Origin of the sequence: Methanobrevibacter sp. (assembly GCF_045130115.1) — an archaeon.
Taxonomy (GTDB): domain Archaea; phylum Methanobacteriota; class Methanobacteria; order Methanobacteriales; family Methanobacteriaceae; genus Methanocatella.
This window is the reverse complement of the sequence record NZ_JBGUPC010000035.1, coordinates 1-57279: the sequence shown is the minus strand read 5'-3', so window position 1 is coordinate 57279 and position 57279 is coordinate 1. Positions and strand designations below refer to the sequence as shown.

Annotated in this window: 64 protein-coding genes, 1 tRNA gene and 1 other RNA gene (1 of these 66 only partly in view); 19 read left to right on the top strand and 47 right to left on the bottom strand. The window is 33.6% G+C overall.

Annotated features, from left to right (window positions below):
- A protein-coding gene (locus ACJMML_RS05730; protein WP_405306398.1) for an acetyl-CoA carboxylase biotin carboxylase subunit crosses the window boundary here: on the top strand, positions 1-1166 show its 3' portion. 328 nt of this gene lie to the left of the window's left edge; 1166 of the gene's 1494 nt are visible here — the last part of the coding sequence; the start codon falls outside the window, past its left edge; the stop codon is at positions 1164-1166.
- 20 nt (positions 1167-1186) lie between these two features.
- Positions 1187-2092, top strand: a complete 906-nt coding sequence (locus ACJMML_RS05725; protein ID WP_405306397.1) for a biotin--[acetyl-CoA-carboxylase] ligase — start codon at positions 1187-1189, stop codon at positions 2090-2092.
- 38 nt (positions 2093-2130) lie between these two features.
- Here the strand turns inward: ACJMML_RS05725 and ACJMML_RS05720 are convergent, their stop codons facing one another.
- The 3 genes from ACJMML_RS05720 to ACJMML_RS05710 form a co-directional block, all read right to left on the bottom strand.
- Complete coding sequence (locus ACJMML_RS05720) at positions 2131-3279, bottom strand: TIGR03576 family pyridoxal phosphate-dependent enzyme (protein ID WP_405306396.1); 1149 nt, start codon at positions 3277-3279, stop codon at positions 2131-2133.
- On the bottom strand, positions 3280-3609 hold the full coding sequence (locus ACJMML_RS05715; RefSeq protein ID WP_405306395.1) for a hypothetical protein: 330 nt from the start codon (positions 3607-3609) through the stop codon (positions 3280-3282).
- A 95-nt stretch (positions 3610-3704) separates the two neighbouring features.
- A complete protein-coding gene (locus ACJMML_RS05710) occupies positions 3705-4226 on the bottom strand; it encodes a FumA C-terminus/TtdB family hydratase beta subunit (RefSeq protein ID WP_405306394.1) in 522 nt (173 codons plus the stop codon).
- A 121-nt stretch (positions 4227-4347) separates the two neighbouring features.
- Here ACJMML_RS05710 and ACJMML_RS05705 point away from each other — a divergent pair, with 121 nt between their 5' ends.
- Entirely contained in the window at positions 4348-6168 is a 1821-nt protein-coding gene (locus ACJMML_RS05705; protein WP_405306393.1) for a DUF2070 family protein, read from the top strand.
- Here ACJMML_RS05705 and ACJMML_RS05700 read toward each other — a convergent pair.
- Positions 6163-6435: a hypothetical protein gene (locus ACJMML_RS05700; RefSeq protein ID WP_405306392.1), complete on the bottom strand. Its 273-nt coding sequence runs from the start codon at positions 6433-6435 to the stop codon at positions 6163-6165. The two genes, ACJMML_RS05705 and ACJMML_RS05700, sit on opposite strands and share 6 nt — an antisense overlap.
- Before the next feature lie 85 nt (positions 6436-6520).
- Between ACJMML_RS05700 and rqcH the strand changes: the two genes are divergently transcribed.
- Positions 6521-8527: a ribosome rescue protein RqcH gene (gene rqcH, locus ACJMML_RS05695; protein ID WP_405306391.1), complete on the top strand. Its 2007-nt coding sequence runs from the start codon at positions 6521-6523 to the stop codon at positions 8525-8527.
- Here rqcH and ACJMML_RS05690 read toward each other — a convergent pair.
- Both ACJMML_RS05690 and ACJMML_RS05685 read right to left on the bottom strand, forming a co-directional pair.
- A complete protein-coding gene (locus ACJMML_RS05690) occupies positions 8524-9243 on the bottom strand; it encodes a metal-dependent hydrolase (protein WP_405306390.1) in 720 nt (239 codons plus the stop codon). The two genes, rqcH and ACJMML_RS05690, sit on opposite strands and share 4 nt — an antisense overlap.
- A complete protein-coding gene (locus ACJMML_RS05685) occupies positions 9243-10439 on the bottom strand; it encodes a hypothetical protein (protein WP_405306389.1) in 1197 nt (398 codons plus the stop codon). The genes ACJMML_RS05690 and ACJMML_RS05685 overlap by 1 nt, the downstream gene beginning before the upstream one ends.
- A gap of 182 nt (positions 10440-10621) precedes the next feature.
- Between ACJMML_RS05685 and ACJMML_RS05680 the strand changes: the two genes are divergently transcribed.
- Positions 10622-10828, top strand: a complete 207-nt coding sequence (locus ACJMML_RS05680; protein WP_292604580.1) for a class III signal peptide-containing protein — start codon at positions 10622-10624, stop codon at positions 10826-10828.
- The gene (locus tag ACJMML_RS05675; RefSeq protein WP_405306388.1) at positions 10788-11003 is read left to right on the top strand and encodes a class III signal peptide-containing protein; all 216 of its coding nucleotides are present in this window, start codon (positions 10788-10790) and stop codon (positions 11001-11003) included. The genes ACJMML_RS05680 and ACJMML_RS05675 overlap by 41 nt, the downstream gene beginning before the upstream one ends.
- Before the next feature lie 19 nt (positions 11004-11022).
- On the opposite strand, the gene fwdF is transcribed toward ACJMML_RS05675, so the two are convergent.
- From fwdF to ACJMML_RS05655, 4 genes are all read right to left on the bottom strand, one after another.
- Positions 11023-12030, bottom strand: coding sequence for a tungsten-dependent formylmethanofuran dehydrogenase subunit FwdF (gene fwdF / locus ACJMML_RS05670; protein ID WP_405306387.1), 1008 nt, complete (start codon positions 12028-12030; stop codon positions 11023-11025).
- A 9-nt stretch (positions 12031-12039) separates the two neighbouring features.
- Positions 12040-12231 (bottom strand): 4Fe-4S binding protein, encoded by a 192-nt coding sequence (locus tag ACJMML_RS05665; protein WP_405306386.1) that lies wholly within the window; start codon positions 12229-12231, stop codon positions 12040-12042.
- 56 nt (positions 12232-12287) lie between these two features.
- Complete coding sequence (locus tag ACJMML_RS05660; RefSeq protein WP_405306385.1) at positions 12288-12746, bottom strand: phosphopantetheine adenylyltransferase; 459 nt, start codon at positions 12744-12746, stop codon at positions 12288-12290.
- 112 nt (positions 12747-12858) lie between these two features.
- Positions 12859-15813, bottom strand: a complete 2955-nt coding sequence (locus ACJMML_RS05655; RefSeq protein ID WP_405306384.1) for a transglutaminase domain-containing protein — start codon at positions 15811-15813, stop codon at positions 12859-12861.
- 476 nt (positions 15814-16289) lie between these two features.
- Here ACJMML_RS05655 and ACJMML_RS05650 point away from each other — a divergent pair, with 476 nt between their 5' ends.
- The 3 genes from ACJMML_RS05650 to ACJMML_RS05640 are packed head-to-tail and all read left to right on the top strand — an operon-like array spanning position 16290 to position 19917.
- On the top strand, positions 16290-17840 hold the full coding sequence (locus ACJMML_RS05650; RefSeq protein WP_405306383.1) for a radical SAM protein: 1551 nt from the start codon (positions 16290-16292) through the stop codon (positions 17838-17840).
- Between the two features lie 60 nt (positions 17841-17900).
- Positions 17901-19019 (top strand): pyridoxal phosphate-dependent aminotransferase, encoded by a 1119-nt coding sequence (locus ACJMML_RS05645; protein WP_405306382.1) that lies wholly within the window; start codon positions 17901-17903, stop codon positions 19017-19019.
- On the top strand, positions 19012-19917 hold the full coding sequence (locus tag ACJMML_RS05640) for a cation diffusion facilitator family transporter (RefSeq protein ID WP_405306381.1): 906 nt from the start codon (positions 19012-19014) through the stop codon (positions 19915-19917). Before ACJMML_RS05645 ends, ACJMML_RS05640 begins: the two co-directional genes overlap by 8 nt.
- Before the next feature lie 3 nt (positions 19918-19920).
- Here ACJMML_RS05640 and ACJMML_RS05635 read toward each other — a convergent pair.
- From ACJMML_RS05635 to hdrC, 9 genes are all read right to left on the bottom strand, one after another.
- A tRNA-Ser gene (locus ACJMML_RS05635) sits at positions 19921-20004 on the bottom strand.
- Between the two features lie 64 nt (positions 20005-20068).
- Positions 20069-20382: signal recognition particle sRNA (gene ffs / locus ACJMML_RS05630), an RNA gene on the bottom strand.
- Between the two features lie 164 nt (positions 20383-20546).
- A complete protein-coding gene (locus ACJMML_RS05625; protein ID WP_405306401.1) occupies positions 20547-20939 on the bottom strand; it encodes a CBS domain-containing protein in 393 nt (130 codons plus the stop codon).
- Positions 20917-21828, bottom strand: a complete 912-nt coding sequence (locus ACJMML_RS05620) for a 2-phosphoglycerate kinase (RefSeq protein ID WP_405306380.1) — start codon at positions 21826-21828, stop codon at positions 20917-20919. Before ACJMML_RS05620 ends, ACJMML_RS05625 begins: the two co-directional genes overlap by 23 nt.
- A 109-nt stretch (positions 21829-21937) precedes the next feature.
- Positions 21938-22627, bottom strand: a complete 690-nt coding sequence (locus ACJMML_RS05615) for a metallophosphoesterase (RefSeq protein ID WP_405306379.1) — start codon at positions 22625-22627, stop codon at positions 21938-21940.
- 13 nt (positions 22628-22640) lie between these two features.
- Positions 22641-23168, bottom strand: a complete 528-nt coding sequence (locus ACJMML_RS05610) for a DUF2096 domain-containing protein (protein ID WP_405306378.1) — start codon at positions 23166-23168, stop codon at positions 22641-22643.
- The gene (locus ACJMML_RS05605) at positions 23165-23431 is read right to left on the bottom strand and encodes a DUF749 domain-containing protein (RefSeq protein WP_405306377.1); all 267 of its coding nucleotides are present in this window, start codon (positions 23429-23431) and stop codon (positions 23165-23167) included. Before ACJMML_RS05605 ends, ACJMML_RS05610 begins: the two co-directional genes overlap by 4 nt.
- Positions 23432-23623: 192 nt before the next feature.
- Positions 23624-24511, bottom strand: coding sequence for a CoB--CoM heterodisulfide reductase subunit B (hdrB, locus tag ACJMML_RS05600; RefSeq protein WP_405265618.1), 888 nt, complete (start codon positions 24509-24511; stop codon positions 23624-23626).
- Between the two features lie 22 nt (positions 24512-24533).
- The gene (gene hdrC / locus ACJMML_RS05595) at positions 24534-25499 is read right to left on the bottom strand and encodes a CoB--CoM heterodisulfide reductase subunit C (RefSeq protein ID WP_405306376.1); all 966 of its coding nucleotides are present in this window, start codon (positions 25497-25499) and stop codon (positions 24534-24536) included.
- A 183-nt stretch (positions 25500-25682) separates the two neighbouring features.
- Between hdrC and ACJMML_RS05590 the strand changes: the two genes are divergently transcribed.
- Complete coding sequence (locus ACJMML_RS05590; RefSeq protein ID WP_405306375.1) at positions 25683-26426, top strand: archaeosine tRNA-ribosyltransferase; 744 nt, start codon at positions 25683-25685, stop codon at positions 26424-26426.
- Here the strand turns inward: ACJMML_RS05590 and ACJMML_RS05585 are convergent.
- The 5 genes from ACJMML_RS05585 to dph5 all read right to left on the bottom strand — a co-directional run bounded on the left by ACJMML_RS05585 (position 26418) and on the right by dph5 (position 30123).
- Complete coding sequence (locus ACJMML_RS05585; RefSeq protein ID WP_405306374.1) at positions 26418-26840, bottom strand: hypothetical protein; 423 nt, start codon at positions 26838-26840, stop codon at positions 26418-26420. The two genes, ACJMML_RS05590 and ACJMML_RS05585, sit on opposite strands and share 9 nt — an antisense overlap.
- The gene (locus ACJMML_RS05580) at positions 26837-27760 is read right to left on the bottom strand and encodes a hypothetical protein (protein WP_405306373.1); all 924 of its coding nucleotides are present in this window, start codon (positions 27758-27760) and stop codon (positions 26837-26839) included. The genes ACJMML_RS05585 and ACJMML_RS05580 overlap by 4 nt, the downstream gene beginning before the upstream one ends.
- Before the next feature lie 107 nt (positions 27761-27867).
- A complete protein-coding gene (locus ACJMML_RS05575; RefSeq protein WP_405306372.1) occupies positions 27868-28026 on the bottom strand; it encodes a hypothetical protein in 159 nt (52 codons plus the stop codon).
- A gap of 217 nt (positions 28027-28243) precedes the next feature.
- Complete coding sequence (locus tag ACJMML_RS05570; protein WP_405306371.1) at positions 28244-28543, bottom strand: hypothetical protein; 300 nt, start codon at positions 28541-28543, stop codon at positions 28244-28246.
- A gap of 788 nt (positions 28544-29331) precedes the next feature.
- Positions 29332-30123 (bottom strand): diphthine synthase, encoded by a 792-nt coding sequence (gene dph5, locus ACJMML_RS05565; protein ID WP_405306370.1) that lies wholly within the window; start codon positions 30121-30123, stop codon positions 29332-29334.
- A 35-nt stretch (positions 30124-30158) separates the two neighbouring features.
- Here dph5 and ACJMML_RS05560 point away from each other — a divergent pair, with 35 nt between their 5' ends.
- Positions 30159-31169: a class I SAM-dependent methyltransferase gene (locus tag ACJMML_RS05560; RefSeq protein WP_405306369.1), complete on the top strand. Its 1011-nt coding sequence runs from the start codon at positions 30159-30161 to the stop codon at positions 31167-31169.
- Here the strand turns inward: ACJMML_RS05560 and ACJMML_RS05555 are convergent.
- The 4 genes from ACJMML_RS05555 to ACJMML_RS05540 all read right to left on the bottom strand — a co-directional run bounded on the left by ACJMML_RS05555 (position 31158) and on the right by ACJMML_RS05540 (position 35125).
- Entirely contained in the window at positions 31158-32465 is a 1308-nt protein-coding gene (locus ACJMML_RS05555; RefSeq protein ID WP_405306368.1) for a hypothetical protein, read from the bottom strand. The genes ACJMML_RS05560 and ACJMML_RS05555 overlap by 12 nt on opposite strands.
- Before the next feature lie 69 nt (positions 32466-32534).
- Entirely contained in the window at positions 32535-32861 is a 327-nt protein-coding gene (locus tag ACJMML_RS05550; protein WP_405306367.1) for a hypothetical protein, read from the bottom strand.
- A gap of 167 nt (positions 32862-33028) precedes the next feature.
- Positions 33029-33958, bottom strand: a complete 930-nt coding sequence (gene mtnA, locus ACJMML_RS05545) for an S-methyl-5-thioribose-1-phosphate isomerase (RefSeq protein WP_405306366.1) — start codon at positions 33956-33958, stop codon at positions 33029-33031.
- Between the two features lie 246 nt (positions 33959-34204).
- Entirely contained in the window at positions 34205-35125 is a 921-nt protein-coding gene (locus ACJMML_RS05540) for a manganese-dependent inorganic pyrophosphatase (RefSeq protein WP_405306365.1), read from the bottom strand.
- A 433-nt stretch (positions 35126-35558) separates the two neighbouring features.
- On the opposite strand from ACJMML_RS05540, the gene ACJMML_RS05535 reads away from it, so the two are divergent.
- Positions 35559-36503 carry a CapA family protein gene (locus ACJMML_RS05535; protein ID WP_405306364.1) on the top strand — a complete coding sequence of 315 codons (945 nt, stop codon included), beginning with the start codon at positions 35559-35561 and terminating at the stop codon, positions 36501-36503.
- Positions 36504-36638: 135 nt separating this feature from the next.
- Here the strand turns inward: ACJMML_RS05535 and ACJMML_RS05530 are convergent, their stop codons facing one another.
- The 6 genes from ACJMML_RS05530 to ACJMML_RS05505 all read right to left on the bottom strand — a co-directional run bounded on the left by ACJMML_RS05530 (position 36639) and on the right by ACJMML_RS05505 (position 41852).
- Positions 36639-37505, bottom strand: a complete 867-nt coding sequence (locus tag ACJMML_RS05530; protein WP_296783296.1) for a radical SAM protein — start codon at positions 37503-37505, stop codon at positions 36639-36641.
- A 67-nt stretch (positions 37506-37572) separates the two neighbouring features.
- A complete protein-coding gene (locus tag ACJMML_RS05525; protein ID WP_405306363.1) occupies positions 37573-38133 on the bottom strand; it encodes a methanogenesis marker 17 protein in 561 nt (186 codons plus the stop codon).
- A gap of 19 nt (positions 38134-38152) precedes the next feature.
- The gene (locus tag ACJMML_RS05520; RefSeq protein WP_405306362.1) at positions 38153-39394 is read right to left on the bottom strand and encodes a methanogenesis marker 15 protein; all 1242 of its coding nucleotides are present in this window, start codon (positions 39392-39394) and stop codon (positions 38153-38155) included.
- Between the two features lies 1 nt (position 39395).
- Positions 39396-39854, bottom strand: coding sequence for a methanogenesis marker 5 protein (locus tag ACJMML_RS05515; RefSeq protein WP_296783306.1), 459 nt, complete (start codon positions 39852-39854; stop codon positions 39396-39398).
- A gap of 8 nt (positions 39855-39862) precedes the next feature.
- The gene (locus tag ACJMML_RS05510; protein ID WP_330025879.1) at positions 39863-40333 is read right to left on the bottom strand and encodes a methanogenesis marker 6 protein; all 471 of its coding nucleotides are present in this window, start codon (positions 40331-40333) and stop codon (positions 39863-39865) included.
- A complete protein-coding gene (locus tag ACJMML_RS05505) occupies positions 40305-41852 on the bottom strand; it encodes a methanogenesis marker 3 protein (protein WP_405306361.1) in 1548 nt (515 codons plus the stop codon). The genes ACJMML_RS05510 and ACJMML_RS05505 overlap by 29 nt, the downstream gene beginning before the upstream one ends.
- Before the next feature lie 128 nt (positions 41853-41980).
- On the opposite strand from ACJMML_RS05505, the gene ACJMML_RS05500 reads away from it, so the two are divergent.
- Positions 41981-42727, top strand: a complete 747-nt coding sequence (locus ACJMML_RS05500) for a thermonuclease family protein (protein ID WP_405306360.1) — start codon at positions 41981-41983, stop codon at positions 42725-42727.
- Here ACJMML_RS05500 and ACJMML_RS05495 read toward each other — a convergent pair.
- From ACJMML_RS05495 to ACJMML_RS05480, 4 genes are read right to left on the bottom strand one after another with little or no spacing between them, the layout of a single operon-like run.
- Positions 42724-43515 carry a DUF4013 domain-containing protein gene (locus ACJMML_RS05495; RefSeq protein ID WP_405306359.1) on the bottom strand — a complete coding sequence of 264 codons (792 nt, stop codon included), beginning with the start codon at positions 43513-43515 and terminating at the stop codon, positions 42724-42726. The genes ACJMML_RS05500 and ACJMML_RS05495 overlap by 4 nt on opposite strands.
- 9 nt (positions 43516-43524) lie before the next feature.
- Positions 43525-44499, bottom strand: coding sequence for a methanogenesis marker 2 protein (locus tag ACJMML_RS05490; protein ID WP_405306358.1), 975 nt, complete (start codon positions 44497-44499; stop codon positions 43525-43527).
- A 17-nt stretch (positions 44500-44516) separates the two neighbouring features.
- A complete protein-coding gene (locus ACJMML_RS05485) occupies positions 44517-45632 on the bottom strand; it encodes a DUF2117 domain-containing protein (protein ID WP_405306357.1) in 1116 nt (371 codons plus the stop codon).
- Positions 45629-46135: a type II toxin-antitoxin system VapC family toxin gene (locus ACJMML_RS05480; protein WP_405306356.1), complete on the bottom strand. Its 507-nt coding sequence runs from the start codon at positions 46133-46135 to the stop codon at positions 45629-45631. Before ACJMML_RS05480 ends, ACJMML_RS05485 begins: the two co-directional genes overlap by 4 nt.
- Before the next feature lie 317 nt (positions 46136-46452).
- On the opposite strand from ACJMML_RS05480, the gene ACJMML_RS05475 reads away from it, so the two are divergent.
- The 4 genes from ACJMML_RS05475 to ACJMML_RS05460 are packed head-to-tail and all read left to right on the top strand — an operon-like array spanning position 46453 to position 48914.
- Positions 46453-47244, top strand: coding sequence for a helix-turn-helix transcriptional regulator (locus ACJMML_RS05475; RefSeq protein WP_405306355.1), 792 nt, complete (start codon positions 46453-46455; stop codon positions 47242-47244).
- Positions 47241-48032, top strand: a complete 792-nt coding sequence (locus ACJMML_RS05470) for a helix-turn-helix transcriptional regulator (protein ID WP_405306354.1) — start codon at positions 47241-47243, stop codon at positions 48030-48032. Before ACJMML_RS05475 ends, ACJMML_RS05470 begins: the two co-directional genes overlap by 4 nt.
- Positions 48033-48054: 22 nt before the next feature.
- Positions 48055-48384, top strand: coding sequence for a winged helix-turn-helix domain-containing protein (locus tag ACJMML_RS05465; RefSeq protein WP_405306353.1), 330 nt, complete (start codon positions 48055-48057; stop codon positions 48382-48384).
- Positions 48385-48407: 23 nt separating this feature from the next.
- Positions 48408-48914, top strand: a complete 507-nt coding sequence (locus ACJMML_RS05460; protein ID WP_405306352.1) for a molybdenum cofactor biosynthesis protein B — start codon at positions 48408-48410, stop codon at positions 48912-48914.
- A 22-nt stretch (positions 48915-48936) separates the two neighbouring features.
- On the opposite strand, the gene pyrE is transcribed toward ACJMML_RS05460, so the two are convergent.
- Together pyrE and ACJMML_RS05450 are read right to left on the bottom strand one after the other, a co-directional pair.
- Positions 48937-49464, bottom strand: coding sequence for an orotate phosphoribosyltransferase (gene pyrE / locus ACJMML_RS05455; protein WP_405306351.1), 528 nt, complete (start codon positions 49462-49464; stop codon positions 48937-48939).
- Positions 49464-49694, bottom strand: coding sequence for a PRC-barrel domain-containing protein (locus ACJMML_RS05450; protein WP_405306350.1), 231 nt, complete (start codon positions 49692-49694; stop codon positions 49464-49466). The genes pyrE and ACJMML_RS05450 overlap by 1 nt, the downstream gene beginning before the upstream one ends.
- A 124-nt stretch (positions 49695-49818) precedes the next feature.
- On the opposite strand from ACJMML_RS05450, the gene xseA reads away from it, so the two are divergent.
- Both xseA and ACJMML_RS05440 read left to right on the top strand, forming a co-directional pair.
- Complete coding sequence (gene xseA, locus ACJMML_RS05445) at positions 49819-51072, top strand: exodeoxyribonuclease VII large subunit (protein ID WP_405306349.1); 1254 nt, start codon at positions 49819-49821, stop codon at positions 51070-51072.
- The gene (locus tag ACJMML_RS05440) at positions 51073-51291 is read left to right on the top strand and encodes an exodeoxyribonuclease VII small subunit (RefSeq protein WP_405306348.1); all 219 of its coding nucleotides are present in this window, start codon (positions 51073-51075) and stop codon (positions 51289-51291) included. It begins immediately after the preceding gene.
- A 39-nt stretch (positions 51292-51330) separates the two neighbouring features.
- Here ACJMML_RS05440 and ACJMML_RS05435 read toward each other — a convergent pair whose 3' ends face one another.
- The 7 genes from ACJMML_RS05435 to ACJMML_RS05405 form a co-directional block, all read right to left on the bottom strand.
- Positions 51331-51627 (bottom strand): putative quinol monooxygenase, encoded by a 297-nt coding sequence (locus ACJMML_RS05435; RefSeq protein WP_405306347.1) that lies wholly within the window; start codon positions 51625-51627, stop codon positions 51331-51333.
- A gap of 175 nt (positions 51628-51802) precedes the next feature.
- On the bottom strand, positions 51803-52486 hold the full coding sequence (gene npdG, locus ACJMML_RS05430) for an NADPH-dependent F420 reductase (RefSeq protein WP_405306346.1): 684 nt from the start codon (positions 52484-52486) through the stop codon (positions 51803-51805).
- A gap of 60 nt (positions 52487-52546) precedes the next feature.
- Positions 52547-53623 (bottom strand): NAD(P)-dependent alcohol dehydrogenase, encoded by a 1077-nt coding sequence (locus tag ACJMML_RS05425; protein WP_303738710.1) that lies wholly within the window; start codon positions 53621-53623, stop codon positions 52547-52549.
- A 517-nt stretch (positions 53624-54140) separates the two neighbouring features.
- Positions 54141-54776 (bottom strand): helix-turn-helix transcriptional regulator, encoded by a 636-nt coding sequence (locus ACJMML_RS05420; RefSeq protein ID WP_405306345.1) that lies wholly within the window; start codon positions 54774-54776, stop codon positions 54141-54143.
- A gap of 178 nt (positions 54777-54954) precedes the next feature.
- Positions 54955-55803, bottom strand: a complete 849-nt coding sequence (locus tag ACJMML_RS05415; protein WP_405306344.1) for a helix-turn-helix transcriptional regulator — start codon at positions 55801-55803, stop codon at positions 54955-54957.
- A gap of 196 nt (positions 55804-55999) precedes the next feature.
- Positions 56000-57004 (bottom strand): adenosylcobinamide amidohydrolase, encoded by a 1005-nt coding sequence (locus ACJMML_RS05410; RefSeq protein ID WP_405306343.1) that lies wholly within the window; start codon positions 57002-57004, stop codon positions 56000-56002.
- Positions 57005-57048: 44 nt separating this feature from the next.
- Positions 57049-57279: TCP-1/cpn60 chaperonin family protein (locus ACJMML_RS05405; protein ID WP_405306342.1), on the bottom strand; the 231-nt coding region annotated here is incomplete at its 5' end.

The following is a 57279-nucleotide window of genomic DNA, read 5'->3' as shown; positions in this document are numbered from 1 at the left end:
TCAACAATATGGGAGACAAAATCACATCAAAAGCTCTCATGAAAAAAGCTGGCGTTCCAGTTATTGAAGGTACTCCTGAAGGCGTAAAAGATATTGAAGAAGCTAAAGAAATAGCTCGCCAAATCGGATACCCTGTTATTGTAAAAGCTTCCGCTGGTGGTGGTGGAATTGGTATGCGTGCAGTCTATAAAGAAGAGGAACTTGTACAGGCAATCGAATCCACACAATCCGTGGCATCCACAAATTTCGGTGATTCAACAGTATTCATTGAAAAATATCTTGAAAAACCAAGACATATCGAATTCCAAATTTTGGCTGACGAACATGGAAACGTGATTCATGTAGGGGACAGGGAATGTTCCATTCAAAGAAGACACCAAAAGCTCCTTGAAGAAGCTCCTTCACCAATCATGACTGAAGAGCTAAGGGAACAGATGGGAGGAAGTGCAGTAAAAGCTGCAGAATACATCGGATACAAAAGTGCAGGAACTGTTGAATTCCTATATGACAATGGAGAATATTACTTCCTTGAAATGAACACACGTATTCAAGTAGAACACCCAATTACTGAATTAGTAACAAATACTGATTTAATCAAAGAGCAGATTAAAATTGCAAGCGGTGACGAATTAACCTACAGCCAGGATGACATTAAAGTAACCGGCCATGCAATTGAATGCCGTATCAATGCAGAAGATCCGCTTAATGACTTTTCACCTAACCCTGGTAAAATTACCGGTTACAGATCCCCAGGAGGACCTGGTGTACGTTTAGACAGTGGAGTTTATATGAATTATACAATTCCAACATTTTATGATTCAATGATTTCCAAATTAATCACTTATGGAAGAAGCAGAAACGATGCAATCAACAAAATGAAAAGGGCATTAAGTGAATACATCATTTTAGGTGTTAAAACCACTATTCCATTCCATAAAGCGGTTCTGAGAAATCCTAACTTTATTTCCGGAGATCTGAATACCCACTTCATCGATACTTACAAGCAAAGTATTGAAGAGGAAATGGTTAATGTCATTGCAGAAGATTTAGAATATGTGAATAAATTAAAATCTACATTCATGCCTGCCAAAAAAATAGCTGCAATTTCAGCTGCAATGGGATCTTACCTGACTATTTCAAAACAACAATCAGAGGAAGATGAATAAGTTTTCCTTGGGGCTTATTAATGAAAGAGGAAATCCTGAAATTATTAAATGAAGAAGGAAATCTTTCTGGTGAAATCATTGATGCCGATGTCAATGATTTCGCAAGTTCAATTGAAGAAATAGGCAAAAAGGAAACAGAACACATAAAATCCTCTGAAATTTCAAAAGAGCTAAACACAAAATATGTTGGAAAGAACTTATACATCTACAAGGAAGTAAGTTCAACAAATACCATTGCTAAATTCTTGGCTAGAAATGGTATTGAAAACGGCAGTGCAATCATTGCTGAAAAACAGACATCAGGAAGGGGAAGATCTGGAAAATCCTGGGAGTCTCCATTGGGTGGAGTATGGTTATCAATCATATTGGAGCCTGATGTTGATTACTCCAAAATTCCTCTTATAACCCTGGCAACTGGCGTTGCAGTTGCAAAAACTCTTGAAAAGATCGGTGTTGAAAATCCTGAAATCAAATGGCCGAATGACATCATGATAAATGGCAAAAAGGTTTGTGGGATTCTGACCGAATCGGTTACTAATTTTAATATAATTGAAAATGTCATTGTTGGCGTCGGCATCGATGCCAATCTTGATATCAACGATTTTCCTAAGGAATTGCAAAATATAACAACAACCCTTGAAAAAGAACTTGAAGGGAAAGTGGATGAAAATCTTTTAATAAAAACATTTTTAGAAGAATTTGAAGAAATCAACGAATTGTTCAGCCACGAATGCTATGAAGACATATTGAAAGAATGGAGAAGCAGGTCTTACACAATCGGCAAAACTGTAGAGATAAGAAAGCCATTCAACGAATATTATGAGGCATATGCAATAGGCATCTCAAAGGAAGGGTCATTAATCGTTGAAAAAACTGACGGCACTCTGGAAAAAGTAATATCTGGAGAGTGCGTAATTAAAAATTAAAAGAGAATGTTATACAGGGTATAACGTTTTCCACATCATCAAAATATTATTTTTTTACATTCATCTTCATTTGGAATGACACTTAGCAGCTCATCAAATGAAGAGATTATTTTCTCGGACAGGTCATCTAAATCCAAATTGAATGCATCGATAGTTGACAAGTCAAATCTTATTGTAGCTGATGCACCAGGCATTCCCACAGCAGGAATGGTAATTATTCCATAATCTTTAAGTAAAATCATTGAAAATACAAAAGCCAAATCATTATCTGACAAATCATGAGCAATATCAATCTCTTTTGCCAAATCTTCAGGAGTAATCATTACCCCTGTCGGAGTCTTTTGGATATGATTGAACTTTCCTTGCAACAAATCAAATAACTGGTCTTTTCTTTCGAAGCTATTTACAAGGTTATCCTTATTGAAATTTTTTATTCCGTTAAGCATTGCAAGCACTGCAGGCGGTTGGGCTTCAAGACCAAACTGATTGACTTTGACTTTAATTTCATCAATCAAATCTTTTCTACCTGCCATTAGCCCCCCTCTTGGACCAGGCATTAATTTATCAGTACTTGTGATTGCAATATCTGCACCCAAATCACAGGCCTTTGGCTGATTGAATACGACAGTTCTGAGTCTTGCACCGGATGCATCATCAACCATTACAGGAATGTCCCTTTCATGAGCCATTTCAATTACAGTTTTGAACTCATCTTCATCAATTACCTTATGATCCATTGTAGAACCTGTAACCACAACCAATGAAGTATTATCCGGAATTTCAAACTCCTCAAAAACATCAGTTTCGAAGTAATTTGCTCCAACCAGATTGCAACTGCGAGGTATTGAAGGATGGGCAGGTAATTTGGCAAGATAGTGCACAACATTGGAATCTTTTTCAACCAATGTCAATATGGTGGCTAGGATTCCTGAAGAGGTCCTGTTTAATGGAAGGACCTTTTCGCCACCCATATGCTCGATTCCAACTTCCTGAAGAGCATCCTCAAAAATAGCGGGACCAACATAAGTTTCCAGTAGACTCAATTCTGAAGGACTTGCAATAAATCCTCCAGACAGTCCTGTTAGGTCAAATAAAAATTCACGCCCCTTATTTTCAACTATATCCTTGATAATTGACAGGGCATTTTCTCTTTTTTTAACTTCATCTAAAGAATTATTGACAATCATCTAATCAGAATCGTCTAATTGCAATTTATAATCTTCAAAGAATTCAATAATGGATTTCAATTGTTTTTCAGTAATATCAATAGAAGTATATTCCTCATCTTCCGGAACCTGATAGTAATATTCAGCAAATAAGACTTTACCTTCCGGACTTGTGAAAATAGTTATTCCATCAGTAAGCTTATCAGGATTCTTATTTTGGAATTCTATTTCAAAAGAAGTTCCGAATTTTTGAGAAAACTTCTCTTTTTCTTCAGGTTCCCTGTTACTTTTTCTAATTTTTGCCATTCTTGATTTGAATTTCTTTTCTGCAACTTCATTAATATCAGCCATAAATACACTTCCTCTTAATTATATCATGAAAGTAATAATAATTCAAAATATACTATAAACTAATCTCATATATAAGCATTATTATTCATAATTTCCTAATCATATAAACTGTCGCCATGGCTGTCCATAGCAACTATAAGCGGTCCGAAGTCCTTAACTTTCAAATTCCACATTGCTTCAGGCATTCCCAAATCTAACCAATCAACACTTTCGATTTTTTCAACGGCATCAACATACAATGCTGCACATCCGCCTGTAGCCACTACATATAATGCTTTATTGCGAATTAGAGCTTCGCGCACTGTATCGTCCATTCCACCCTTTCCTATTACAATTTTTGGACCCATATCCAAAACATCACTTTGGTAAGGGTTCATTCTCATTGAAGTGGTAGGTCCTATAGCCACCATCTGATAATCATCATCTTTTTTAGTTATTATTGGCCCCGCATGGAAAAGCACGGCTCCTTCAATATCTAATGGAGCACCCTGTTCAATGAGGCGTTTATGTGCCTGATCCCGTGCAGTCAATATATTTCCAGTCAAATAGACGACATCACCAGCTTTCAATTCATCCAAGTTTTCATCTTTAATTGGGACATTCAATCTTTTTTCCATATATCCACCCTAAAATTAATAATAATCTTTTTATTAAGAAAGTAATAAAAATATAACTATAAATATATAAAATTTTTAGATTTAATAAATTTAATGGGTAAAGATATCTCGAGGAAAAAATATGTCAAGTATGAGTAGCGTAGCAGGTTTATCAAAATATATAAAAACTCTGCCGGAAACTAAATATTCCATAATCGGAATGATGATAATAAGTTTTTTAATTGGTAGTACTTATTATATTATTGATTTGCCACTTGGCCAAGGAATAATTTTGGATTTCCTTTATGGAGGATTATTTGGTTTCATAGTTCTTGGCGTTAGTTCCATAATGAGCGGAGCACTAAACCAGCAGGTTATAAGTAGCTTTCATGGGATTAACTTGAAAATCAAACATTCCATGTTTTTATCTGGCCTTTCAATGACCATTTTAGGAATATGTGTACTTTTGGGATGCGTAATTTCCAGACTGATTAATATGGACATATTCGTAAATTCAATGATATTCGCCTGCGTTTTAATATATGGTTTCAATACACTGGTATTCTGGGCAACATCCAAAGTCAGATTTGCAATAGCTGCCGCAACAGGATTTATCCAACCTGTGCTAATCATAGCCATGTATATATCAATATCATTTTTATTTATTGATACAAGCTTTATAGGATCTGCACTAGTGCAGATTATCCTAAAGGCATTTGTTGCATCAATAATATTCGTCATAGCCATTTACGCTTTCATTACAGTCATAGCATCTCCGTTCAAGAAAAACTTAGGAATCGGAGTATTGGACTTATTAAGCTTATTCATTGCCCATATGAATGAAGGATCAAACTCCCTTGAGGGATTGTTTGAAAATATGAGTGAAGCTATCGACACCATTGTTACATTCGTTAGTTTTAAAACTGAAAATGGAATTAAAGCCTTATTCATATCCCCTTCTGTGCATCCTGGACCTTTAGGAGATTTAGGAGGTTCAAATATGCCAACACTACTTGCAAATAAATTTGATTTCTTTACAATGGTCGCACATGGACCTTCAACACATGACTTTAACCCAATTGCAGTAAAGGAAATTGATAAGATAGAAAACTCCATTAAAAACGGTCTGGAAAAAGTAGAATATTCCAGCAGCGCAAGTAAATTCGTACGATACAACTCTAAAAAGGCAAATATTGGAGTTCAATTTTTCAATGACGGAATGGTAATACTGTCTACTTTTGCTCCTGAAGCCGTTGATGATATCGAATTCGGTGTTGGACTTACAATGATGGCCCAAAGCAGGAACCATTGTAATGTTAATGATTCAATAATCGTTGATTGCCACAATTCATTTACTCCTGAAAGTGGAGAGGTGCTTCCTGGAAATGCCGAAGTATTCCAACTAATTGATGTTATCGATTCAATCGAACCGGAACAGGAACAATATGATATAATGGTAGGATGCTATTCAGACAACATGGATGACCTTGACAAGAATGATGGAGTCGGTGAAAGCGGTATAAAAACAATGGTTGTTGAAGTTGACGGCCAAAGAACTGCATATGTACTATTTGATGCAAATAATATGGAAATAGGATTCAGACAGGAAATTATAGATGCAGTGAGTGATTTGGAAATTGATGAAATTGAAGTGATGACAACCGATACCCATACTGTAAATACTATCTCAAGAGGATATAACCCAATTGGAATTGTAAAAAGAGCTGAAATTATAGAATATGTCAGAATCAGTATAGTGGAAGCAATTAAAGATTTAGAAAAAGTTGAAGTTGGAACTGGAACCAATAAAATTAAAAATCTCAATACATTCGGACCTAAGAATTCAACAGAACTGATTTCAACAATCAGTTCAGTTGTGGCCGTGAGTAAGATTATAGCTCCAGTTTTGCTCATTACCTCATTATTTATCGCATTTATATGGATTTTCTATGGTGGTTTATAGATACATTACAAATAAAGTGAATGAAATGACCCATGTAAAGAAGAAAGGAGCTATTCCATCCCATAACCATTGACTAAATCCGGAGATTTCTTCTCCTGCGATTTTTTGAGAAAATTGACCAACGAAATATAATATTATTACAGCAATGAAAAATGCAAATACGTCATTTTTAAATCCGAACCAACCAACAGTCAGAGCGGTTGAAAGTAAAGCTGCAATAAGGGCTGCAACAATATGAATACTTGTAACCTTAACAGTAGTGTCCATTTATATCCTCCATTAAATTAAATATATTAATATAATTTTAGTGATTATAATATATTAAAGTATTGATTAAAAAAGGTGTTTGATTATGAAGTCTATGTCAAATGTTGACATTTTTACTATAAGCAATGAACTGAACAATTTATTAAGTGGAGCCCGGGTCGATAAATCATTTCAACCGACCAAGGATATAGTGGTAATGAGATTTCACGTTCCCGGAACCGGAAGGGTTGACCTGGTGATGCAGTGCGGATCCAGAATACACACCAGCCAGTATCCCCTTGAAAATCCGACAACACCACCGTCATTTCCGATGCTTTTAAGAAAAAGAGTAAAGGGAGCCCATGTTGAAAGCATTAAACAACATAATTTTGACCGTGTAGTGGAAATTAAGGTTAAAAAAGATAAATATTACACAATAATTGTTGAATTATTTGATAAAGGGAATATTATTCTTCTGGATGACGAGAACAATATCATTCTGCCCCTTAAAAGGAAACGTTTAAGCAATAGGGACATCAGCTCTAAAATTGAATATGCATTTCCGGAAGAAAGGGGAATCAATCCCATGACCATCACAGAAAGCGAATTCAAAGAGGTTTTCAGCGATCCGGAAAGTGACGTCGTTAGAACTCTTGCAAGGAATGGACTCGGAAGCCTATATGCTGAAGAAGTTATCAAAAGAGCCAATGAAATAACCGAACTCGATAAGAACACACCTAATGACGAGTTAACAGAAAAACAAATAGAAGGACTGTATTCAGGATTCAAAGACTTATTCGATAATTTAACTGAAGGCAGAATCAAACCCCAAATTGTCAAGGATGAAACAAAAGAGGATGTAGTTGCACTGGATTTAATCAATTATGAAAATTTTGAAAAAACATACTTCGAAAGTTTTAATGAGGCATGCGATGAATTTTACTCCAAAAAGGTCAACACCAGCATAAAAAACATCAAAGAGTCCGCCTGGAATAAAAAAGTAAACAAGTTTGAAAAAAGGTTACGTTTACAACAAGAAACACTTGATAATTTTTACAAGACAATCGAAGATAGTCAACATAAAGGAGAGGTTATTTATTCTAATTATCCTACCATCGAAAATATAGTAAATGTTGTAAACCAAGCAAGGAGTAACAACTACTCTTTTAAAGATATTGGAAAAACACTTAAAAAAGCCAAAAAGGACGGTATGGCCGAAGCGCAAATCTATGAATCCATAGATAAAATGGGCGTTTTAACATTAAATATCGACAATACAACATTAAATATTGATCCAAAGTTAACAATACCTGAAAATGCTGAAAACTATTATGAAAAAGCTAAAAAAGCCAAAAGAAAAACAAAAGGTGCACAAATAGCTATTGAAAATACTAAAAAACAGCTTGAGAATATCAAAGCTAAAAAGGATGTTGCAATGGAAAACATAGCTGTGCCGAAAAAGAGGGTTAAGAAAAATCTAAAATGGTATGAAAAATTAAGATGGTTCTTGAGCTCTGACGGACACCTTGTCATTGGAGGACGTGATGCCAACAGCAATGAAAGTGTCGTGAAGAAATATCTGGAACCAAATGACATTTATCTGCATGCAGACATACATGGTGCATCATCAACTGCCATAAAATTAAATGGGGATGAATTAAATGACAATCTCCTTAAAGAATCCGGTGAGTTTGCAGCATCATTTTCATCTGCTTGGTCGATGGGCTTCACATCCCAAGACGTATTTTGGGTCAATCCGGACCAGGTTTCAAAAACCCCCGAAGCAGGGGAATTTCTTGCAAAAGGGTCATTTGTCATAAGAGGCCATAGAAATTACATAAGGGGTGCAAGGGTAAAATTGGCAATTGGAATCGTTGATTATGAAGGAAAAAGAATAATGGCCGGTCCAATTGAAGCTTTAGAAAAATATTGCGACAATTATGTTGTAATAAAACCAGGATTTACCAAAAAAGAAGCAATAGCTAAAAAAATCATACACAAAATAAATGAAGATGATCTATTAACTCTCGATGACATTATCAGAGTATTGCCATCCGGAAAATGCGACATCGATGAGGAATATCATCAAAGAAAAAAATATGAAAAAAGTTAATCCTGATAATCTTCAGGATTAAATTTAAAATATTCGTTAGGGTTCATAACCACAACATCAATGTTTGGGTTGAACTGACTTACAAAATTAGCAAAGATTGCAGGGTCCTGTTCTATAGGTGGAAATGTGTTGTAATGCATTGGAATAACCGCTTTTGGATTCATCCACATTGTACCTAGAGCTGCTTCAAAAGGACCCATTGTAAATTTATCTCCAATAGGAACCATCACAACATCAGGTTTATAGATTGCACCAATAATATTCTTCATATCACCAAATAGTCCAGTATCACCGCAGTGATAAATTTTAGTTCCATCTTCAAAGGTTATTAAAAAGCTTGCAGCAGTTCCTCCAGGAACGGTTTCCTCAACAATATCGATATCTGAGGAATGTTTGGCTTCAAGCATTGTAAATTTAATATTTCTGAATATGAAAGAACCACCGATATTGACACTGATGTTTCTAATACCCTGTTGGGCTAAAAAGAGTGAAATTTCATGGATACAGGCAATAGGTGCATTAGTACTATTGGATATTTCTAATGCATCCCCAAAATGGTCTGAATGTCCATGAGTAAGTAAAATGATATCAGGATTCAGTTCCTCTACCGGAACTTCACATGCAGGATTATTGCTAATGAACGGGTCGATTAATATTTTTACGTTATCGTCGCTTATAATTTCAAAAGCAGAATGTCCCAGCCACCTGATTTCCATTATGTTACACCACCATTAGCGACAGCGACAAGAGCATTTTCATCCAAATTAGAGGCTATATTCCAAGTCTTTTCAAAGTCTGCCCTAATATTTGAAATGGAACTCCTATCATTATAAATGGCACCGTATTCCATATCATCTTTGCCTTCTGAAATAATCATTGCATAGGAATCATCAGTAATTAAATTGATGGAATGTACTTTTGGAACTGTTTTAATATGAACACCTTGTTTGAGAAGAGATGAAATTAAAAACATGTAAGACATATCTGAAACATCAAATTCATTAATGATTACTCTGGAGTATATTGTCGGAACATGAGATAAAAACCTGTCAGACAAATCATTCAATGAAGGAATTTCCAGCATTATCTCCTTATTTACATTAACTGCCAAATTATCAAATGCCTCTTGAGAAGTTAGCATACCCTCATCAGAGAGCACATAACTATTGAGGGATTTTGGAACCGGCAAACTCTCAGGGTTATTAACATCAATTTTAATTTCCCTTGCTGGAACTTCCGGAGCTCTCCTGGTTGGAGGATCATAAACCGGCTCGAGAACATGGTCATGAATAGGTTCAATGACTGGTTCCTCTACAGCCAAAGCGTTCTGAATTTCATTGGAGTTATTTGTTGGCTCAACAACAAATTCCGGAATCTCATCAGAGAAATATTCTCCATTTCTTCTTTTTGGAGCTCGTGTAACCTTCAATGGCTTACCATAATAAGGTTTAAAATCAAGCTGATTGTCAAAATTAACTTCTGTTTCCGGTTGCGGAGCAACATTTAAAACAGCTTTTGAACTTCTGTCATAATCATCATTGAAATAACTGCCATCAGAACTTGGATAATCCCCGACTTCCATTTCCTCGTAAGCAAAATCATCATAATCATTAAATTCTTTTCTAACTTTCAAAGGTCCGTTAGACTTATTGCCATTAGGGTCCTTTTCAAAATTAATAAAAGAACGTCCTCCGGCTTCTCCGGATACTAAAAATTCTTTAATCTTATTAGTAGTCCTATCCGCATTAGATTCAACGAAATAACTAATCATAAGGATTATTCCAACTATTGAAATAATCAAACCAACTAATAAAAGAATATCAATTAGGTTATAGACTGCTGTTTCATATGCGATGAGAACACCAATTACAAATAAAATAAATCCTGAAACTAATTTTATTGTATTTCCCACGTTTTCACCCTATCACTTATTATCACTCTATTTTTTAACTATTAATTAATATATTGAAAACCATTTATAAAGTTAATGGAAAAAAAGAGAAAAATTGATGAAAAAAAATAGAAAAGTAATACTTTTTTAAATAATAGTAATATTAATATAGTAAAAAATCCAAAATTTAATTGGTGAAAAAAATGAAAAAAATGAAAAAATTCTTCAAAGAAAATTCTGGTCAAGGTGCCGCAGAATACATTCTTCTGTTTGGAGGAGTTATTGTTATAGCATTACTTGCATTAACAATATACAGATCATACATGAACACTAGTGATGTCAGCCTAAAAGCCAAAGACGACATCATAGATGTCAGAAATACCATACTTGACAACAGAACCCATGTATAGTAAAAAACTTGATAACAAAGGACAGGGAAGTGCGGAATTAATCCTAATAATCGGAGGATTGATAATTATCGTGCTTCTTGTTGGAAGTTATATGTCACATATAACAGAACAAAGCCAAACAAATATGAAACATTTGTTAGAAAAAGAAAGAGAGTATTTAATAAATAAAATATGAAAATGGAGAGATTTCCTCTCTATTTTCCAATTAAAGAATTTAATATTTCATTCCATGATCCGGAATTGATATTATTTAATTTCATAGCGGTTCTGGACAATTCCCTAATATTCTGCGGACATGCAGTTACACAAGCTCCACATAAATTACAGAAGTCCAGATTAGTAACAGACTTTCCATCAACAATTTCAACAGCATTACACGGACAAACATCTAGACATGCATGACATGAATCGCCCTTACATATTTTTTCATCACTTTCAACTAGCTGTAATGTGCCCTCAAATGGTTTGGTTATTGAAATGGCGTCAACTGGACAAATCTGTGAACACCATGAACAATTTACACATGAAGAATCTAAAATTAATGTTTCACCAGTAATTTCAACCGCTTCAATTTCATCATAGTACATGCATGTTGAACAAACTTGATTGATTGCGTCTTCAGGACATACCCGCTTACATATTCCACAGAAAATACATTTGGACAAATCCACTTCAATTGAATTGCCTAGCAAATCATTGCTTGCAGTTGGAATATTTTTAATTGTGATAGCGCCAGCAGGACACATGTCTGCACAAAAAGAACAATATATGCATTGTTCCTCATCAATATCCATTTCTCCTCTCACCAAATCAACAGCATTTGGAAGATTCCTTTTGAATATAATGGAATCCTGAGGACAAACCGAATAACATCTGCCGCAATAAATGCACTCTTCATCATGCACTTTAGATTCAACATCCCATTTTGGATAAGAGTCAATGTCCTTAATATCAGTCCCATTAATTGTTAATGATAACGAGTCAAACGGACATGCAACTGAACATAATCCGCAAAATACACATGAATCCTCCTTAACAGATACCAAATCCATTTCTATTAATCCACGCGCAATAGGAACAACGGGACCTAATCTTAAAGAATCAGTTGGACATATGTCTACACATATTCCGCAACCAACACAATTCTTATCCTTATAGGACAATTTACGGTGTTCTTCACCATTTCTTTCAATATTAAACATTAATATCCCTCATGCTTTGGATATAGCTTGATTTGGACAATTTTGTATACAAAGATCACAATCATCACAATTTTCAGGGACGATTTTTACATCCCCATCCTCTTCTATGATTGCTCCTTGTTCACAAAGTTTAATGCATAATCCTTGCACTGGGCAATTTTCAATGTGTCCGCACACATCAGGATCGATTTTTACTGCCATATAACCACCTCGTTGTAAAAAATTAATTTTACGTCAAATCTGCCAATTATTTTTGATTATTGGATGAACTTCCCATTCTGATTAATTTCTCCGCGCCTAATGCGTGTAGAAGAAATGGGATTTCCATCATAGGCCAAAACAAAACTAACTACAACAATGTCCAGCGGAGGCATGCCTTTAGAAACTCTAATCTCATTGATTTCCACAGCTGTGGGTTCGGTCTCCTCACTCACCACAATAGCCTCAATATTCTCATCATATATAGTGGTACCATAAGGGTCTTCTAAGGGAACAACAACAAAATTAGATTTATCTGAAAAAAAAGATTTGAGATTAGACATTCTTACTTTACAAGAGTCTATATCACCTTTTAATCCTCCAAATGCATCAGAAGTAACTCCAATTTCAATTTGATTGCCTATTTCAAAAGCTGTGGACAGTAATTTTTTATGCCCATCATGAAATTTATCAAAAGTTCCCCCTACAGCCACTTTATTATATCTTTTTGAATCCATAACAATGTCCTAATTAGCTTGTTACTTAAATGTTTATCAAAACACATATAAAATAATAGCTATAAAAAAAGAAAAATTTTAAAAAAAAAATAAAAAATAAAAAAGTAGTCAATTAGAATGAAAGACTTCTGAAATGACCATGAAGCGCATATGAATGAGTATTCCAGTTAACTACTTTCCCGAAAGAGTTCCTAGTACTTACAGCATCAGCAACAACCCAAGTATCTCCAATTAATACTTGACTCCAAACATGTCCGTAAACACCACCGCTTGAAAAGGTACAAGTACCGTGAACATATCTGGCAGGCAAACCTGCTGCCCTAAACATAGCAACAAGTGCATGTGCATGGTCCACACAATTACCAGTTCCAGAATTTAAAGTTCCAACAGCACCGAATCTAGTATTATAATAGAAACTATAAGATATTGTGTCTCTAACATAATTAAATATTACAGTTGCCTTTTCTTTATCATTCTTACAATCTTTTGTTAACTTTTTAACCAATTTTTTGATTTTAGCATTGTTAACTTCACAGTTTTGAGTGGCTTTTAAGTAATCAATCAAATTGGTTATCTTATTTTTATTGTTTAAAACTCCAGTATATGATGTAGAAGAACCTGAGAAAGACTTAACAAGCACATAAGCAGGCATTTTCTTATGTTTGCCATAATACTTAAGTGCATCTGAAACTGTATATACCGCAGCGTCATAACCCATGGATCCGATATCTGAACTTACGGAGTTAGGCATTTTTCCTTTGGACTCGGCAGTTTTAACAATGCTTTTTGCAACACCAAGATAATTCCTTAAATAACCTAAATCCTTAGCTGATTTAGGGCTGCTCGGATTTTTCAAAATCTTGATGGAAACCGCTTTTTTATTATCTGCTTTTAAGTTTACAACAGCTTTAGAAGCTAAGTATAAGTAATCTGCAGTTTTTAAGGAAATACTACCCATTTTAACAGAAGAAGGTAACTTATGATGTTTAGTAATATAATTTTTAACGGTTTTAGCTGCAGTAAGGATATTCTTTATAGACACCTTATTTGCAACAAAAATCTTTGCAGATTTTTCGTTATCCCCTTGGACAATATTAATTTTATGAGTTCCTTTGGATAATTCGCCTAAACTAACTTTTGCAATACCTTTAGAGTTGGTTTTGGAAGTTAAATTTTTACCTTTGAAAGTAAAGACAACCTTCTTATCTTTTACAGGATTATTCTTCTCATTAACAACCTTAACTGAATAAGTGACACTGTTTCCGTTCATGACATGAAGGTCTTTTGCCACCAATTTAGTTCCCTTAACTGTAATCTTCTGGGTAATAGGAGCAGATTTATAAAACGGATCTGAAACTATGGTTTTAATAGTATAATAACCAATGCCTTTAGTTATTACTAACTTGGCAGTACCGTTTGAATCGGTTTTATAAACACGAGCATTACCACCATTGATAACACTTTTAACAGAAACATTCTTAAGAAGTTTTCCAGATGCATCTTTAACTTTAACATTGAAAGTAGAGTTGTCATTCGCTTTCATAGTCAGGTCTTTTGCGCTTAACTTAGCAACAATTTTCAAGATTATAACTCTGTTTGAACCGTGGCTATAATCTTTTGAGCCATAACTTGAATGAGAATACTTTACAATATGATTACCTGGTAATACGTTCTTCAAGGAAAGTTTAGCATTACCCTTTGAATTGGTTTTGCAAACAGTAGTTTTTCCATTAATTTTAAATTTGACTTCTTTATTGGCCAAAGCATTGCCCTTATTGTCTGTTAATTTTACTTTAAACTTAGATCCATCATTATAGGTCATTACCAATATTTTTGAAGACAACATTGTAGTTGGCTTAGCAACAACAATCTTTGCACTGCCTTCACTAGCATAATAATTGTCACTGCCGCCATACTTAAAACTAATTTTGTAAGTACCTTCAGCAAGAACAGGGATAGTTATAGTAGCTTCCCCATTCGCATTGGTCTTTGAGGTTACCTTTTTATTATTATAAGTAAAAGTGACTTCTTTATTCTTAAGTAATGTATCATGTTTTGATTTTAAAACAACTTTGAATGAACCTTTCTTTTTTGCATGAATATATGTTTTAGCTTTTGCAGTGAATTCAGTTTTATCTTTTTTAACAGTTATCTTGTATGAAACTGTTTCCTTAGAATAAGGGTTAGTTGCAGTAAGGGTATGTTTACCCACAAACAAGTTAAGATAAACAGTGGCAACACCTTTCTCATTAGTTGTAGCAGTATATGTTCTTCCAGCTACTTTGAAAGAAACTTTGGTGTTTGACAATGCTTTGTTATCTTTCCAAAATTTAATTTGATACTTGGATGCAAATCCATAATATTTAGTCAAATCACTTCCAATTGCAGATGATAATACTTTAACTTTTTTTGAAAGTGAAGATGAGGAATAATTGGAATTTCCTCCATAAGATAATGCAAGTGTATATGATCCAACCTTTAAACTATCAGTCTTGATTGAAGCAATACCTTTATCATTAGTGAATCCAGAATAAGATTTTTTATTCACTTTAAGAATGACTTTCTGATTAGCTAAAAGATTACCGTTATTATCCTTTAAAGTAACATCAAAAATTGTGGATGATTTTCCATAGTGAGCGTTAACTACACTTAAGGTTGTGGATACTTTGCTGGCAGCAATAATACTTGAACCATCAGCACTAACTATGTTATTACTTGAAGCTTCAGAAACAACACTATCAGTACTTGAACTAGTTGAACATAAAGTATTTTCCCCAGCTGCATCAGCATCATTGGAAGTTAATTGGTCTTGATAATTATCCTCATAATCGGAACTAATGTTTAGAACTCCTTCATCAGGACAATTCCCCAAATTATCATCATGAGAATTAACTATATTAGTTTCTGAGATAGAAACCTCGTTAGAAATTTCTAATTTATTTGCAGATGATGAATCGACATCATCCCCTATTAAATAATTTGAATCTTCTGTATCTGAAACATTAATTGATTCCGCTGCATTAACTGCTCCAATAGCAAGGAACACCATCAATACAATAAAAATCATTAATGATCTGTTTTTTATCGAAATTTTTCCACCTCTTGGTTCTCATTACGAAAATTTTATAGCAAAATATGATTATACTAGATATTAGTATTTCATAATGAGTGGATAAAACTTATAATGTTTATCTTATATAAATGTTTTTGAAAGCCCATTATGCAAAAAACCCATTTAAATTTGTCAAATTAATAAAAAAAGGTTAAAACACAATATAAATGGCTCTTAAAGCAAAAAATATAGTGAAATCATATATATTAAAATTAAAAATCTTAAAATTCATTTAAAATTTTACAAAATAGATGAAAAATAAAATTTAAAATTGGTAATACTTTTTATTAAAAATTAAAAAAGATTCAATAATTAAATTAAAATCAAACGAAAAACTGTGCCGATAACTAAAAATAACATGAAATGAAAATATTATATTGAAAATAAACAATTAATTTGAAAATTGAAAAATTTGAAAAAAAGTTGATTTGATGCTGTATGAAAAAAACATATTCCAAAAAAACTACCAAAAAGTAGATATAAGATTCGGATTATGCTATCCAAACATATATCGAACCGCAATGTCTTCAATGGGATATAATATTTTATATAATTTAATAAATGAGCGTGAGGACACTTGGTGTGAGAGAATAATTTATCCCAACATTAAATCAATTGAATCAAATACTCCTCTCAAGTATTTTGACATAATAAGCTTTTCTCTTCAATTTGAAGAAGACTATTTTAATTTACTGGAAATATTGAGAGATTCTGAAATTCCTCTGAAACGGGAAGATAGAGGCGAAAATGACCCATTAATCATAGCCGGAGGACCCTGCGCTAGTGCAAATCCAATACCTTTATCGGATTATATTGACCTGTTCATCATTGGAGAAGGTGAAAATGTTATAGGAGAATTGTTAGAAACCTATAAAAATTCAAAAAAAGATTTGAAAAAGTTTTTAGATATTGAAGGCATTTACATTCCTGAATTTAATAATAAAGCAAAAATAAGGATTATAGATGACCTAAATAAAACATACCACATCACACAACCGGTAATAAGTGAAAGTGATGATGAAAATTACCAAAACATTTTCAACAATTCAATAATGCTCAATGTTTCAAGAGGATGTACAAGAGGCTGCAGGTTTTGTATGGCCGGTTATCTCTACAGGCCAATGAGAGAAACTCATTGGGAAAAATTAATTGATGTTGCTCTGGAAAATAGGAAAAACACCGGATTAAATAAGATTACATTAATAGGAGCAGCAGTTTCTGATTATAGTGATTTAGACAAATTAATTAACGGACTTGAAGAGAACGGATTTCAAATATCAACACCTTCACTTAGGATTGAATCAATTACGAAATCGACTCTGGAAAGTCTGAAAAAAAGTGGACTTAAAACAATTACCCTCGCACCAGAATCGACAAGCCGACTTAGAAAAGTGATCAATAAAGACATACTGGAAGAGAAAATTTTTACAGTAATAAAAAATGCTGTTGAACTGGATTTCAATATTAAATTATATTTTTTAATCGGCATCCCCGGCGAAAGCATTGAAGATATTTATGATCTTTGTGAGTATATGAAAAAAATTGCCAACATGCATAAAAATCCTAAAAGAGTGAAATTTAGTGTAAATCCCCTGATACCTAAACCCCACACACCACTCCAATGGGAATGCTATGATTTTAAGGACATTAAAAAGAAAACCAGATATATTAAAAAGGAAATGAAAAATTATAACATAAAGTGCGAAAGTCCTAAAAAAGGACTAATCCAATATATATTATCCTGTGGAGATAGACATGTTTCTACACTTATTGAAAAATCTTTAACAAAACAACCTACACTTAAGGAATGGAGAGAAATAACTCCACATTATGGAATTGACGATTCATTACCTTGGAGCAATATTGACGTCGGCATAAACGAAAGATTTTTAAAAAATGAACACAAACGATTAAGAAACTTAAAGCAAACACCATGGTGTGAAACATCACCATGCTATAAATGTGGAGCATGTGAAAAATAATTACTAGAAAAAAATAAATTTACTATAATTAATATATAATATAATGGTGAGGTAAAAATTATGATAAAACCTGCAAACAGAACAAAATTAATTGAATTGTCACTGATTAGAAAAATGTTTGAAGCTACAAATCCAGATGCTATTAACTTAGGAATTGGAGAACCTGACTTTGATGTTCCACAAAACATTAAAGATGCAATGAAAAAATCAATTGATGACAATGATACCCATTACAGTCCCAATAAGGGATATATAGAATTAAGGGAAGAGATTGTTAAAAAATTCAAAAAAGATAATGGAATAAATACCAATCCCGAAAATGTCATTGTAACGGTTGGAGCTAGTGAAGCATTATACATCAGTGCACAGGCATTCATGGAACCTGGCGATGAAATACTGTTGCCAAACCCTAGTTTTTTATTATATGAATCAGTCATAAACCTAGCAGGAGGAAACATCATACCTGTCGATTGTAAAATGGAAAATGAATTTAAATTGAAAGCAGAAGATGTTTTAGAAAAAATCACTCCAAAAACAAAAGCAATCTTCTTGAATTCACCATCAAATCCAACAGGTGCAGTAATGGAAAAAGAAGACATTAAAGCAATTGCTGATTTATCTATGGATCATAATTTTTTAATCATTTCAGACGAAATCTATGAAAAAATAATATATGATAAAAAGCATTACTCTCCAGCAAGATATAGCGACAATGTAATTACAATCAATGGATTTTCAAAAACCTATGCAATGACAGGATTGAGAATAGGTTATTTGACCGCAAATGACGAACATACCGAAGAGCTATTTAAAGTGCATCAAAACAGTATTGCATGCTCCAATTCTACTGCCCAAAAAGGAGCATATGAAGCATTAACCGGCCCTCAGGATGAAGTTAATAAAATGGTCAAGGAATTCCAAAGAAGAAGAGATTTGATTGTTAGTCGTTTGAATGGAATGGGATATGAAACAGTTAATGCTGAAGGTGCTTTCTACGTATTCCCAAAAATTGAAGATGAAAACTTTGTTCAAAAAGCCGCTGATGCTGGTGTGATTACAGTTCCTGGATCAGCATTTGGAGAAAATGGTAAAAATCATATAAGAATGTCTTATGCAAATTCCTATGAAAACATTGAAAAGGCAATGGATATTTTAGAAGAGCGTGTAGTGAATGGATGAGTATAGAAATAAAGCTGGAACCAAAGCAGCTGTAATTGCTATCGTTGCGAACTGCATTCTGACAGCTTTAAACATTGCTGTCGGATTAATGAGCGGAAGTTATGCATTAGTCTCAGAAGGAGGCCATACACTTTCTGATGTTATAACTTCTGGTGTAGCCTATGCTGGATTCAAAATAGGTCAAAAACCAGCAGATAAAGAACATCCAATTGGACATGGCCGTGCAGAAGCCATAAGTGGATTGGTTATTGTTATATTTTTAGTGATAGTAGCATATGAAATCATCACAGGCGCTTTAGATAAGATAATACATCCGGAATTGATTACAGTTCCAGACCTATATGCTGCAATGATGGCCGTCTTTGGCATATTTATTAATTTCATCATAAGCGAATACATTATAAGAATTGGCAGAGAGATTAAAAGTCCAGCCATAGTTGCAGACGGAAAGCATCAAAAAACAGACATTTTCTCATCCATTGCGATTTTATTCGGAGTTGCAGTATCAAATATGGGATATCCAATTTTAGACCCTATTGTTGGATTTATAATTGGTTTATTGATCTTAAAAACTGCACACAATATTGCCAAAGAAAATATAAACAATATAATGGGAAAAGTACCTTCTCAGGAACTAATAAATAATATAAAATATATTGCCGACAACACACGAGGTGCCCATAATCCACACAACATTAAAGTTGACTATTTCGGACCATATGCTACAGTTTATATGCATATTGAAGTTAATGGAAACATGACATTAAGCGAATCACATAAGATTGTGCATACAGTGGAAAACAATATCCTAAAAGAAATTCCGGAAGTAAAATCAGTAATGGTACATGCATGTCCTATAGGATTATCATATAATCATGAACAAAAAATAGATAAATAAAAACGCCGGGACCGGGATTTGAACCCGGGTGGTCATATGACCATCGGATTAGCAGTCCGACGCCGTACCAGGCTGGGCCATCCCGACATATGAAAAAATAGTATAGTAAATTATTTATGAAAACTCATTAATAAAGTTAATCTTTTTTATATAAATGGCATGTTCAAAAGTGGACTAATCTCAAAAATATAAGTGATCTAAAAATCCAACTCCACCCCGGGATTCTACAAGCATTGAATGTTAATAGTAGAGCTGCTCCCTTCCGGGCCTGACCCGTTCCCATATCAGAGACGACTAGTCTTTACCCTCCAGTAAAAACTTCATCACCACCAATCCTGCAGGACGAGGTTTCTATATTGTCTTTCTAGGCTCATATTCTTTTAAAAAGCCGCCTTTTGAACTTCAACTGCACCAAAGGGGGTGTGTGCTTACAGAGGACCCCTAACCCTCCAGTCTAGCCAAACTTTATATTTGATTTTAATATTATATAAATGTTATCAAAAACAGTGCGGATAATAGACAAAAATATGCAAAAAATCAATTTAAAAGATTTTCTAGAAAAAAAATTATTTACAGTAACTCGATAAAAATCAATTAAATTCTAAAAAAATAAAAAATTAGAGGAAATATTAAAATATTTCCTGAATTATATCTCCATCAGAAATAATTCCCACTAGTTTATCCCCATCAACAACAGGGAGTTGATTCAAGATTCCAGAAGAAGAAGTACTCTCTTTCATGGCTTTAATCGCTGTTTCAATAGTGTCTTCAGGAGATACAGTAACCACTGAAGTAATCATAATTTCATCAACACTTGTGCCCAATTCATATTTATCCAAAATAAGATTATGCCCCACATCAGTTGCGGTAATAATCCCAATTAGTTTTCCATCTTCCAGAACAGGAAGGGAACTGATTTTATATTCCATCAATTTTTCAAATGCATTTATGACATCAACATCTGAAGTAGTTGTTATTACATCAGTTGTCATGATGTCCTTAACTTTCTTGCTCAACATTATTTATACCCCCGAATTTTTCTAGAATATCCTCAACCATAATATCAATAGTTTCATTAATATCCACGTTATTAATTATGCGAGTATCATGAATTTTTGCCTGTTCAACTAAAAATCTTTGAGTTTTTCTAATGGTTCCAAAATTATCCATATACTTTTCAAGAGATCTCTTTACCCAAGGTTGTCTGCATCTGGAATAGAATCTCTGTTTATGAGCTTCCTCATCGTCTACCGTTAAAGTAAACATTATAATATTATTATTTTCTAACAAATCCTTCCTAATAAATCCAGGAACAATATGAACTCCTTCAATAATGGTACTGATGCCCTCCTTTACAGACCGTTCTATGATTGCTTCAATACCTACATTAACAACATCCACATGACTAATAAATCCTTCAATAACAGAATCTATCCGGATTGAGGGAGTCCTTATACTTTCATAAGCATCAAAACTAGATTTATGAATAACCGGACTCAATTCCTTTGAAACTATCTTTCTCATTACTTCACGAATCATATCCGTACTGATAAGATTCTTCAATCTTAATCTGTTTGCAAGTTCAAATGCCATTGAAGAGGTTCCAACTCCTGAAGCTCCACCAATCAATATAATTAATGGTTTTTTAGAGATTCTTAAAGACCTCCAATTTTCATATTTAAGTGCAATATCCGAATCAATAGATTTCAGATGATTTAAAACAACATTAGCCAAATCACCACTTGAAATCTCGGTGACATTATTTTTAACTAAGCTCGCTTCAATATCGCTGGCAATATTATGGGCTCTTTCAATCCCAATATCAGCCACATTTAAAGAACGGGACATGATTCCTTTAGAAAATGGTTCTTTATATTTCTTTCCGTCAACGTCCCCAGTAACCCAAATCATAATTATCACCTAAAATATCTAAATAATTATCTAAAATTAATCTTAAATAAAATTTTTTATTTGATTTTGAAAAAAATTGAACAAAAATAGAAAAAAGAAAGAAGAATAATTATTCTTCTAATGAAATAATGCTTATATCATAATTAGAGCCGTCTTGAACATCAATTAAAACAGCACCATTATTTTTAAGCATTCCTGGATTTGCTACATCAGTAGTTTTCCCAATTTTACTAAGAGATTTTGCTTCGTGAATATGTCCACATAAGTTAATTTGAGGTTCAAACTCATGAATAGACTTTAAGATTCCCGGACTGCCCACATGTTCACCATTCTCAACCCTGTCAGCATCAGTGTTGAAAGGTGGAGCATGGGTTGCTAAAATCTTTACCTTAGGAACATCTGAGTTGTAAACATAATCATAATTAGCTAATAAGTCATAAACCTCTCTGTAGATTTTATCATCATCCATTTCTCCAGGAGTGTCGAATGGGGTAGGGTTGGATCCTCCAAAACCAAATAATATTGCATCCCCATAAGCAATAATATTATTGTGGAGACAAAACGCAACATCATTGATAGCATTACAAATTCCATTAGGGTCACAATTACCTGGAATTGCTATTACATCAACACCACAGTCAGCCACTTTATTAATAAAAGTCTCTACAAAGTCAAGCGGTCCGAAATTAGTGATATCTCCTAAAATCAAAACTAAATCAATTTCGTTATTGTTTAGGTAAGTGTATAAATTTTCATTCTCTTCTCCGTGAACATCACTAATTGCCAATATTTTAACCATAAAAATCACCTTTTTAATCTTCTAAAAAGAAAGATCCCATCTCTTTTAATCCAAATTGAAGATCTTCTTTATCACCATGTAATTGAATAGTGACATCATCATCATATTCAATTATAAGTCCATTCCATTCTGCAATTTCTTGAACTCTTTCTTCAGCCAATGGAACTTTCAAATTAATCCTGCCGGTAGTTAAACCTGGCGGAGTATTAACTAAAAATCTAGACCTTGAATCTGCAAATTCAAATACTTCTTTTCCTTTCATTGCTTGTTTTAATAAATCAAGCCAATAATCGGCATATTCTTCGCCTTCTTGCTCAGCAATACCTAAAAGAGTTCCTTGAATCCTATTTAAAGACATTTCTGCTTTTGCCAAACCATTAATTAATTCAGGATGGGAAGGGTCCCTTTTATATGAGCTAATTGATGATCTGATTATTCCCATCTCAGGGTTAATTCCATCAGGGATTTTATATCCCTTTTTTGTTAAATCTTTAATAAGATTATTTAGAACTAACCAAGTTTGTTCTGAGGGCAAACTCATAAATGTCCACCTATAATTTTTAAAGTTGTATGATTAATTTTAGCATCTGCATCTTTTAATTCTCTTTCAATTTCATCAGTACTGCTATAAGAATCTAAGAATAAAACATGATGAGTGGAAGTACCTGAAATGTTTAAAATTGCGATTTCATCCCTCGGTTTGAGTTCTCTTTTATCAATAGTCGCTTTAAATTGAACATAAGGTTCATATTCTTCAGGAAGGTCTTCATATTTAAATATACCATCTAATGTTGCTACAAACATAATTACACCTCAAATTTATATTATTTTATTTTATTTATCTACTAGTATATAAACATGATTACAAATAATTCGTATAGATACAAACAAAAAAAATTTGTTATAAAAAAAAATAGTTATCAAATGATAACTAAACCGAAATGTGTTTTCAGTGCCTAAAAAAATAAAAAAGATAAGGATTAGAAATCCTTAAACTTATTCACCTAATGCTTTTTTAATAGCAGGGGTTGCGTCAATTCTTTGAGCATCGAAAGTTAACTCTTCAGCAGATAATCCCATAGCTAATCCGTATAATTGAGCTAAGTGGAATACTGGTAATGCGAAGTCAGTTCCGTATCTTTCGTTTACTTCGATTTGACCTTGGTCAAATTGTAAGTGACAGAATGGACATACGTTAACGATAGCGTCTACGCCTGCTTCGGTCATGTGATCGAGTTTTTCTTTAGTGAAACTGGTAGTTACATCTAAATCTCTGGATCTTAAACCTCCACCTGCACCACAGCACATCATTTTGTCTTTGTAGTCGATGGATTTTGCACCGGTAATTTCTACGAGATCATCTAAAATAGATGGGTTTTCTGCGTTATCTTCAATACCGATAGTTGCGGTAGGTTTTAAGAAGTGGCAGCCGTAGTGTACAGCAACATTTAAGTCTAAAGGTTTTTCGATTAAGGAAGCTAATTTTTCAAAACCAACATCGTCTCTTAAGATTTGAGCGAAGTGTTTTACATTAATAGTTCCTTTGTATTCTCTACCGATTTCAGCTAAGTTAGCGTTAATTTCAGCTTTTTTCTCTTCACTTTCTTTTAACATGTGGTTACATTCAAATAATGAACCGAAACATCCGTTACATTCGGTCATAATGTCAGCACCAATGTCTTCAGCAAGAGTTAAGTTACGAGCAGCAATGGTAGCCCAGGTTTCTTCATCAAAAGATCCGAATACACCTGGAGCAGGGCAACATGATGCTCCTTCCATATCAATTAAGTTTATATCTAATGCTTCGAATAATTTTCTGGTAGCTTTTTCAACACCAGGATAACGGTTGTTCATAATACAACCTAAGAAGTATGCAATTTCCATATTATAACTCTCCTCAATTCATTTATTCTTTTAATCCACCGGTTTCTTCATCATAACCGATTAATTCATCAAATCCAGTAATTTTACATATTTTTTGAACTTCTTCTAATGCTTCAGGGAAAGCATGAGTAGTTGGTGGAATTTCTGGAAGTCCAATTTTAGCTCTTAAAGCTTTAGTAGCATCATTGATTGGTACACCGTGACCAGTATTCATTACAAATACACCAGTCATTTTGTGAGGTTTTGCCATGTAACCTGCGTGTGCAGCAATATTACGTGCTTTTTTGATAATTTCTACGATTTTAACACTTCTGAGACATCTTTCTTGGCAAGTGTAACAAGTAGTACACATCCATAAAGCATCGTCAGTGATTACTTCTTCTTTTAAACCGAGTAAACATTTTCTGACAATTTGTCTTACTTTATAAGGAGTTCTTCTTCCGGATGGGCAACTACCACTACAGGTACCACATTGGAAACAGTGTTTTACAGTTTCAATTCCAGAATCAATGAATTCAGCAGTGAAATCTGGGTCACGATTTGCATCAGTTAATAATTCTTTATCAGTCAATAAAGTCATTTTATCTCTCTCTTTATCATTATTTTTTGAATCTTCATCAGCTTCTTCTTCGGCATCTTTTTCAGCTTCAACTTTCTCTTGGATTTCTTCCTTGATAGTTTCAACTTTTTCATGAATTTCTTCTTTTTTAGCTTCAACTTTCTCTTGGATTTCTTCCTTGAGCGCTTCAACTTTTTCCTCAATAGGATCGATGTCATCAGAAGCTAAATCTTCAACACTGTCCTCTGATTCTTCAACAGTTGCTTCCTCAGCCTCTACAACTGGTTCTTCTTCAGAAACGACAGGTTCAGTTTCAATATTTGAAGATGTAACTTGGACATCATCAGATGTGTTTGATACATCGTTATTGATGTCACTTTCCTCATTGTCTCCTTTAAACAAGGATTTTAAACGATTTACTATAGACATTGAAAACACACCTCGGATAATCATCGGATTATTTCCTCAAATCCTTACTAATATTCTTTAAAAGAACATATATAAAGGTTACTAAAATTTTTAGCTGTGTAATCAAAAAGGTTACAGTCAATGAAAAATTTATATAAACCTAAAAAACTAATCATTAAATAATAACAAAAAAGGAAGACACAAATGAAGAAAAAATTTGAAATCAAATCACATGACGGCCCAGGCAGAATTGGAAAAGTAGATGGCGAACTGACTCCAAAATTATTTTTAAAAAATGAATTAAAAATCGCCCCAAACCAAGGCTCAGCATATAACGTTGATCGTGAAATTGCTGAATTTAATGTTAGAGAAACATTACGTCTAGCCAAAGAAAACGTCGATGAATGCGACATAGCCATTATCCAAGGTTCAAAATACATTGACTTAAGGGTTGACTGTTTAAAAAAACTAGAGGAAATAGGTTACAATGGATTTATCATAGCTAACGGAGATGCTCTGCTGACCAATCCAAAAGAGCTTGTAGAAGTTATTGTGTCCCTAAAAAAACAAGCCAAAAAAGACAGCTATTTTATTTTCCCATTTACTGAAATATCATTTATGCCTATTCTAACTTATATGGGTATCGATGGATTTTTAGCGGATTCAGCAAATTATTACAGTCATTTAAATGTATTGCAAACACCAACAAAGGCCTATGATTTGAATTCTTATCCGATTTATGAGGATATTTCTCAAAAGGAATTGGAAAACAAGAATATTGAAAATATGGAATTCGTCATACGTGAAATTCACGCCCATATGAAAAACAAGTCATTAAGAAATCTTGTGGAAGAGAGATCCGGAACAACCCCTCAAAACATCTCAACTTTAAAAATACTGGACAGAACCCATATGGATTATCTGTTGGAATACACCCAATTATTTTAGGATTTTAAATGTAGACATAATATCCTTAAATTCCCTTTCAGACTCTCCGGATACATCCAGTGTCCTCATTTCAAAAATGAATATTTCACCATTCTCAATGAACACGTAAGTGTGAATATCAAAATTAATTTCTGGAGTGTCCATATTTGCATGAAGCTTAATGGCATTCATATCAGCAATTTCTACAAAATCAGACGCCAAAATCACCCCTCCGTCATCTGTAAGGGCATCTTCCATGAATATTTTATAGTCATCCAGATTGGTGGCGGTTGGAAACATGACTGCATTAATCAGATTGTCCTGACCTTTTGATAGAGTGGCTATGCAATCCGGATTTGAAAGGATATCAGCTTTTTCAACTTCCCAACTGGTGGGGTATTCAAAGGTAACTTTTCCTGTGTTGAACGTTTTCATGAATCTTCCTCATCTTTTTTTGAAATTTCAATCGTTTCGGGAGATTCTTCATCAATAGTGTCAATATATTTGGAGAAAGGTTCTGGGAGTTTTGGCATTACCTCTTTTAAAATTTCAGCGGCATCCAATTCCAATGCCTGACCTGAGAGTAACTGGTTAACATCCACGTCAAAATCAAACGGCTTGAGTAAATCATCGGTAGGCACTCTTAAATTGATTTTGTTTTTATTCAAGATCATCTTAAGGGTGCTTGTATTCCTAATTTGCTCATTCATATCCTCAACAGTACTGTTTATGTCATATGCTATAGCCTTATTCTTTTCATTGACATCATGTTTGGCTTTTTCGATTGACCTTTTTAAATCAGCAATGAGCAGGGCATTTCTTCTGTTGATGTTTTCCCTAGCCTCATCAATAACTACATTGATTGCATTCAATATGGACTTGTTCAATTCGACATTGTAGGCCAAAATCATCTTATTTTTATAGTCAAGCTCCTTGAAAATGGCAACCCTTTCATCATTAATCTTTTTATTTTCCTTATTCAACTCATGAATTTCATCTTTTGCCTTCATGAGTTCATCTTTATATGCCAATTCATCTTTAAGAGAATCAACATCATCAAAAAATGAAGATTTAAGTGTTTGAATCTGATTTTTCAATTCTTCAATCTCAGCATCTTTCGCTTCAATTATGTGGTAGAATTCATCAAGCCTTTCATCAGAAAATTGATTATCAACTAATTTCTGATAATCTTCCTGTGATAAAACCTTTACCAGGTCATCATCTTCAAAAGGGTCTTCTTTTTTAAGGCTGACCTGTTTCTGTTTAGATTCCTTTTCAACAGATTTTCCATTTTTATCCTTACTAGTATACTTTTTAGTATAAACCCGAACGGTTCTAAGTTCCTCACTATCCATTATTGACACCCACTCTATATTAATAAATTTGATTATTAGTTAGTTAAATAGTTAATCATTAAATTATGAAAAAAATAAAAAAAATAAAAAAAAGAAAGAAAATAATTTTATAGGTTGCTTTCTTTTTCCATCCACAATAACATTGCCTCTTCGATTGCTTTTGAATACCATCCGGTTTTGAATAACATCTTATTGGACGCTAATTTGCGAAAATTCAAGTCAATGTCATTATTGATGCTAATTGTAACACGTCTGTTTTTAGTCATAGAAATAGGTTGTACATACTAGTTAATAAATGTTTTAGTGTTTTTTCAGGCCATTTTGACGAGTGATTTTGAATATTTATTTAGTGTTGTGAAAGCGCAGTTTCATGATTTTCACAGCCACAAAAATATCACATTTAGAAAATGTAAAAACTATTATTTGGAGTTTAAGGAGTTTGCAAAATCTAGAATTAAAATTAATTATTGAAATCATTAATGGTTAGTCCAATGGAAGACACTTATCCTTAACTTTCTTTTTTAAGGTTTCCAAATCATCAGAAATGATGAAAATCTTTTCGCCATCAATATAAGTTTTGTAACTCCAACCGTCCCCATATTCAGAGATCATATAATCTCCCTCATCGTCAAGGCGGATTTCATCTGAAACAACTTCTTCACAAGAGAATTTCATTTCATTTTTGTTAATTTCATTAATTGCCAGAGAAAATCCCCTGAATTTTGGATTTTCCATTATTCCTTGAACATACCAATTCAGAATTTCCAATTGACTTATTCCCACAATTGAAGACACTTTAAAAAAAGATTTATGAATTTTATATTGATTTAAAACAGCTAATATATATTTTCTTGAATAATAAAATGGATATGTTCCATGCTTCAATTGATTATGCCTTAACTGAAATTTAAGTGAATTATTTCTTTTTTGTAAATTATTTAATACCTTTTCAGTCTCCATTAGAAATATTATGAACTTAAACACATATAAACTTAACAATAAAGAATCCTATAAAATTTTACAAACCCATTCTTTAAGAAGTCGAAATGAAAAGATTTATATATCATCAAAACATAATTAATAATCGATGTGAATTAAAATTCATGTCTTATAATGAATCTCAATCATTTTATAATCTCCAAAATATTTGTGATATAGTTCATTATAGGGAGTATTAGAAAATTACTTCCTTCCCCCTTTTTATTTTAATAAAATTCGATTTAAATTAATTTTAAACTATTTTAATTGTATAAAATTAAATAATTTGCATTTCTGTTTAAATTTAATGTTAAATATATTTAATATTTCAATTTTAAAATTAGAAAAAATTTGGCGTTTTTTGATTTTTTAAAAATAATATCCTCAAAAGATATAATAATCCCCCCATATAACTGAAAAAATCAAATAAAAACATTTATATATAATCAAAATATAACTAATATACGATATGAAGTAAATTTCATATCTTATGATGAACATCAGTCAAACATTTTATAATCTCCAAAATGACAAAGAACATGTTCATGGAAGTAGAAACACAACTACTTCCAACTCCCCCATTTTTTTAAAAATCAAACATCATCAAGTATTTTAGGATCCGCTCCAGCAATTTCCACAAGATACTCGGCTTCAACAATGTGAAGCTTTGACGGAATGACTATGCAATGGAGAGGTCCGCCGAAATCAAAATCAATTAACTCTGAAATCTTTCCTGCCTTGACAATGACATCCTTTGAGCCGACACGGGCAATACCCATAGCCAATGTATCCGGAGAGATCATACCTTCACGGTCCAGGTCATCATAAATGCTCATCAAATACTCCAAACCCTGATTGACAGTCATGTAACGGTCCTTATGAGCCTGAATATCAAGCAAAACCAAAGTATGCAAATCCATTTTTAGATTTTCCTCAATGGCCTCATATGGAGATTTAGGATAGAAATTATAATCGGGGAATGGTATTGTGGTTACTTTCCCAAATTTATATCCCTGAAGACCGGAAATTGCCGGTGCTGAAGATAGAATAGAAGACCCATGAATCACTTCAAAATCAATTCCCTTTTTAGAGCATTGTACCAGAAAATCGCTGTGAGTGGTTGCAATTAATGGATCACCACCTGTAATCAAAGCCACATCACTAGTTTTAGCCTCTTCAATGAACTTATGTTCCTCTTCAACTTCACCTCTGACCAAAACTTCAATCTTCTGACCAACCAACTCTTCAATGGCTTCGAAACTTGAACCGAATAATCGTGATGTGAAAAATTCAGCATAGATTTTATCAACATTTTTCAAACATTCCAATCCTTTTAGGGAGATATCTTTTTCATCAAATAATCCTAAACCAACTAAATAAAACATGATACTATTTATATAATTTAAACATAAATAACTTTATGAAATGTGTAAAAGTTCCATTAAGGCAAATAAACAACACCCGCATTAAATTAATGTCTGATGGATTAATGAATATGGAATATAGAATAAAAACAACCGATGAATTTGGATATATTCCAATAACAAAGGATATTGAAGGTTATACCATTGAAGACATTGAATTGGAACCGATGAAAAAAGTTCCCCATAATTTTGCCGAAATACTTGAAGACGAATTAAGTGCAGAGGAAATTGAAAATCTAAAGACATCCTTTGACACAATCGGAGACATCGTTATTCTTGAAATTCCCGATGAACTGCATGATAAAAAACAGCTTATCGGAGATGCAGCACATAAATTCACCAAAAGAAAAGCAATTTACATGAAAAAAAGCGCAATAAAAGGAACAATTAGAGTACGCGATTTGGAGTTTCTCTCAGGGGTTGATGATTCGGTGACCATCCACAAGGAACATGGAGCCCGACTAAAATTAGATGTGCGAGAGGTTTATTTTTCACCAAGGCTTGCAACTGAAAGGAAAAGGGTGATGGAAAGCGTAAGGGAAGGTGAAAAAATCTTGGACATGTTTTGTGGAATCGGACCGTTCCCGATAGTCATTGCAAGAAACAAAAACGTCGACATCACTGCGGTTGACATTAATGAAGCTGCAATCAAATACTTAAATGAGAATATCAGACTAAATAAACTGAAAGGCAATATCGAAAGTTATTGTGGAGATGTGCGAGAAGTGAGCAAAGGATTTAAAACAAAATTCGATAGGATAATCATGAACCTTCCAGGGCTAGCATATACTTTCCTTGATGTTGCTGTTGATTTAATTGAAGATAATGGAATAATCAATTATTATGAGTTCTCAGACTCATATGAAACCGGAATAAAACGCTTAGAGGATGCATGTAAAAAAGCGGGAAAACAAGTTGAAATACTCAATACCCGTAAAGTCAAATCAATTTCACCCGACGAATGGCATGTCGCCATCGATGGAAAAGTCACATCCCTAAAAGAATGATACCTCACTGCCGTGTATCTCGTTGCATAATTCGATAAATGCGTTTGCATCATCCAAATTATCAAAGAATTTTTGTGAATACACCTTAACGTCAGGTGATGCAAACCTTTGATAAATATTTTTGATTCTATGACTTTCGACATTACTTGAAATCATTAGCGAAACCTTTTCATTGGATCTGACAATATTCGGAATTTCATCCTCGCTATCAATCAAAACGACATTCTCAAAAACAGGATCCTTAAAGCTGACAACAGTTTTACTATTATTTGAATTGCTTTTATTGAATATTTCCTTTAATCCATCTGCAAAATACTCCTCACCAAACTCATCAATACAATATTTTCTAAGCTTTGAAGAAATATCCGAGTACTTCACAGAATCCGAATAGGTATCCAATATGAATCTCACAATTTCCTCACTGCCATCAAAAATGAGCTCTTTAGGATAAACATATTCAACACCGGGCCATTTGATTAAAAGACTGATCGTTGAATCGGCAAAAGCTTCAGTTGGAGACAAATGAGACCCCTCGATATCACTTAAAGACAATACATAACCGATGTCCTGAAACATGTCATTTCTTTCAACCCAACCCCTGTTGACAATGGAATTGCCCAAGTTATTCTCTTCAATAAACTCGTCACATGCATTGAAATATTCTATTTGTTCTGGATTGTCCTTCCAATGCATTTGAGTATAATCCTTTCCGTAGAGATACAGCTTAAAATCATCATGCTCCTTTAATTGGTTTAATATGTCTAAAGCCCTCATATATCCCTTATAACTTGGAGCATAACCTACAAGCGCAATATGCTTTGAATAATCATTATTTTTTACACCGCCGTAAATCGAGGTTTCAATGAAATTATTTAAGACAAACATCTTTTCGCGCGGAATTCTGAAGACATTGGAAAAAATCTCCAGCAAAAAGTAATTAATCGTTATGACCCCGCATACATTTTCAAAATTAATCTTACTCCCATAATCCAATGTTATTTCATATCTATGGGCTCTAATGAATAATTTCTGATCTTTTGAAACGTTTTTAGAATACCATGGAGCATAATATTCCATCCATTCACATAAAATAATATCTGCCCATTTCAAAAGTTCAATTGATTTACTGGAAACCTCTTTATCAGTATTCCAGTCCCATTCATCCACTTTAATCTCATAATATTTTTCAAGATATTTGATTGCAGGAACAATGAACTTCAAATCGACACCTGCAATTAGCAAATGAGGTTTTTTAGGTTTAGAACTAAAAATATTTTTTAATCTGCTAAAAGACATTGAATAAAACTCTATAATTAATTCTGATAAAAATTTGCGTATTAAATTTTGTTAAAAAAAAGAAAAAGATTAGAACTGGATTCTGTTACCAGTCCATAAGTCTTCATCATTAAAAGCATTGTATTTCTTTTCATCTTCCATATACTGATTTATATCCCTATATAGTTTAACTCTGAAAATATCCGGATAAGCGATATATAACATGTCTCCATTATCCCTGGTTTCTTTTACATAAGTTTCCGCAAACTCAATGATGGTATCTTCAGATTTGTTAAAATGATGGACTTCATTAGCACATAATATTTTAAAATGTACGAAATCATCTTTTAATAATTCTTTTACTAAATCCTTAATCAAAGGCGGATATTCTGCTGATTTTTTACTTTTAATCTCCATATAATCCCTCAATACAATTTAACAATTTCAAATCTCTAAGTATTACAGAACTTGTAACTTCTAATCAAATTGATTGGCATTGTGTAGAAATTTTCATGATGTTATTTAATATTTTAAATTTAATTGTTTAAATACTTTATAGTAAAAAATTATTAAAGAAATATTATCTAAATCGGGTCAATAATTCCTTTTTCAGTAATAATACCTGTAATCAACTCTTTTGGAGTTATATCAAATGCCGGATTGATAACTTCAGTACCTTCAGGACAAATCCTTGCCCCACCATAGAATCTGACTTCATCACCATCCCTTTCTTCAATGACAGTGTCATAAATGTTGATTTCATTGTCAAAAGTGGAGTAAGGTGCAGCTACATAAAATGGAATGCCATGGTGTTTTGCAGCAAGTGCCACCATAAAAGAGCCAACCTTATTTACAACACCACCCTTTGCAATTCTATCAGCTCCGATTACAACCTTGTCAATCATTCCCTGTGACATCAAATATCCTGAAGCAACATCAGGGATTAGCTTGACCGGAATGTTTTCCTGCTGCATTTCCCAGACACTTAAACTTGCGCCTTGCCCTCTTGGACGGGTTTCATCGCAAATCACATTGATGTTTTTGCCGGCATCACGGGCTGCTCTAAATACACCCAATGCAGTCCCATAATCAACACATGCTAAAGCACCTGCATTGCAGTGAGTCAAAACGGTATCTTCATCATCAATAACCTCAGCACCATATCTTCCAATGGCCCTATTTGTCGCCATATCCTCCTCATACATTGTTTGTGCTTCAGCAAGTGCATCATCACTATTCAAGACCCTATCAACTGCCCAGAATAAATTTACTGCTGTTGGCCTTGCGGCCCTTATCTCATCTGCAGCTTTAGCTAAATCAACACCTTCAATATCAGCCAATGCCATTCCAAAAGCGGCGCTGACTCCAATAGCTGGAGCACCACGTACAGTCATATTTTTAATTGCAGTTATAACATCCTGATAATTATCACAATATACATAGGTCAACTCATCAGGAAGTTTTCTTTGATCAATAAGTTTTAATTTATTATCTTCCCATTCAAGTGTTTTCATTTTAACACCCAATAATTTAAAAAAAAGTTTTAAAAATATGAAAGCATAATTAATGTTAGTTTCTAATTTTCATTATGCAAAAATGCATAGAGTATTTATAATTATGCTTCCCGTCTAATTTAATATCCAAAATGGATTGATTAGAGATGTATTAAAATACATCTACATAATAGTTTTTCAATTATCATTTATAAATTTTTAGAAAAAACTTTAAAATAACATGATGTTTAGGTAACCTAAAATTAATTAGGCATTTTCTGTCATGATAGGCACTACTTGTTTTTTACGTGATACAACACCTTCAAGTAATACAGTGTTTTCTTCAAGTTTTACACCGTATGCCTTTTCAACTAAGTCGGCATCTTTACCCAATGCAATGACCTGTGAATTGCTGTTTACGATATCAGTGATTAAAAGCATGAACAAATCCAAATCCTCTTCATCAATTATTTTATTCATACCTGCTTCCAAGTCCTCTTTCATTGCCATGACATCATTAATATCCGCAGTATTGACTTGATTTACAATTGATTTGACATCTTTGAAGTCAATTTGTTTTGCATCCATAGATAAAATCTCATCAATGGTGAAACTGCTTAAATCAGTACCTGCCTTAAGCATTTCCAAACCATATTCTTCAGCATTAATTTCAGCAATCTCTGCAAGCTTTTCTACTGCAATCTTATCATCTTCAGTTGTGGTAGGTGATTTTAAAAGCAAAGTATCTGAAATGATTGCAGACAACATCAATGTGGCGATTTCTTTTGTGATTTCCACATCATTCTCTTCATATAATTTGCACAAAATAGTTTCAGTACAACCGACAGGTTCAAATCTTAAGAATAACGGATAAGAAGTTTCCAAAGCAAGTTTATGATGATCCACAACTTTTAAAATGTTTGCATTTTCCAAGTTATCAACTGATTCCGCAGGGGAGTTGTGGTCAACCAGAATTACATCAGCACCATCTTCAACACTTTCCAAAAGTTCCGGTGCTTCAATACCCAAATAGTTTAAAATGAATTCAGTTTCCTTATTAATATTACCTAATCTGTAAGCTTTAGCTTCATTGTTACCTAATTCCTTTTCCAAGTTTGTCATTACCAAACTTGAGGTTATTGAGTCGCTATCAGGACTTTTATGTCCAAAAACAAAAGTTTCTACCATATTATTTCTCCTTATAATTCGATAAAATTAATGTTAATATCAGTTATTAATTTATCTTTTTCATCTATATTTAACTTTATTGTGCAAGAATTCACCAGATTCCTTAAGGCAGAGATGAATTGCACTTTAATGCAATAGCCTTAATTTTTATAAATATTCTTTTAGAGAAAATTTTAACATTATTTTGGATTCAAAGAAATTTTTATAAATATTAGAACAACAAAAATATATTCAATTGAATTTTAACTAAATTTTAAGCAGAGTCATTTTGACAAAATACGTTGCGAAGAGTAAAAGGAGGAAATATATGAAACTTAACCATTTTTTATTGATAGTCCTAGTTATATTGTGCGCGTTTTTGTTCGTGCTAATATCCATAGAGCATTCCTACGACGATCAAACAACAATACTAGGACCAAAGGGCGATTTTTCCATGGCAGCTACAGGCGATGTAATGTTTGCAAGAAACATGCCTGGAGTGATAAGTCATGACACCTCCCCATTTGAAGGGGTGATGGATGTAGTATCAAACGTTGATTTGCTCTTGGTGAATTTTGAAAATGCAGCTACGACAACGGAGAATGCAGTTAAAGGAGATTTCCCATTCAAATGTGACCCAAGTTATGTTCCACTTTTAAAGGCAAACAACAATACCGTTGCAGCCCTTGCAAATAACCATGCTTTGGATTATGGAATTGACGGCATGCACGATACATTGAAATATCTAAATGAATCAGGCATTTCTTCAGTGGGTGCCGGAGACAATGAGGATGCTGCACACCAGCCTGTTGTTAAAAACATCAACGGCCGCAAGATAACCATACTGAATTATATGGATGCCAATGACTTTTCAGAATATGACTACGATACCATACCTTATGCTAACGGATCCCATTTCGGTTATTCAGCTTATGACCGTGCAGATGCACAAAAGCAAATCAGCGCAAACAATGATTCCGATTTGATTGTGGCAATGCTTCATTATGGAAACGAATATATGACATCCCCAAATGATGACCAGATCAGGATATCTCATGAACTGATTGATGATGGTGTGGATGTCGTAATAGGTTCCCATCCTCATGTTCCTCAAGGAGTTGAGATGTACAATGGAAAACCAATCTTTTACAGTCTAGGTAACTTCATTTTCGATATGTCCGGTGGAGATATGGACTCTACATACTTTGTAGAAATCGATTTGGTAAACAACACAGGAGAATGTACAATCTATCCGGTTTACAATTCAAATTTCCTTCCACAGAGAATGGATGCCGAATCTGGAAAGACATTTATAAACGGCCTTACACCATTGCCTTCAGAAATAAACGTGACTGATGATGGAGTTGGAAAATTAAGATTTGATTTGAAAAATTCTTAATTTTTCATTATTTTTTTTATAGCTTAAAACGAAAAATCGGTTTTAGGCATTATCCAAAACCCTAAAAAAAACTAATTCTTTTAAATTAATGCTTAAAGAAGATATTTTCAGAAATATCAATAAAAAAAAAGTAGTTTAGTAATGACTTTGTGGAGTCATTCCTAAATGATGGTCTTCACTTTTTTTACCAGGTATCCCATAAGCGTCTGCCCTACACTGGGTACATGCCCTGAATACTGGTATGATCTCTTCAACTTGTTCCCTGACAGATTCCATCATCATACAGTCAGGTCTTTCAAGGTCTTTCATTTTTCCAAGCGGAATCAATGGTAAAACATTCATCAAAGCTGCTCCACGTTTTTCAACTTCACGGGCAATTTCAACAATGTGCTCATCATTGACTGTTGGAATTAAAACTGAGTTTACCTTAACAACCAAACCATTGGCAGCTGCCTTTTCAACACCTTCCAACTGATTTTTGATTAGAATTTCAACAGCTTCACGACCTTTGTAGACTTTACCTTCATATTTGATGAATGAGTAAATCTTTTCTGCAATTTCAGGGTCAACCGCATTGATTGTGACAGTTACTGAGTTCACTCCAAGCTCTGCCAGTTTGTCTGCATATTTTGGAAGCAAAAGTCCATTTGTACTCATACATTTAATTAAATCAGGCTGTTCTTTCGCCAATTTTTCAAAGAATTCAAATGTTTCCTCATTTGCAAGTGAATCTCCAGGTCCTGCAACACCAACAACTGCAATAGGACCATCTGCAGTAACATCATTAATATGAGTAATTGCGTCATCAGGTTTCATTATACATCCTGCAACACCAGGTCTGTCCTCCTCATTGTTAATGTCTCTTGTACAGAAGTTACAAAAGATATTACATTTTGGTGCTACAGGTACATGTGCCCTTCCGACTTTATCATGCATCTTTTCATTAAAACATGGATGTGCTCTTGTTATATGTGCAAATCTTGAACCGTTATGTTCATTCATAATACCACTACTCCTTCAATATAACATCTGTTAATTAGTATTGATACGAACAAATATATAAAGCTTCCTACATGCCCTTGTTTAATTCATCCATAAACTCATGACATTTTTCAATCCAATCATCCTTAATTAACTCATCAGTAGCTACAACTGCAACAATATCCTCAGAAGACAAATCTTTAATGTTCTTAAAGCCTTCAGGCAAAATTCTGAAAACTGCGTCATAAATACGTCTTTGTAAATTAGAATGAGGATCATCAACAACAACAGAACTTAAGTTAGTATAATCTCCTTCAATTTCAAGCTGATATCTGTTTGGTTGATAAATTTCATCCCTTGAAAATTGCATCCATAAAATTTTCAAAATGTTAGGGAGATAATTTTCATTATCCACCAAAATCATGGTCTTATCGTTGGCCTTATCATAAGTCAAATTAGCAACATCTTCAAATCTAATAACATTTGAAGTCTTTCTCATTTTAATGGCCAGGACAAACACAGGGTCATCAGGATTAACATAAGCCTTTAAATCATCAACAGAAGCACCTAACACCAAATCCTGAAAGATCTGTTTAATGATGATTTCATAAACTTCAGCTCCACGCTCATCATAGCATTCAACTAACATCAAATCCACCCTTTAAATATTATTTGTTATCTTGTCTGTGTCCCATTCCAGATACTAAAAGAGCTGCTCCTACAGCACCGATATGTTGAGAGTATTCAGGAACAATGACTTCAATTCCACCTAAAGTTTCACTTACCGCTTCAACAAGACCTGAAATCAAACTTGTTCCTCCCACTTGGATCAATGGTTCACGAATATCAATTTCCTGAAGTTGCTGTTCATATACTTGTTCAGAAACGGAGTGACATGCAGCTGCTGCAACATCCGCTTTGGAACCTCCTGCAGCAAGTGTAGTAACAAGGTCTTGAATACCGAATACAATACAGTAAGAGTTCAGCATAGCTTTTCTCCAATCACCCTGAACAGCCAATGGACCAAGTTCGGTAATGTCAACATCCAACCTACGGGAAGTCATGTCTAAAAATCTACCGGATGCACCAGCACAGATACCTCCCATGGTAAAGTTATCAGGAATACCGTTGTTAACGGTAATTACCTTGTTGTCCATACCACCGATATCTAAAACGGTAGCTTCTCCTTTTTGACAGTCCGCCAGGTATACAGCACCTTTTGCATTGACGGACAATTCTTCCTGAACGAGTTCAGCTTTAAATTCCTGACCCATTGTGAATCTACCATAACCTGTGGTTCCGATACCGTCCAAGTCATCCCAGTCATAATCAGTTTGACCGAAAGCTTCCGCAGCGGCAGTTTTTGCAGATTCAATAATGTCCTTTGTGGCAGTCCAACCGGTTCCAATAACCTGATTGTTTTCCATAAGCACTGCTTTAGTAGTGGTTGAACCTGAATCCAATCCAAGAGTAAGTCCTTCTTGTTTTTCACGAGCAAGAATGCTTCTACGGGTTACTGTAGTGGCCAATGCTTCCATACGAATAAACAATTCATCCGCCTTAGTCCTTTCAGTAAATGAGTATGTTACTACTGGAATGCGAGTATTGTTTTGAATAAATCTTCTAACTTCATTTCTCACTAATGCCGCTTCGGCACATCTGAAACAGGTTGCAATAAATACTGCGTCAGGCCTTGACCTGCCTTCAACAATAGCCATTGCCCTTGCAATCATCAATTTTAAACTTGAACTTTGAGCTGAAAAACCGAATTTTTCATAAGATTCATCAATATAATCCAAATCAATTTCAGGAAGAACAATTTCAGCACCAAACTTATTTGCTGCCTTTTCAATTTCCTTTTGAATTCCACTGTATTCTGTTCCACATGAAACTAATGCAATTTTAACCATATTATTCTTCCTCCTTATCAGTTTCTTCAAGTGAATCCACAAAATCATTGATTTGATTTACCATCACATAGGTTTCATCTTGATTTGTAGGATAATTTAATTCTAAAACAGGAATTCCCTTATTCCTAAGTAAAAATATTGACAGTTCATTGGTTCTTGCACAACCAATACAACCAAATCCATATGGAGCTCCATCAACAACAATTGCCGCTTCAGCTTCATCTATAAGCGGTCCGATAATTGCCATCCTTCCACGAACACCGGAAGGAACCTCAATTGCTGCGTATTTAAGTCCTTGAATTGGGTCGTCTTCTGTAATATTCATCGGAGGAGAATCAATCTCCGGGTCTTTTATTTTTTGTCTAATTTGTTTTTGTAAAACTAAAGGAGTGTGACCTTTTCTTTCAAGCAAATCTGCTAATATTAATGAGTTTGGAGGATAAACAGCGATTTTTACCATATTTTCACCTACTCTTCTTTATCTAAACATTCATTCATGATTTTTTTAAATTCATCAACGCTAACTGGTTTTTTCTCTTCAATCTCCACATCTTTGCGCTCTTCTAGCGCATTTGCGACAAAACCCAGTATTCTGTACTCTTTTTCCATTTGATGGAAACCTTCTCTAGGACCGAATCTGTGACCTCTACAACGTCTAGGATCACCTGGAGCAAATCCTCTTTCTTTTGTGAAAATGTGGTTTGGGTCAAGCTTTCTAATTTCCTCAATAGCCTTATAAACATCTGCACTTTTTCCACTAATCATAGATCCATAACAAGTATTCTTTATTGTAAGCGGCAATCCAAGCATGTGAAACTCAGTGACAATTTCCTGTTCGCTTACATGAGCTCCTGGCCCAATAAAAATCATACGAGTAATTACATCAGGATCCCAATCTTCTGTACCTAATTCAGGACTCATGGTTAGATTCTGTGACATAAACTTCCACTCCCTCTTTTAATTTTTCAAGATGATCATAATCAGATGTGATATCTCCAATTATATTAGTTGCCTCAAAGCTTTCTGCAGTCGGACCAAATTCTAAATTGTCCTCAAATCTGATACCGATTAAACCGGCACTTTTTGAAGCCATGTTTGTAATACCGATTTGACCTCTAATTACCTTATCCACAGGATTATTCTCAGGAATTAACCCCTTAGCCAATTTCTTATCCCCTTCAAAGATAACAATGTGCATTCCAGGCACTGCAAAGTGAACTTTGATTTTACCAACAGGGTTTTCCAAAAGTCCGGACAGGAATTTGAAGTACTTTACAGATCTTGGAGCATTATCTGCAAATTTAATAGTACATATATCCTCTTTGCTAACCGCTTTAGTTATTACCTGGCCTTCTTTCAAGATATCAATTGTATGTTTTGGAGTCTGTTCGACAATTATTGCATCATCATCGACCAAACCGTCTATCATGTGTTCAACACCAACAGCAGACAGCATTTCTGTAGCTTCTTTTTGAGTTTTATTTAATAGCATTAATCTTTGTTGTTCAGATTGAACTGTAATGAAATCATTTTCCTTTGCAATGTCAATAATTTCCATACCATTTACAATATGGCCAACAGTTGTATGATTTGGAGTTAAAACTCTGTTTTGACGATAAATAAATAATTTTCCTACACCTACACCATTATTTCTAACGGTTATTGTTCCCCTATTTCTCAAGGTAGTATCTTCTTTAGGTTTGATTATTCCTGCCAAGTCATAAAAACCAATGAATGATTCGCTATCATATGAAACTTTGATTCTGCCATCTTTAATGATTGAAAATAAATGTTCCACACAAACCGGAGAGTCTTCATCGATTTCAAATGAGATATAAGTGTATAATTCATTACCTTCTTGTAAAACTGTGCTTAAATCGGATACTGAAGCACTATCGGTTGTTGTGCTTCTTTCAATGATTGGTTCAATGCCTGTCACCTTATCATCGTCTGTCAAATTGTCCAATGTTTTTTTACCACCAATAATTCGGGCAAAAATACCTTTATTATATGGAGGCACACTATAGACATTTGTAGTGTTTTCCTTAAGCATTATCAAATGAGTTGACTCATTACTAAAACTAGATAAACTTAAAACAACATCTCCCTCGAAATATTTATGTTCATCGGAAGTGGGTTCCAAATCAGTGACAATAGGACCGACAGCAACTTCTGTTGGAGTGGACCATCGAATATCCAAATCAACAAACTCCTCATATTGATTTTTCCAAACATCAATAAGAGGCTTTGCCTCCTCTGATTCGTCTAACTGAATTATTATTGAACCCTTGTTTGTTTTAATTTTATACTTGCTAATATTCTTTTCCAGTTCTTTTTTACCTTTTATTAAGCAAATAATACTTCCTGGAGTATAAGGAGCATTTGTTTCAGCAATTACATCTTGAATTGTTGAACCATCTGCCACTTCCACTTCTTCTCCATTAATTTTAATTAACATACAATCTCCAATAAGAATTTTTAATATTATATATATTTGATGTTTTACTATAAAATAATTATTTATTTGAATTTGGAAAATTATATTAACACAAAGTTATAACAATTAATATTAATGGAGGGAAATTTATGGAAATTAAAAAAGGACATATATTTTCTTTACTGATTATCATGATTATTATCGCAGGTGCAGTATCAATTGCCAGCGCATACACCGGAACCGGCTTTTCACACAATGTGCCCAGTTCCAAGTACCATGATTTGTCTGCATCAGACATATTGAATAAATACGAGGATACAAGCTGCAAGGTTGAGGAAAGTGCCGTTTGCACACATGTGGTTGATGGAGACACAATCTATTTGGACAATGGTGAAAAAGTGCGTTTTGTAGGGGTAAACACTCCTGAAAGAGGCGTTGAAGGCTACATCACATCGAAAAACTTTGTCCAAAAATTATGTCTTAATAAAAAAGTTGGCATCGACATTGATGATTCAAAACATTCAGACCGCTATGGCCGAACATTGGGCGTTGTTATTGTTGGCGGAAAGAACGTGAATGAAATGCTTCTGAAGGAAGGCCTTGCCGAAATCATGTACATGCCCCCAAGTGAATTTTATCCATATGACTGGGCAAACGGCAATACACATGTGGCGGACACACACAGCTCCTCTTCATCAGGTTCCCATCCCACAAGCAGCGAATCTACAAGCTCATCTGATTCAGCAAACTATGTTGGAAATGCAAATTCTGGAAAATTCCATGAAGCAGACTGCACTAGCGTGAGCAAAATGTCTGAAGGCAACAAAGTATTCTTTTCAAGCAGAGACGATGCAATCAATCAGGGATATGTGCCCTGCAAACAGTGCAATCCCTAATTTTCATATTTTAATCTTTTGATTTCCCCTTCCAACCTATCCAAATCATCATAATTTTCAGCAATATTTGAATATATCAATCCAAGGGAATAATTAGCGATACTTTCGATTAATGGGATAACAATACCAATATATATTAAAAATCCAACATATGGAATTGACATTACAAATGATGTGACAAATGAAATTATGCTCATCAATACCAGCATGACTATCGCCCATTTGATTATATTGAATATTCCTATGTTTCTAATGTCGCCAATTACCTTATTGATTTTTAAAGCTTCAGTTAAACTATTGAAGTAAGCCATTCTGGCTTTTGCAAAAAACAATAAAAATTCGAATAGGACATATGTGATAAAAATAATCAGTAGCATCAATCCGAGAGTCGCTAAAAAAGTATGAATATACAGGTGACGAAGTGAATCAATGCTTGCTGGACCCAATGTAGTAAAAGCAATGTAAAACATGACAGCAGGAACAATCATGTAAACAACTCTTAGGGACAATACTCTAATCGAATCATAGATGTTGTTCACAAGATTAAAGGAAGGGAGTATGGAAGATCCTTTTGAACCTGTTTTAACAATGGATAACAGATACCCCGGTACAATTAGAATGAACAGGAAGAATGATATTACTCCTAAAATCACTACATAATCGTTATCGAGAGCCATGCCTATTGGCACAATAGCCATTAAAATGAATAGAAGAAACAGAAGAGGCAATTTAGCGATATTTCTAAAAGGATATTTAAAAGAATTTGAAATTATCTGCCCTACATCCATCGTATCACCTCATCTAAATATGAAAACCGGATTCTTATCCTGATTGAACACTTCCGCCTGTTGGTCCTGATAATTCAGATAAAGGCTGTTGGAGTCTGTTACTTCACCTACCACTTCCGCTTCAATTGAAAATCTTGACAGATAATCCTTGATGTATTCACAGTATTCTTCTGAAGCGGTAAATACAAAGCCTGAACCAGGATATGACCTGAGCCAATCCACCCATTCCACATTTTCATTTCTTGGAATATCCTCCAAATTGACTACAGCACCTTTTTTGGAAGTTTCAAGCAACATTTCCAATGTTCCCAAAATTCCAGGATTTGAAATGTCCTTTCCGGATTTAATATAATCATTTTCAGCCAAGTATTGAACTGCAGTGATTTGATCCTGAACAAGCTGCGCGTCCTTATCATATGTGGTGTCCCAATTTAGGCTGAACATTTCATGAGGCTTGCCGTCAAGGTCAATTGCAACAATTACCTTATCCCCAACTTCAGCCCCGAAACTTGTTATGAGTTTATCTTTATTTGCAATCCCTACAATCGCAACTCCAAGGGAATCAACTTCTCCATCAGGATGCAGGTGTCCTCCAACCATCGGAACGCCAAATTTCAAGCATCCGTCCTTTATTCCCTTTAATAAATCTTCATAAATATCATCATTGCTTATTGACATTATGTTGACCATTGCCAAGGGTTTTCCTCCCATAGCTGCAATATCATTTACATTTACAAGTACGGAACAGTATCCTGCCCAGTAAGGGTTCACATTCATGATGTCCCCCCATATTCCATCTGCAGCGATAAGCATTACCTGACCGTTTCCAATGTCAATAGCTGAAGCGTCGTCACCAATATCTATTACAACATTGCCTGAAACGTTGTAAGATTCTTTCAAAAGGGAGATGACATTATCTATTGAACTTTTACGGGTGACTCCTTTAAATTCTTGAATTTCCCGAACAAGATTTTTAAAATCCAAATTTACACATCCCAGTTTTAATCAATATAATTAATTTTATATTTGCAGTTAATATTTTTTATAATTTCTTCAATTTTTACTTTTACATCATCAATACCGGCAAATTCATATGATACCTGTTTGCCGCCAAAGATTTCCTTTTTAATATCTTTACCGATGATGTCATCAAAACCGCTTTCAACTTCAAAGATTATCGAATTTTTAACCTTAAATCCATCTTCCACAACCTTGTCCAAATCCCCATCGGTTATTCCTATTACAGGTATATCAAATCTGTACAAAATATCCGAAGATATCAAAGTAGTGTCATCCCCAACGGTTATGACCAAGCTGGAATTTCTAAACTTATAGACATCCTCACCAGCATGATCAAGAAAAGACACAACAAAATCGTTTGGCTTTTCCTTAGAAATAACTCTAGGGGTGACTTTTGCATGTCTTAAAAGGCCGGTCTTAATGATTGCGCTTTCAAGGTCAACTTCTCCAAGCTTTTCCAATCCATGGGCTTTAAGCTCTCCTCCGACAATATCGACAATGTGATTATCCTTTGCTATCAATGTCAGCTTATCGGAGTTGGTCTTTCCAATGACTACGCTATTGACCATAATATTCTCGCCGGGACTGACGCCATGGACGATTCTCTGGTCAACACCAACGTCATCATGCTTAATGTGATTGTCATAAACTTCCTGAGGAGTCACTATATCCAAATCCAATTTTTGAGACAACTCATGAGCAATTTCCAAATCATTATTCCATGGGATTATGCTGCCGTCTGTTTCTCCGGGACGCTCAATTTGAATTACAGGAACATCATTGTCATAAATTTTCCCGATAAAATGATTATAAACCTTATATCCAAAAACCTGACCTGTCACATCAGATTTTCCATAATTTAATAAAAATATCACATCAACCTGTTCATCATAAAACAGCTTTAAAGAATCGCTAGGCACCAATTTGCGTGAAATATCAATGACATTTTCCAGATTTGCATCAATTACTGCAGTACGCCCCATTGTTCCGCCAAGCCTTGCAGAAACATCACCATATGTCCTGAGCAATTCAATCAATCTTAAGGCATATCCTGAATCAATTATATTCGGACCATGAACCACAACACCAATTCTCATTTGTTCACCTTAATTCTTTTTTTAAAAATCCGAGACCCACATATTTCACAATCGTCAAATGGATAATCCTCATTATATTCTTTTTTACATCCTTCACAGATTTTTTTCCAATTGTATACTCCCTTGATTCCTTCGGTTATGACACCGGAATATGGAATATCCATGATTTTCAAAGTATTTTGAATTGTATAATCATCACTGATTACCTTAACGTTATGGCCTTCCTCACGCAGCATGTATGCAAGTGATATTAATTTTTTGTCAGGAACGGATAACCTTAAAATATCACCTGAAACAGATATAATATCATTGACACTGGATATATATCTGTAAGGCACATCTTGTATACATAACTTGCCTTCCTCAAGTGCCATGTCAAATGTTAATTTAGATTTGAAATCTTTAATTTCGGAAGTAATCTCTGGAACCGTGAAATTATTATCAGAAATAATTTTAAAACCATTAATAAAAGCCGATGCATCCAATACATAAGTAATTTCCATGAGATTATATTTAGATTTATAAATTAATAAAACTTAACTATCAAAAAATGCACAATTTACAATCCATACCGAATAAGTTTTGAATATATCAGGAATAACTTTGGAATAAGTTTTGAATAAAATCGGAATAACCTCCGAATGAAAACTGAATAGATTTAGAATAAAGTATTAAAAAGATTGGAAAATCTTTTGAATAAAATTTGAAGAAATCTGGAACATATTTTGAAAAAGTTATTTAAATTCCAACGAGTAAACTAACATCAACGAGAAATTTTTAGAAAAAAATTTCTAAAAAATGACTCTTGGAGGATCAAAATATGAATATCACAGACAACATTGACAATGATATCAAGTTTCTTGCAAAATCCGAAATAAGGCTAAAAATTCTAGGTGAATTGGATAAAAAACCAAATAATGTTCGTGGCATTGTTAAAAAGACCAATATAGCCTACAGTTCAGTTTCAAGTAACATGAGTAAATTAGAAAGCAATAACTACATATCAAAGGTTGAAAACAAATACTATATCAACCCCATGACACAAGTCTATTTCAAAACTCTGATGGACTTTAAAAACAGCGTTGAATTGGTGAATAACTACGATGCATTCTGGAACAAACATAATTTGAATCAGCTAAGCATCACATCAATAAAAAGAATCACTGATTTGAAAAATTCAGAACTGATCGAAACAACACCCATCGACATCTACAAGACCCACAACACTATTAAAAATCAAATCATGGATTCAAAGAATGTAAAAGCGATATTTCCATATCTGCATCCAGAATACCCCAAATTGATTGAGGGTGTTTTAAAAAATAATGGAACTGTGGAATTGATTGTGCCTGAAAGCATATTTAAGGAGCTTATGTTTCGCGTCAGTGCAGATGTGAGAAGAAAAGCCATCCGGCATAAAAAGCTAAATGTCTACAGTTTCAAAAATGATTTGAATTTATATTTAACAATATGTGATGAAAATATGAGTTTAGGACTATTTAAAAATGATGGAAGCTTTGATCAAAACAGGGTTTTAGTCTCCAGCGACAAGAAATCCCATAATTGGGCTCAAGAATTATTTAACCATGTGAAAAAGCAGGTGAAAGCATGAGTACTGTAGAAACAAAAAATGAATTGAGCAAGGAATTCAGCGGCATCAAATACATATTAACATCAGGCATGAGATCAAAATTGCTTTTAGCAATTTATGACGGGCCTAAAAATTTGAATGAACTAAGGAATGAATTGAAAAAACCATCTGCAACAATATTACATGGATTAAAAGAATTAGAAACAATTAATCTAATCCGTAAGGTTCAAAAATATTATGAACTCACGTCAAACGGTTTTTTATTGACAACAAACATGGTCAAGCTTATAGAGAATTGGTACGCCCTAAACAAAAACAAATCGTTCTGGAATGGCCATGATTTGGACGGCATCCCTGACGATGTGTTGAAAGATATTTATCTATTAAAAAATGCCGAATATGTCGCATCAACTACTAGCGACTTGTCAAAGGCATTTAACACATACATCAAAGTTATTTCAAAAGCTAAGAAATTAAAAATAATACTCCCAATTTATTCAGAAAACCATTTTAAACATTTAATAAAACTATTAAACGACAAAAAATTGAAAAAATTGGAACTTGTGGTTAGTGAAGAAATTTTAAATTCAATAGAAGAAAATGAACTGCTTAAAAAAGAACTGATCAGCAGCAATAAAGTGAAAATCAAATGTGTTGAAAGAGAATTGAAAGTCTTTTTAACATACAGCGAAGAATTTATGTCACTAACCCTATTCTTTAAGGACGGTCATTATGATGATTCGCAACTATTGATTGCAAAAGACAAAAATGCAGTCAAATGGGCAAAAACTCTCGAAAAAAGCATTTAAAAAAAATAATGGAGGAGGATTAATGACAAGCTCACAGGAAACATTGATTGGCTGGGGTTTTGTTGAGATAAATGATAAAGAACTTTTGAACTTTTTAGTTGGAAGAAAAGGTGGCAAAACAAGCATTTTGATATTAGATTTGATACTGCAAAAACCATATAACAAAAATCAACTAGCAAGGCAGTTAGAACTTGATTACAATACTATAAACTATCACATAAAGATTATGTGCAACCACGATTACATTAAAGGAGAGAAATTTGAAAAAAGTGTCTTCTATTATCCTACTGAAAAATTTAATAAGGTCCATGATGAATATAAATTATTAAAAGAATATGTATTAAACAAATAAATTACAACCTAGGGAGAATTTATATGAAAAGTGAAACTACTGAACAGCACAAAAGCGAATCATCTAATGACATTTCCTGTGGAATAATAACTCTTAGTGATAGTAGAAAATCTGAAAAATTAGATTTATCCGGTAAGATTATCTCTGAAGAAATCGAATCCCGATATACCTTAAAAACTAAAAGTTTAATTCCCGATGAAAAGGAAGAATTAATTAAAACAATTGATAAGCAAATTTTCGAGGGTGTTGATGTGATCTTGACAACAGGAGGCACAGGTTTGGATACCCGTGACATAACTGTTGAAACAGTAGAATCACTTTTCGAAAAAAAAATAGACGGGTTTGGAGAACTTTTTAGAGCTAAATCTTTTGAAGAAATCGGTTCTGGAGCCCTTCTTTCAAGAGCTACAGCCGGAATCTATAAAAAGACACTAATATTTTCCATGCCCGGATCCCCTAATGCAGTTAAAACAGCATTAAGTTTAATTATAGATGAACTTCCACATTTTGTTCATCATGTAAACAAATGATGAAATTAATTTTCATCATTTTTTAATCAAAAAATTCATTTACAGTTATTAAAGGCTCTAAAGTTATGCCTGCTTTTTCGAACTCTTCAATAGCTCCTTCTTGCCTATCGACCACCACAAATGCTCTAACCACATTTCCGCCATTATCCTGAATGGCTTTGATTGCTTTTAAAAGTGAACCTCCAGTGGTGGAAACATCTTCAACTACAATCACATTATCATCTTGGTTCAGCTCACCTTCAATTAATTTGGATGTTCCGTAACCTTTCTTTTCTTTACGAATCATCAGTAAAGGCAGTTTAGAATCTAAAGATACTGCAGTGGCAATTGGAACTGCACCTAAAGCAGGTCCTGCGACCTTATCAATGTTTTGCCCTGAAATTTTTTCTGTGATTAGTTTTGAAATGGTGGACAATATTTCAGGCTCGGTAATTGCCTTTTTCATATTGATGTAGTAATTACTCTTCTTTCCGGATGATAATGTAAAATCACCTTCAAGAAATACTTCATTTTCCTTTAATAATTCAATTAAATGCTCTTTTGTAATCATTATAAATCATCTTCGCCTTTTAGTAAAATTTTATCACCAATTACTTTAACAAGTTCCATTGGAACTAGATTTTCACTAGCTTTGATTTGTTCAGAAAACCCGGTTTTTTTAAGAACCAAATCTGTAATTTCATATGTATCCTTATCTAAGATAACATCTGAAACTTTACCGACAATCTGAATGTCTGCATCGAGAACTTCTTTTCCAAATAATTCATCTCTTATTCTCATTAAAAACACCTTTTAATATTACATAGTTTTTAATATTAATTAATTGTTTCTAAAAAATGGAACCAAAAAGCAAAATTGTATTAAATAGCAACAATATAATAACAATTAATTTCAAGGTGAACATATGGAAGAAAAAACTTTCAGCGTATCGGAAATTAATTCCTATCTCAATAAAAAATTTAAAGGAGATGCGAATTTAAAGGTTATTTATGTTAAAGGTGAAATATCCAATTTCAAAACATATCCGAGCGGACATAGCTATTTTACATTAAAAGACGAAAAATCACAAATTCCGGCAGTGATGTTTAAAGGAAGAAAGCACAGCCTCAAATTCCAGCCTGAAAATGGTATGAAAGTGATTATCAAAGGTAAAATCGAAGTTTTTGAAAGAGACGGCAAATACCAGTTATATGCATCAACAATGACTGAAGATGGAATAGGGAACCTGCATGTTGCCTTTGAACAGCTGAAAAAAAAGCTTAAAGCCGAAGGTCTGTTTGACGATACCCATAAAAAGGAAATTCCGGAATACCCTGGAAAAATAGGTGTTGTTACTGCTCAGACAGGAGCTGCAATACGGGACATCATAACAACAATAGAGAGAAGATTCCCATACTGTGAAGTCCTGGTCTTTTCCACACTTGTCCAGGGAGAACAGGCTGCCCCGCAAATCGTACGTCAAATTAAATATGCCCAACAATTTGACATTGATACACTAATTGTCGGTCGCGGAGGTGGAAGTCTGGAGGACTTATGGCCATTTAACGAAGAGGCAGTCGCAAGGACAATTTATGACTGCAAAATACCCGTCATAAGTGCTGTAGGTCACGAAGTGGACTTTACCATAGCCGATTTTGTGGCGGATGCAAGAGCTCCAACACCAACAGGTGCTGCAGTGATGGCCGTTCCGGATGTCAATGATGTTAAATTCAAAATTATACAATTAAGAAACAGATTGAAAAAAGACATTGGCGATAAGATCATTCAAAACAGGACCAAATTAAAACATGTTTCTGAAAAGCAGATTTTTAAAAATCCGGAATCCATTTACGAAATTAAATCCATGACATTGGATAATCTTGTTACCAGATTAGAGTTTTCATCTAAAAATATCATTGCAGAAAATAGAAACAAATTGCAGGAACTGGAAAACAAGAATATTATGAAAAATCCTGATGAAATAATTAGAATGAAAAGAGAACCATATCTGAGAAATGTTGATAAACTAGCTGTTCTCAACCCTCTTTTGACACTGAAAAGAGGTTATACATTAACAAAGGTAGAAGGAAAAGTGGTGTCTTCAGCAAAAGACGTGAAGTCTGGGGATAAGCTTGATGTTGAATTTGATGACGGAACCGTGAATACAAGGGTGATATAAATGGAAAATTTAAGTTTTGAAGAAAGTTTAGAAAAATTAGAAGAAATTGTGAACAAGTTAGAAAACGGTGATGTGCCGTTGGACGATGCAATCGATGAGTTTAACAATGCTATGCAATTAGTTAAAATCTGTGAAAACAAATTATCAAAAGCGGAAGAATCAATTGCAAAAATAGTTAAAGACAATGGAGATGTTGTTGAATTCAATTCAACAGAGTGAATATTGTCTTTAATTTTTAAAAAAAGAAAAAAAGAAAATTTAAAGATCAGTAGCCTCAGCATCATAAACATCAATGATGAGTTCTGAAGAGACTAAATCTTGAATATTTTCTCCAAATCTTATAAAATGATCAGTTTGCAAATGTGTACCTAAAATTTCTTTAGATTCCCATTGTTCAACAAATAACAATGTGCCATCTGCAGTATTAGAATATAAATTATAATCTATGTTTCCTTCTTCTTTTTTAGTATTTTCAATTAAATCTTGTGCAAATTCAACAATTTTTGCACATGCATCTTCATCTTTAGGAATTGCTTTAGCTAAAACCATTATCATTAAAATCACCTCATAATTAAGGAATCTCAATTAAATATTAAGAAATTATGAAATGAACATAATCTCCTAAATATTTAACTGAAGTTGAAATTAAATATATTAGTAATACCTATTATATTTTTAGACAACTATATTTTACAATAGAGTAGTTAAAAATATTACTCAATTTTCAATCTTATTTCTCGAACTGTGGGATTCCAGTAATTCTAAGTCCTCCATAATGGGATCTGTATTTAATATTCAATCCTATTAATAATGGAGTGATTTTTTCGATAATTCTTGATTTTTCTAATATTCCGCAGTCAATAGCTTGGACGCCTGGAAGTTTATCTATAAGTTCAATTGCAACTTCTTTAGCTTCCTTATCATCCCCTGCAATTAAACAATCACAGTCTATTTCATTTGGAATATTGGATAAGTGGGAGTTACTGATATTACAGAATGCACAAATTACCTTTGCACCGGTTCCATCAAGGATTTTAGCAGTTCTTTCAGCAGCAGATCCTTCCATTAAATCAATGAAACGGAAAGGTTTTCCTCCGATAGCTGTTTCAAGAGGAACAGTAGCATCAAGAACAATTTTATCAGCACAAAATTCTTTAATTCCTTCAAGTGTAGGTTTTTGAGCTGCAAGAGGTACTGTGAGAATTAAGATATCTCCAGCTTTTGCCGCATCTTCATTAGCCATACCTACAATATTTAAATCATAATCTTTAAGCTCTTCAATTGTTTCTTCAACAATGGTTAAAGCTTTTTCTTCTTTACGTGATCCAACAATTACTTCAACACCTTCAATTGCAAATCTTTTTGCAATTCCGAGACCTTGTGGACCAGTTCCACCAATTACTGCAACTTTCATAATATCACCTTAAAAAAAAGAAAATATATGTAATGATTAAAATCATTACATAAACTGCATCTAGTCGAGATCTAACATTACTACAGGTTTGATTAAGTCTTTAGGTTTGTCTTTCATCAAGAGTAAAGCATCTTCGATTTTTTCAAGACCTTTGAATTTGTGGGTAACTAATAATTCTGGGTCTTGTCTGCCGCATAATGCTAAGTCAGCAAGTCTTTCCATTCTTACTGCTCCACCAGGACATAATCCGTTTTTAATGTTAATGTTTGACATACCGCAACCCCATTCTACACGAGGGATTAATACGTTGTCAGCACCACTTAAGTAGTTTACGTTGGATACGGTTCCTCCTGCTTTTGCAGATTTGATTGCTTCAGCCCATGTGTTTTCTAAGTTACCACCTGCAATAACAACTGAGTCTACACCAGCACCGTCAGTTAATTCTCTGACTTGTTCGTCGATAGGTCCTTCTCTGTAGTTGATGATGTCTGTTGCACCGTATTTTTTAGCAACTTCAACGGAGATTGGACGAGTACCTGCTGCGAATAGTCTTCCTGCACCTAAACATTTAGCACCAGCAATAGCTGAAAGACCTACTGCACCAATACCGATAACTAATACAGATCCACCTAATGGGATGTCAGCGTTTTCTGAACCCATCATACCGGTAGACCACATGTCGGTTAACATACATGCGCCTTCGTCGGATAATCCGTCAGGGATGAATGTTAGGTTTGCGTCTGCCATGTTTACATGGAATCTTTCACCGAATACACCGTCTTTGAAGTTGGAGAACTTCCAACCACCGAGAGGTTCGGTTGTTTGTGATGGGAATCCTCTTTGTGCTGCTTCATCATCCCAGTCAGGAGTAATAGCAGGAACAATTACACGGTCACCAGGTTTGAATTTGGTAACGTGGCTACCTACTTCAACAACTTCACCAACAGCTTCGTGACCTAAGATCATGTCTCTTCTGTCACCGATAGCACCTTCCCATACAGTGTGAATATCTGAAGTACATGGAGATACACAAGTTGGTTTAATGATTGCGTCTAATGGTCCACATTCAGGAACTTCTTTTTCTACCCATCCGATTTCATTGAGTCTTTTCATTGCAAATCCTTTAAAAGTTGCCATTTTTTTCACCTCTTTTAAGTAAAACATTCATATAAAATTTAAGTGAAAAAACAAGGAAAAATAAACAAAAAATGTTTATAAATAACCCATTTAAACACTTATTTCTTTAAATAACCCGATTAAAAACGTGTTAATTTAGAAATAACTAAATAGAATACAAATGTTTTCTATTATAATATTTTACAAGTCCCATATATAAAAGTTACTACTTAACGGTGGCACATTTTCAGTATTACTAAATAATTATGGATTAAATAATATTTTTAAGGGTTCTTGATAATTTTTTATTAAGATGATTTTAATTAATTTGAAAATAAAAATTTTAAAAAAAATGCTAAAAATTCACAATGCCTATAAAAATTGAAGACAAAATTAAAAAATTTAAATTAAATTTAAGAATTTCAAGGTGATGTAAAAATTTCATGTTGATGATAAAAATTAATATTGATGAAGAATTAAATTCAGAACTGTAAAAAAAAATAAATTATAAAAAAATTAGAGAATGAAATTAAAAAAATTATTTCAAAATATACTTTTTATATGAATTATAGAATCTATATGCATCTTCAATACCTGATTCCTCATCAATTAAAAGCATTTCAGAATTATCGAAGACAGAATCATCATAAAATAAAAATATTGATGCAAAGATGTCAGATACAGTGAAAAAGATATTTGAAATGTCTTCAACAATATAATAATCAATCTTTTTATCACGGACCAATGCCTTGAAATAATTTTCAGAATCTGATTTGACAATTAAATCATAGATTGTTTTAGTAGTCAGCAAATCCAAATGCCCCTCATGATTAATTAAAGCTTCATATATTGAATCCATGAAAATTTTTGAAAATACCGGCAAAATCATACAGATATCTGTAGATTTTTTTATATTTTCCAGATACACATTTATAGGCTTTGCGAATTCTGTGATACTGGACTTAACAGATGAAACTCCGCTGAAGGAAGAAATGTCTTTTAAAAAGCGAGTAGGTATTGATTTAATGGCATGATCTTCCCAAAATCTCTCTTGATTGTCTATATTATCAAAATTAGATGACAGATTTTGTAAATTTTTAGCAAATAAAAAACCTATGGATGTAACAGCATATTTCCTATCAGGCAAACGTGTAATAAATTTACAAGATTTCAAATCGTTTAACCCCCTGGAAATATTACCTGATTTTCTATTGAACTCTGATTCAAGTTCTTTAATGGTTTTACTGGATTCATATAAACTAAGCAATAATTTTAATCTTGTTTCGGATGAAAGAATAAATTTTAAATAATTAAAATCATTCAAATTGCTGTTTTCATCAAAAAAATTGGAGCTAATAACTATCCCTCCTGCCGTTTGGATAAATTATATCTTCTAATGAAACATAATCGCCGCATAATTTTTCATATTCATCAAAAAGTTTCAATCCAAATTCTATAGCCTCTTGACTGGTGGAAGTGATAACCGCATTCTGATTGAACTCGCCATTTTTAGTATAAAACGCTAAGACCAAACATTTGTCAGAAACTGTGAATGCAAATTGAATATTGCAATCATTTGGCGTTAATTTGACAAATTTATTTTTAATGTTCGGACTTTTAGGCACATAATCTTTAATGAAATTTTTTACAGCTTCAGAAACCTCATCGGGAAGAATCAGTTCAACAGTACAATCATTATCAATCCAATAGCTTATAATATCGTCATGTTTTGGATGGAAATAAGGAAATATTCCTTTTAAAAATTTGAATCCCATCAATGAACGTTGAAAAATTTCAGTAGCTTTAAATAGATCAACATTATTGGACTCGATTAGTTTAGATCCCTCAAATGCAGATAAATCTTTATTTGTATCAATATTGATATCTATGAGAGAATAATTTAAAAAATCTGATTTTTCTTTTAAAAAGGTACATGCTTTGTTAAAATAAAGTACATTAGTTAATTTAAGTTTTGTTTTATTGAATAAATAAAATTTGTCTTCAACACTGAAAATAAATTTTCTTTGTTCCAGTTTATTAATATTATCCAGTATAGAACTATAACTATAGCCTGTTTTTTCCTCAATTTCTTTAATTGATGCCGAAGAGTTATATAAACATCCTAAAATTTTCAAACGAATTTCAGAATTAATTAAAAATTTAAGGTCATCTTGAAAATTTAAGAAATTGTTTTTATCCAATGTGTTCACCACAATAATACCTCCTCAGAATATCAATTTAATTTATATTTTATACAATATTTATACTTTTTAATTCAGCACCATTATTTTATTATAATATTACTATAATTTTTTTGTATAGTAACCATGTTCATAAATTTTATAAAAAATAGTCTAATAAACTGAGAAATAGCGAATTGAAAATAATTGAGATTAGTTAATCAATAAAATAATTGATCCAATATTCCAATAAACTTCTAACCGGATAGCTTTCGCAATTTTCTTTTATAAAGCATGCAAGATTAAAGGCATCCTCTTTTTCAATTAAATCATTTTCAAATTCATCAATCAGGTTTAAAATGGAAGTTGTAATTGCCACATTATCCTGCTTTTTCATATCTTTCTGCAATAGTCGGACAAATTCCTCTTTATCGCAATCCATATTATCATAAAACTCATTGATATCCAGGGTATAGCGATTTAGTCTAACCAACACATTTGATTGTGATTTTTCAGATATCCAAACCTGTTTTTTAACTGCCTTTTTAATGGATTCGCAAACAGCACCCGCAATCAGCTCCCCTAATTTGGAGTGCTTTCCGGCATTTGTAAGATTATTGTCAGATTCCAGATTGGAAAATATGCACAAACCGTCGGTTCCGGTTCCAGTCGCATAGCCGTTAGAGTATTGTGATGGAATCTTCAAATCATTTAATGCAACTGTTTTCGCTTCGGTTGCAGTCATAAATGCTTCAAGCAATGTTTCATATTCCAAATGTGCATTAATTAAAATAATCGTATTTATTGTGCCAAACCTGCCGTTTTCCTCATAATATGCCGCAGGATCACCTGCCCTTACAGCATTTGTCCTGACACCGGCAGTGGTCAATGCAACAACTTCAATATTTTTGAACGATTTTGTTGCAATGCTTACGTTTTTCATTCTGGCGAGAGTGGTTAAACCTGTTGAATAGGTGGAATCAATATTTAATGACTCGCAATGCTGAATCAGATACTCACTAACATCATGGTTTTCCAAATAATCAATATTTTCTTGGGATAAATGATGATTGAAAACGCTTTTGAAGTTGTTTGAAAATCCCCCATTTAACTTGGAAGTGGAAATTCCATTACGCTTAACATTAAATTTAACAAAAATAGTATCTTTTAAGTAATATATTTCATCATTAACTGATGATCGGAAAAATAGTCTGTCTTTCATAAAAATAAAAAAAAAAGAAAAGAAATTATAAAATTTCTTTAAATTTACATCATTGGAGGCATTCCGCCAGCCATGGATGGGTCCATACCCATGTCTTCAGGGCCTCTTGTGGATGCAATTACGTCATCGATTCTTAAAATCATTTCAGCTGCTTCGGAAGCAGATTGGATAGCTTGTTTTTTGACACGTTTAGGTTCAATTACTCCAGCTTCTTTCATGTCTGCTACTTCACCAGTGAATACATCTAATCCCATGTAGAATGAGTCTTCTTGTGC

What these genes read in the sequence shown, in the direction of transcription:
- ACJMML_RS05725 (WP_405306397.1), top strand. Translation starts at nt 1,187, where the DNA reads ATGAAAGAGGAAATCCTGAAATTATTAAATGAAGAAGGAAATCTTTCT.
- ACJMML_RS05720 (WP_405306396.1), bottom strand. Translation starts at nt 3,279, where the DNA reads ATGATTGTCAATAATTCTTTAGATGAAGTTAAAAAAAGAGAAAATGCC.
- ACJMML_RS05715 (WP_405306395.1), bottom strand. Translation starts at nt 3,609, where the DNA reads ATGGCTGATATTAATGAAGTTGCAGAAAAGAAATTCAAATCAAGAATG.
- ACJMML_RS05710 (WP_405306394.1), bottom strand. Translation starts at nt 4,226, where the DNA reads ATGGAAAAAAGATTGAATGTCCCAATTAAAGATGAAAACTTGGATGAA.
- ACJMML_RS05705 (WP_405306393.1), top strand. Translation starts at nt 4,348, where the DNA reads ATGTCAAGTATGAGTAGCGTAGCAGGTTTATCAAAATATATAAAAACT.
- ACJMML_RS05700 (WP_405306392.1), bottom strand. Translation starts at nt 6,435, where the DNA reads ATGGACACTACTGTTAAGGTTACAAGTATTCATATTGTTGCAGCCCTT.
- rqcH (WP_405306391.1), top strand. Translation starts at nt 6,521, where the DNA reads ATGAAGTCTATGTCAAATGTTGACATTTTTACTATAAGCAATGAACTG.
- ACJMML_RS05690 (WP_405306390.1), bottom strand. Translation starts at nt 9,243, where the DNA reads ATGGAAATCAGGTGGCTGGGACATTCTGCTTTTGAAATTATAAGCGAC.
- ACJMML_RS05680 (WP_292604580.1), top strand. Translation starts at nt 10,622, where the DNA reads ATGAAAAAAATGAAAAAATTCTTCAAAGAAAATTCTGGTCAAGGTGCC.
- ACJMML_RS05675 (WP_405306388.1), top strand. Translation starts at nt 10,788, where the DNA reads ATGTCAGAAATACCATACTTGACAACAGAACCCATGTATAGTAAAAAA.
- fwdF (WP_405306387.1), bottom strand. Translation starts at nt 12,030, where the DNA reads ATGTTTAATATTGAAAGAAATGGTGAAGAACACCGTAAATTGTCCTAT.
- ACJMML_RS05665 (WP_405306386.1), bottom strand. Translation starts at nt 12,231, where the DNA reads ATGGCAGTAAAAATCGATCCTGATGTGTGCGGACACATTGAAAATTGC.
- ACJMML_RS05660 (WP_405306385.1), bottom strand. Translation starts at nt 12,746, where the DNA reads ATGGATTCAAAAAGATATAATAAAGTGGCTGTAGGGGGAACTTTTGAT.
- ACJMML_RS05655 (WP_405306384.1), bottom strand. Translation starts at nt 15,813, where the DNA reads ATGATTTTTATTGTATTGATGGTGTTCCTTGCTATTGGAGCAGTTAAT.
- ACJMML_RS05650 (WP_405306383.1), top strand. Translation starts at nt 16,290, where the DNA reads ATGCTGTATGAAAAAAACATATTCCAAAAAAACTACCAAAAAGTAGAT.
- ACJMML_RS05645 (WP_405306382.1), top strand. Translation starts at nt 17,901, where the DNA reads ATGATAAAACCTGCAAACAGAACAAAATTAATTGAATTGTCACTGATT.
- ACJMML_RS05640 (WP_405306381.1), top strand. Translation starts at nt 19,012, where the DNA reads ATGGATGAGTATAGAAATAAAGCTGGAACCAAAGCAGCTGTAATTGCT.
- ACJMML_RS05620 (WP_405306380.1), bottom strand. Translation starts at nt 21,828, where the DNA reads ATGATTTGGGTTACTGGGGACGTTGACGGAAAGAAATATAAAGAACCA.
- ACJMML_RS05615 (WP_405306379.1), bottom strand. Translation starts at nt 22,627, where the DNA reads ATGGTTAAAATATTGGCAATTAGTGATGTTCACGGAGAAGAGAATGAA.
- ACJMML_RS05610 (WP_405306378.1), bottom strand. Translation starts at nt 23,168, where the DNA reads ATGAGTTTGCCCTCAGAACAAACTTGGTTAGTTCTAAATAATCTTATT.
- ACJMML_RS05605 (WP_405306377.1), bottom strand. Translation starts at nt 23,431, where the DNA reads ATGTTTGTAGCAACATTAGATGGTATATTTAAATATGAAGACCTTCCT.
- hdrB (WP_405265618.1), bottom strand. Translation starts at nt 24,511, where the DNA reads ATGGAAATTGCATACTTCTTAGGTTGTATTATGAACAACCGTTATCCT.
- hdrC (WP_405306376.1), bottom strand. Translation starts at nt 25,499, where the DNA reads ATGTCTATAGTAAATCGTTTAAAATCCTTGTTTAAAGGAGACAATGAG.
- ACJMML_RS05590 (WP_405306375.1), top strand. Translation starts at nt 25,683, where the DNA reads ATGAAGAAAAAATTTGAAATCAAATCACATGACGGCCCAGGCAGAATT.
- ACJMML_RS05585 (WP_405306374.1), bottom strand. Translation starts at nt 26,840, where the DNA reads ATGAAAACGTTCAACACAGGAAAAGTTACCTTTGAATACCCCACCAGT.
- ACJMML_RS05580 (WP_405306373.1), bottom strand. Translation starts at nt 27,760, where the DNA reads ATGGATAGTGAGGAACTTAGAACCGTTCGGGTTTATACTAAAAAGTAT.
- ACJMML_RS05575 (WP_405306372.1), bottom strand. Translation starts at nt 28,026, where the DNA reads ATGACTAAAAACAGACGTGTTACAATTAGCATCAATAATGACATTGAC.
- dph5 (WP_405306370.1), bottom strand. Translation starts at nt 30,123, where the DNA reads ATGTTTTATTTAGTTGGTTTAGGATTATTTGATGAAAAAGATATCTCC.
- ACJMML_RS05560 (WP_405306369.1), top strand. Translation starts at nt 30,159, where the DNA reads ATGAAATGTGTAAAAGTTCCATTAAGGCAAATAAACAACACCCGCATT.
- ACJMML_RS05555 (WP_405306368.1), bottom strand. Translation starts at nt 32,465, where the DNA reads ATGTCTTTTAGCAGATTAAAAAATATTTTTAGTTCTAAACCTAAAAAA.
- ACJMML_RS05550 (WP_405306367.1), bottom strand. Translation starts at nt 32,861, where the DNA reads ATGGAGATTAAAAGTAAAAAATCAGCAGAATATCCGCCTTTGATTAAG.
- mtnA (WP_405306366.1), bottom strand. Translation starts at nt 33,958, where the DNA reads ATGAAAACACTTGAATGGGAAGATAATAAATTAAAACTTATTGATCAA.
- ACJMML_RS05540 (WP_405306365.1), bottom strand. Translation starts at nt 35,125, where the DNA reads ATGGTAGAAACTTTTGTTTTTGGACATAAAAGTCCTGATAGCGACTCA.
- ACJMML_RS05535 (WP_405306364.1), top strand. Translation starts at nt 35,559, where the DNA reads ATGGCAGCTACAGGCGATGTAATGTTTGCAAGAAACATGCCTGGAGTG.
- ACJMML_RS05530 (WP_296783296.1), bottom strand. Translation starts at nt 37,505, where the DNA reads ATGAATGAACATAACGGTTCAAGATTTGCACATATAACAAGAGCACAT.
- ACJMML_RS05525 (WP_405306363.1), bottom strand. Translation starts at nt 38,133, where the DNA reads ATGTTAGTTGAATGCTATGATGAGCGTGGAGCTGAAGTTTATGAAATC.
- ACJMML_RS05520 (WP_405306362.1), bottom strand. Translation starts at nt 39,394, where the DNA reads ATGGTTAAAATTGCATTAGTTTCATGTGGAACAGAATACAGTGGAATT.
- ACJMML_RS05515 (WP_296783306.1), bottom strand. Translation starts at nt 39,854, where the DNA reads ATGGTAAAAATCGCTGTTTATCCTCCAAACTCATTAATATTAGCAGAT.
- ACJMML_RS05510 (WP_330025879.1), bottom strand. Translation starts at nt 40,333, where the DNA reads ATGTCACAGAATCTAACCATGAGTCCTGAATTAGGTACAGAAGATTGG.
- ACJMML_RS05505 (WP_405306361.1), bottom strand. Translation starts at nt 41,852, where the DNA reads ATGTTAATTAAAATTAATGGAGAAGAAGTGGAAGTGGCAGATGGTTCA.
- ACJMML_RS05500 (WP_405306360.1), top strand. Translation starts at nt 41,981, where the DNA reads ATGGAAATTAAAAAAGGACATATATTTTCTTTACTGATTATCATGATT.
- ACJMML_RS05495 (WP_405306359.1), bottom strand. Translation starts at nt 43,515, where the DNA reads ATGGATGTAGGGCAGATAATTTCAAATTCTTTTAAATATCCTTTTAGA.
- ACJMML_RS05485 (WP_405306357.1), bottom strand. Translation starts at nt 45,632, where the DNA reads ATGAGAATTGGTGTTGTGGTTCATGGTCCGAATATAATTGATTCAGGA.
- ACJMML_RS05480 (WP_405306356.1), bottom strand. Translation starts at nt 46,135, where the DNA reads ATGGAAATTACTTATGTATTGGATGCATCGGCTTTTATTAATGGTTTT.
- ACJMML_RS05475 (WP_405306355.1), top strand. Translation starts at nt 46,453, where the DNA reads ATGAATATCACAGACAACATTGACAATGATATCAAGTTTCTTGCAAAA.
- ACJMML_RS05470 (WP_405306354.1), top strand. Translation starts at nt 47,241, where the DNA reads ATGAGTACTGTAGAAACAAAAAATGAATTGAGCAAGGAATTCAGCGGC.
- ACJMML_RS05465 (WP_405306353.1), top strand. Translation starts at nt 48,055, where the DNA reads ATGACAAGCTCACAGGAAACATTGATTGGCTGGGGTTTTGTTGAGATA.
- ACJMML_RS05460 (WP_405306352.1), top strand. Translation starts at nt 48,408, where the DNA reads ATGAAAAGTGAAACTACTGAACAGCACAAAAGCGAATCATCTAATGAC.
- pyrE (WP_405306351.1), bottom strand. Translation starts at nt 49,464, where the DNA reads ATGATTACAAAAGAGCATTTAATTGAATTATTAAAGGAAAATGAAGTA.
- ACJMML_RS05450 (WP_405306350.1), bottom strand. Translation starts at nt 49,694, where the DNA reads ATGAGAATAAGAGATGAATTATTTGGAAAAGAAGTTCTCGATGCAGAC.
- xseA (WP_405306349.1), top strand. Translation starts at nt 49,819, where the DNA reads ATGGAAGAAAAAACTTTCAGCGTATCGGAAATTAATTCCTATCTCAAT.
- ACJMML_RS05440 (WP_405306348.1), top strand. Translation starts at nt 51,073, where the DNA reads ATGGAAAATTTAAGTTTTGAAGAAAGTTTAGAAAAATTAGAAGAAATT.
- ACJMML_RS05435 (WP_405306347.1), bottom strand. Translation starts at nt 51,627, where the DNA reads ATGATAATGGTTTTAGCTAAAGCAATTCCTAAAGATGAAGATGCATGT.
- npdG (WP_405306346.1), bottom strand. Translation starts at nt 52,486, where the DNA reads ATGAAAGTTGCAGTAATTGGTGGAACTGGTCCACAAGGTCTCGGAATT.
- ACJMML_RS05425 (WP_303738710.1), bottom strand. Translation starts at nt 53,623, where the DNA reads ATGGCAACTTTTAAAGGATTTGCAATGAAAAGACTCAATGAAATCGGA.
- ACJMML_RS05410 (WP_405306343.1), bottom strand. Translation starts at nt 57,004, where the DNA reads ATGAAAGACAGACTATTTTTCCGATCATCAGTTAATGATGAAATATAT.